This window comes from Salimicrobium humidisoli, from assembly GCF_002295105.1.
Classification (GTDB): domain Bacteria; phylum Bacillota; class Bacilli; order Bacillales; family Halobacillaceae; genus Salimicrobium; species Salimicrobium humidisoli.
This window is the reverse complement of record NZ_NSGH01000003.1, coordinates 114922-171858: the sequence shown is the minus strand read 5'-3', so window position 1 is coordinate 171858 and position 56937 is coordinate 114922. Positions and strand designations below refer to the sequence as shown.

The window sequence follows — 56937 nt, the reverse complement described above, 5'->3', positions numbered from 1 at the left end:
AATGGGGAGAAGCCGGAGCAGTCGCAGGTGTCATCGCCGGTTCGTTCGTCATACCTCCTTTCGGAATACTGATCGTTCCTTTTGTCCTGGTTTTCGTTATCGAACTGAGTATTGAAAAAAACGCCCGTTTCGCTTTCCGCGCAGCTGTCGGAACGCTTATCGGTTTTCTCAGTGGAACTGCAGCCAAGTTTATAATTCAGCTGCTTATGATCGGGTGGTTCATCTTTTCATATTTCAACTGACATAAAGCATTTTATACATAAAAATTCCGGTCCCGAACGCATCAGGACCGGAATTCTTATATTCGCAATAACAATTTGTGCCGCCGGGACATTAACAGACTGATTACGACGGCACTCGCTATAAAGGAAGGGAGCATGTACCCGCCGTTATACAGCAGAGAATAAATCCATACCGGCTGACCTTCTGCAAGGTAGCCGAAAAATACCATGCCCGCCGCAAAATGAGTGACGAAACGCAAAGCACTCCCGATGAATGTGCCGATAATTACATACATAAGAACGTGTTTTACGTTATTGTTCTTCGCACTTGCTTTCAGTTGGGAAGACACCACTCCTGCAACCCCGATAATGGCGAAAGCTACAATGTAGTCGAGAAAAGCCTGGACGGGATGCACGATGAATGCGCCCGTAAAAAACTGAAAGAAACCGAACAGTAAGCCTGTGATCATACCGCCCGATACGCCCCAACGGAACGCCATCAGAATGACCGGTATCATGGCGAATGAGATGGATCCTCCCTGGAACCATAGCTTAATGGATAAAAAAGGAAGAACATCAAGCAATAGAGCAATTGCTGCAAATATTGCACCTTCCACGAGAAAAAGTACGCGCTGTTGTTGCATTGTATATCCCCTTTCTGAATACACAAAAGAAGCAATGCCTCAAAGGGAAGCTTTCTGATGAAGGCTCCCACCTTTTAAGCATTGCTCATCAAAAAAGCCACCATTCCTGCGTCAGTACTAACTGACAGGTTCGAAGGGTCTGGACTTGCGTCCACTCTCAGCCGCCGGCTCCCCTTGAAGGCTCTATTCTCCGTGTTTTGTTACTTTCTATCATAACGTACTGATCAGAAAAGTACAAATTCAATTCTCCTTGGCATTGATATACCTTTCAAAAAACTCCAGACTTCTTTCGATAATCAATTCCTGATCATTATCAAGAGTTGCCACGTGGTAACTGTCTTCCAGAGGAACAAGTTCTTTTCCTTCCGAAAAAACCATGTCGAATATCGTCTGACTGTTCTCCGGAGGAACTACGTGATCTTCTTCGGAAGCGAAAACTAAAAGAGGAGCTGACACTTCGCTTAACTGCTCGTGCACTTTAGCCATGATGTTCGTCAGATGGTTAAGGGAACGGACGGGTGTTTTGTCATAGGCTAGTTCAGCAGCTCCTTCTTTTTTGATATCGGACCCTATTGCATCAATGAAACGGGATTCAGAATCCGCCAGGCTGCTCATGTCAGGTACATCGATAGCCGGATTTATAACCGCCACTCCATCCACCTCTCTCGTGGAAGCCAGATAAAGACTTAACGTTCCTCCAAGAGACAGGCCGGTGACGAATACACAGTCACATCGGTTCTTCACCCATTCAAAAGCCTCTTCCGCCGAGCGGATCCAGTCTTCTGCAGTGGATTCTTCCATATCATAAGGAGTAGTTCCATGTCCCTTGAGCCTCGGACAGGCTACCGTATACCCATGTGCTGTATAGGCATCCACAAGAGGTTTCATACTCTGAACTGTACCTGTAAAGCCATGTAATACTACGATTCCTATTTCGTTCCCTTCGTTATATACAGCTTCTGCACCCTCCATTACGTTCTGATTCATCCCTTCCATCCTCCCTGTCTATTATAGAAATACTGTTTCTTCACTCCCGAACATGAATGTCCCCGGATATCCTGGACATCCGGGGTGAATCTCGTACATGTTTTAAGTTTGTCAGTTGACATTAAACTGTGTCACTGCAGCCTGACCTTCCAGGTAGAACGCCTCCACAGAATTTGTATAAACGGCGACGCCACTTTCGAGAAACCACCATCTGTCACGCTCGAGCTGCTTGGTTATAAATTCAGTAGCTTCCCTTTTGGTCATTTCCTCACTGATTTCCAGTTCATGTTTCACTTCACGTCGACTATCCAGCAATAACACCATATGCCAATTCTTTTTAGCTTCTTCGGCCATTGTTACATCCACTCCTTCATATGTAGGTTTCCAAACATTATTACCCCTAATACGTACAAATTAATCATAAAATATTAAATTTCTGTACCGCCGATTATTCAATTATAAATAATTTTCTAAATTTTTAACAAAATGTATTGACTTGTTTTTCTGTTGTTATATAATACGAATTAAGAAATATAACTGTTATGAAACAGACAAACATTATACATAACAGTAAGGAGGCTTTATTCTTTGGGAAACTATCAATCCATCGGTACTTATCAAATCGACACTGTATTATACCAGTTCATTGAACAGGAAGTGTTACCCGGTCTTCCCCTCTCTTCGAAGGAAGTGTGGAGAGGACTCACAGAGATTCTTGATGAATTCACCCCTGAAAACATCAGACTTTTGCAGACCAGAAAACAACTACAACAGAAAATTGATGAATATCACAAATCGGCTTCCAATGAAGATTATTTATCTTTTTTAAAGTCCATCGGTTATCTGGAAGAGAAAAAACCCGACTTCAAAATCAGCACAACCAATGTAGATTCTGAAATGAAGGAACAGGCCGGTCCCCAACTCGTTGTACCACTGACAAACGAGAGATATTCCCTCAATGCAGCTAACGCACGCTGGGGCAGCATGTATGACGCTTATTATGGTACAGATCTGATACCTGAAGAACCCGGTATCGAAAAAGGGGCTTCCTACAATCCCGAGAGAGGTAAAGAAGTAATCAAACAGGGGCGTATGCGACTGGACGAATGGTTCCCTCTGGCGGAAGGAAGTCACCAGGACGCAGTAAGATACGCGGTAGTGAACGGGGAATTGTGTGTGGAACTTACTGACCGCTCCCGAAAGAAACTTAAAAACCCTTCTTCCTTCCTTGGCTGTCAGGGAGATTGTCGCAAACCGCAGGCAATACTTCTTAAACATAACGACCTTCACGTTGAACTGCAGTTCGACCGTAATCATCCGGTCGGCCAGATAGACGATGCAGGAATCAAGGATATCCAACTTGAATCCGCCATCACTAGTATTATGGACTGCGAAGACTCCGTTGCATGCGTCGATGCCGAAGATAAAACAAAAGCTTATCGTAACTGGCTCGGGCTGCTTAAAGGAGACCTTACGACCACCTTCGATAAAAACGGAGAAACCATCAAACGCTCTCTTCATAAAGATCGGAAATATCGCACTGCGGAAGACGAAGAGCTTCATTTGAAAGGCAGAGCACTTATGCTTGTCAGAAACGTAGGTCACCTAATGACAAACCCGGCAGTTATCGACAATAACAACAATCCGGTGCATGAAGGATTGCTTGACGGTTTCTTCACCAGTCTGATTGGTATGCACGACCTGAACCTGAGACAAAATTCAACGGAAGGTTCTATTTACATCGTCAAACCGAAAATGCACGGATCGGAAGAAACGGCTTTTACTAATAACCTGTTCAATAGAATAGAAGATGTTCTGCAATTACCGAGGTATACCCTGAAAGTCGGGGTGATGGACGAGGAAAGAAGAACCTCCCTGAATCTTCATAACTGTATTTATGAAGTGCGCAACCGGGTAGTCTTCATTAATACCGGGTTCCTGGATCGTACGGGGGATGAAATCCATACGTCCATGGAAAAAGGGCCTATGATTCCTAAAGGAGAAATGAAAGGAAGTGAATGGCTCAGCGCTTACGAAGCATCCAACGTACGTACCGGTATAAGAGCAGGGTTCATCAAAAACGCTCAAATAGGTAAAGGTATGTGGGCTAAACCCACAGAGATGAAAGCTATGCTTGCAGAAAAAATCAACCACCTGAAAGCGGGAGGAAATACAGCATGGGTGCCGTCCCCGACTGCAGCCACCATTCATGCGATGCATTATCATGAAGCATACGTCCCCGATATTCAGAATGATATCCCGACGGATGACCCTTCCGAAATGATGCTTAATATCCCGGTGGCTTCTCCTCCGGAAGATAAAGAAGTCGTACTGAATGAAGTCAGAAACAATGCTCAGGGGATTCTCGGGTATGTCGTGCGCTGGGTGGAACAGGGCATCGGCTGTTCAACTGTACCCGATATCCATGACACCGGCCTTATGGAAGACCGTGCAACACTGCGCATTTCGAGTCAGCACATAGCGAACTGGATCAGACACGGCGTAGTCTCTGAAGAGGAGGTAAAACAGATAATGAAACAAATGGCAGAAGTGGTCGACAGGCAAAACGAGGGCGATCCTAATTACAGGAAAATGAGCCCGGATTTCGAACAATCCATCGCTTTCCAGGCCGCTTCCGACCTTGTTTTTCTCGGTACAGACCAGCCAAACGGTTACACTGAACCGATTCTGCACAGACGCCGCCTTCAATTTAAAGCGAGCCAATTTACCAAAACTGTATAAGGAGGAGTTAAAAAATGGAAAAATACCAGACTTTCACTAATTCGTGCCACAGATGCGGTGTCGACCACAGCAGTCACAAAGAAGCAGTTGAATGCTGCACCAACGCAGACGGAAATTCCTGAATTCAGCCTGAGTAAAGGAGGGCGCCGGGGTCGACGCCCTCCCTCATATTAATTCATCTGTTATACAACAATACTAATCATATATTAAAAGGGGAGATTTTGAATGAACAGAGAAGAACAGATCAAACAGTTGGAAAATCAATGGGCAAGTGAACGTTTTCAAGGAGTGGAACGTCCCTACAGTGCAGAAGAAGTATTGAAACTTCGCGGCTCTGTCGTAATAGAACAGACGCTGGCTCGCATGGGCGCTGACCGCCTTTGGAATTTGCTACATAAACGTGACTACGTAGCCGCACTCGGAGCTTTAACCGGTAACCAGGCTATGCAGCAGGTTAAAGCCGGTCTCGAAGCTATTTATCTGAGTGGCTGGCAGGTGGCTGCCGACGCCAACCTTTCCGGCCAAATGTATCCCGATCAAAGTCTCTATCCTGCAAACAGTGTGCCGCAGGTTGTGAGAAGAATCAATCAGACATTTCAACGCGCCGATCAGGTGGAACACGCGGAAGGAAAAGGTAGTAAAAACTGGTTCGCTCCGATTGTAGCGGATATGGAAGCCGGGTTCGGTGGCCCGCTGAACGTATTTGAACTGGCTAAAGGCATGATTGAAGCCGGGGCTGCCGGTGTGCATCTCGAAGATCAGCTCGCCTCCGAAAAGAAATGCGGTCACCTGGGCGGGAAAGTTCTTCAGCCTACTCAGACGGCTGTAAAACACCTCATTTCTGCCCGGCTGGCTGCTGACGTTATGGACGTTCCGACTGTTATCATAGCAAGAACAGACGCCAACGCTGCCAATCTGATTACGAGCGATGCCGACCCGTACGACCATGAGTTCATTACAGGAGAAAGAACAGCCGACGGATTCTATCGTACCACTCCGGGAATCGACCAGGCCATTTCCCGCGGGCTCGCTTACGCTCCTTACGCAGACTTGATCTGGTGTGAGACCTCGGAACCTAACCTGGAAGAAGCACAAAAATTCGCAGATGCTATACACGAGAAGTACCCGGACAAAATGCTGGCTTATAACTGTTCCCCGTCATTTAACTGGGAGAAAAAGCTTGACCAGGAAACGATCGGTAAATTCCAGGTGGAGCTCGGTAAAATGGGATACAAATTCCAGTTCGTCACTCTTGCAGGGTTCCATGCATTGAACCACAGCATGTTCGAACTGGCCCGCAAATACAAAACCGAGGGAATGGCTGCATACTCCGAACTGCAGCAGGCTGAATTCGCTTCGGAAGAAAACGGTTATACAGCTACAAGACACCAGCGGGAGGTCGGAACCGGTTACTTCGATGAAGTGTCGATGGCCATTTCCGGAGGCACGTCTTCCACTACAGCTTTGGCCGGATCAACGGAAAGTGAACAGTTTGTCACTAATAAATAAGCACTGCAAAAACCCCCGGATACTGATTCCGGGGGTTTCCTTTGATATGTTCCGCTGACAACTCATACGTTTTTTGCCCGCTTTTCAGCCTTCCATGATTTTAATGGCTACTTTTCTGGATCTCGGACCGTCGAATTCGCAGAAATAGACTCCCTGCCATGTGCCGAGCACTAGCTTCCCGTCTTCTACGAGTAGCGTCTGGGAATGACCGACGGTACTCGTTTTTAAATGGGAAGCCGTATTACCTTCTGCGTGCAAGTCTTTACGGTGCGTCCACGGATACACTTCATCCAGGCGCATCAGCATATCTTTTTTGACATCCGGGTCTGCATTTTCATTTACGGTAATACCGGCTGTCGTATGCATGGATTGAACAATCACTATACCATTCCGGAGATCGCTTTTTTGTAATTGCTCTTCTATCTGCTCCGTGATGTCCACCATCTCACTGTGGGAAGAGGTGGTTACAGAAATCATTTCAAGCATGCTTACAGTCCTCCTTCTGTCCTGGCGTACTCTCTCAGCTCACTATACCGCTCATTTTCTTCCGTGTGTACATGATGAGGAGATTCTTCGAAAGACTGGGTAGAGATATCCACCCTTACTTCCGCTTCGTATACATAAGTAGCATTACCCTGAAGCTCCACTTTGTATTCCTCATTCTCATGCACGATACATTGAACCATCCCGCCTTTGTTCATAACCGTAACCGGGAGGGCCGGATTATTTCCTGCAACTATGACCGAAACGATGCTGGAAGCCGACATGGCTGTACCACAGGCATTCGTGAGGCCCACTCCGCGTTCGTAAGTCTGTACAAAGATTTTGTTGTCATCAATTTTTCTAACGAAACTGACGTTTACGCCATTCGGAAACAGATGAGGGGAATTATTCGCTTTTTTTCCGATGTTTTCAAGAACTTCTTCATCCAGTTCCTTAACCACCGACACTATGTGAGGGTTCGGTACACTGAGGGCGGTGAACGTCTGATCTTCTGTCAGGTCATGGAGGACGGTGTCCACTACCTGTTCCGACTCCGTTTCCATCGGGAGAGAAGACGCAGAAAATGAAACAGGTTCAATGGCGACGGAGAAAGTCGCTATTCCTTCATATATATCACTCACCCGCTCTACCGGAAGTACAGCTTTGGCCGTTTCTATATGCACTTTCTCTTTGCCGGTCTCCTCTATGATATAACGGGCTACACAGCGGAGACCGTTTCCGCACATTTCCGCTTCACTGCCATCCGAGTTGAACATACGCATACACGCTTCAGCCTTACTGCTTGAAAGTACATAAAGGATACCATCCGAACCGATGCCTTCAAGCCGGTCACTGAGAAGGAGAGCTACTTCCTTTCTGTCCTCATCTGTCAAGCTTTCTTCTAATTTCCTTTCATCTATCATAATAAAATCGTTGTCCGAGCCATGACATTTAATATACGGTATATCCACAAACATTCCTCCTGTTTTTGTCTTTCATCATATCATATATCAGGCAGATCTTCGCTTCATCAGCCAGAGGAAGTAAGGTGCGCCGAGAACAGCTACGAGAATACCGGATGGAATCTCGGCCGGAGCCAAAAGAGTCCGGCTGAACAGATCAGCCACCACCAGAAGAAGTCCTCCTATCATCATCGCTACCGGAAGCAGCCGCTGATTAACTGTACCGACAAAGAGACGTGCCGCATGGGGGGCGATCAGACCGATAAATCCGATGGCTCCGACAGCTGCCACACTGCTCGCAGCCAGGAGCGTCGCTATCAGCGCCATCTGAAAACGGACTGAACGTACGTCGAGACCAAGCCCTTTCGCAGTATCATCCCCGAGGGCCAGAACGTCCAGCTTCCTGATGTAGAAGAAAAGGACAGGAATCAAAAGCAATACCGGCCATAACAAGTAACTGAGCAATTCACCGTACCCTGTTGCATACGTCGTGCCGGAGAGCCAGGTCAATGCCGAGGCTACACCCATATCGGCACGGACCACCAGAATCTGGATGATCGCCTGGCCGAAAGCACTTACTCCGATACCGAGAAGTGCAAGCATCGTCGGCTGGAACTCCATTTTTGCTCCGAGAGCCATGACGATAATAAAGAATACGATTGCTCCCGCCATAGCCCCGAGCGGTATCCAGGCAGCGGAGACGGAAAAGACGTACATAGTCAACAACGCCCCTACTCCGGCTCCGGAGGTAATACCAATCACCGAAGGATCCGCCAGCGGGTTCCTGAGTACGCCCTGAAAAATCAGTCCGCTCACGGCAAGAATAGCCCCGCTCGTAAATGCCACAATTGCCCGTGGCAGCCGGAGTTCCAAAATGTAATTACGGATAAATGATTCCGCTTCTCCCTGGAACACTGCTATCGTCTGGGAAGGATCGAACCCGTAATTACCGGTCGACATACTGACGAACAAAACAAGTAAAACAAGAATCGAAAAAATCGGCAATAACACCCGAAGTCGCATCTGAACAAGCGAAGACCCGGCCATCACGGATCCTCCATCCGTGTTGCCACTCCGCTTCATCCGAAGGACCAGCCAAATCAACCACGGTGCACCGATCAGCGCAGTGATCGCTCCAACCGGAAGTTCCGAGAAGGAAGGGTCGATATATCTTGCGAGAACATCTGCCATCAGCAATACGACCGCTCCCCATAAGAACGAGCCGAGCAGAAGAGGCACGTGGGAACGAAAACCGATCAGTTTAATAATATGCGGGGCCACGAGCCCGACGAAACCGATAGGTCCTACGACGCTCACTGTTACCGAGGTAAGCAGTACACTTAATATGATAGTCACAAATTTTACGGCTTTTACATTCTGTCCGAGAGCAGTAGCCACCTCGTCCCCGAGCTTCAGCGTATCCAGTTTCCGGGCAGCACCGAGTAATACCAGAAAAGCCGCCGTGACTACAGGAAGAGCGAACCGGACCCCGTCCCAGCTGTTCTGTACGAGAGTTCCCGATCCCCATAGAAACAATCCCTGCGTTTCGTTTTCATAAAATATCTGCAGGACGCTCGTCAGAGAAGAAAACAGAAATGTCACTATCATACCGGCGAGAACCATCCGTACCGGGGTGGCATCACCTCCGCCCGATAGTATATAAACGATTAAAAACGTCACTACTCCTCCGATAAAAGCGGTAATAATACCGTTCATTATCATGGCAAACGGGAAGAAAATGGTAGTCACTATCACGGCGAAATATGTTCCTGAATGAATACCGAGCGTACTGGCGGAGGAGAGAGGGTTCTTCGTTACAGTTTGTAAAACTGCGCCCGAAACAGCCAGGGCCCCGCCGGCTACAATACCCATGACAGCTCTCGGCAGCCTCAGAACTCTGATGGTATGGTGTTCCAGAGTGTCTGCGGGAGAAAAAACGGCTTCGAACACCGTCCATACCGGTATGGAAATATTCCCCTGATTAATATGTATCCAGGTCAGCAGTATCAGTAAAAATAAGCCTCCCCCGAAAACCAGAAAAGTTTTCAGGGCCATTGCCCGATTCATCATAACCAATCCTTCTTTCCTTATACAGCAGAAAGACGCGCATCATTCACTGCGCGCCTTTTCCGTTTATTTCTTATTTCCTTCGATTGTAGCATCTGTAACCTGTGTTGCAAGTTTCTCAGCCGAAATCGGACCGCCGAACGTCCATGTATCCCCCGGCATCTTATACATACGATCCTGCTTCACAAATTCAAGCTCTTCCCAGACCGGGTTACCTGCCAACTGATCAGAAAAGATATTGTCGTCTTCCTGAACGATGTAGTAGAAATGGGAGTCCTGATAGTTCTGCAACGTTTCTACTGTCGTTTCCGTATACCCGTAAATTTCAAGTTCATCCGAGGAATGGGAGTTTTCAAGACCCAGTTCGCCCATCACCTGAGCTACCATCGAATTGTCCGTAAACAATCTCAGCGTAGGAGTATTCTGGGCAGTGAAGGCCTGAGTCATTACGTAGTTGATGTCACCGACTCCGGCTTCTTCCAGACGCTTCGCTTGTTTTTCAAAATGACTGTTCATCTCGTCCAGTCTTTTACTGGCTGCTTCTTCTTTACCCAGAATTTTACCCATCGTTTTAAGATCGGACTTCATGGAAGCCATCTGGTTTTCTGCATTCTCTTTGGAGTAAGGAGAAAACATTACAGTCGGAGCGATTTCTTCCAGCTGTTTTTGGATTCCTTCGTGGCGGAATTTGACTCCTACTATAAGATCGGGATCAAGACGGGAGATAGCCTCCAGGTTCGGCTCCTGTCTCGTTCCTACATCTTCGACATTTTCACCGAGTTCTTTACCGGTATCCACCCATTTGCCGAATCCTTCTTTGTCGGCAACTCCTGCCGGCTCTGTGTCAAGTGCCTGCATATGTTCCGCATAACTCCATTCGAGAACGACGACTTTTTCCGGAGTCCCTTCTATCGTTTTCTCTCCCGTCGCATCTTCTATCGTCACGCTGCGGGAGTCATCTTTGCTTTCTTCTTTACCTGATTGTTCTTCGTTTTCTTTATTACTATCCCCTGACTTCTCTTCATTTCCTCCACAAGCTGCCAGCACAACAGCCAGGAAAGAAAGGAGTGCAATCATCCAAATCTTTTTCATGGGTCTCTCTCCTCTACGTATGTAATTGAGATATATTCTCATCTACACGTAAGGTTATATAAAAAAAATGAAAAAGTCAATGATATTTATTCTCAACTGTGTTCCATATTAAAAGAGATGCCTCCGTTTAAAAGATGGCAGGTTCCGTGGTTTCCGTAAAGTACTCCTTCTATAAAAAGCAAAAACCGAACGTCGGGGTTCGGTTTTACACGTACTATTTCAGTTCTGCTGATTTTCAAAAGCTGAAATCGCGTCATCATACGTCAACGTAACAGATATTTCATCCCATCCATTCAGCAGCATATTTTTGTGATATTCGTCAATTTCGAATGTTGCCGACCATCCCGTACGATCGAATACTATCTGATCGACAAGGTCGACGCTGAGATAACACTCCCCTCCTCCGGCACGGTCCATAATCTGCGATACCTCATCTCTCTTCAGCTGCACTGGCAGAATACCATTTTTAAAGCAGTTACTGTAGAAAATATCAGCGAAACTCGGCGCAATGACAACGCGGAATCCGTAATCCTGAATCGCCCACGGAGCGTGTTCCCGTGAAGAACCGCAGCCGAAGTTTTCACCGGCGACAAGAACGGAGGCGCCCTGATACTCCGGATAGTTCAGGGAAAAATCATCACGAAGATTTCCGTCATCATCGTAGCGCCAGTTATAGAAGAGGAATTTCCAGAATCCTTTCCGTTCAATACGTTTCAAAAACTGTTTAGGTATTATCTGATCCGTATCTATATTTGCCCGGTTCAGCGGATAAACAAGACCCGAGTGTCTCACAAAAGCTTCCATCAAATCACCCTTTCAGCAGCCGAAGTATATTTACGCACATCTACGAAATGACCCTCCACAGCTGCGACAGCTGCCATTTCTGGACTGACCAGATGCGTTCTGGCTCCATTTCCCTGACGGCCTTCAAAGTTACGGTTCGAGGTGGAAGCACAATGTTCACCGGGAGGGACGATATCATCGTTCATACCGAGACACATACTGCACCCGGCAGATCTCCACTCAAAACCGGCTTCCATAAAAATCCGGTCGAGACCCTCTGTTTCCGCTTCCTGTTTTACAGCAAACGAACCGGGCACTACCATAGCTCTTATCCCTTCATGAACTTTTCGGCCCTCGATCATCCTGGCCGCTTTCCTTAAGTCGGCGAGACGGGCGTTCGTACAGGAACCGATGAACACATGCTGCAGTTCAATGGATTCAATCGGCTGATTCGGTTCAAGTCCCATATACTCAAGGGCTCTTCTTACACCATCTTCGTCGTCCGTAACTTTCTCCGGATCGGGAACTGATGCGGAAACCGGGACACACTGGGAAGGGTTCGTCCCCCAGGATACCTGCGGTTCGATTTCATCTGCGTTGATTTCCACTGTAGAATCATAAACGGCTCCTTCGTCCGTAGCCAGAGCCAGCCATTCTTTCTCAGCCTTCTCAAATTCTTCACCTTTCGGAGCATGTCTCCTGCCTTCCACGAACTGGACGGTTTTTTCGTCAGGACTGATCAGACCGGCGCGGGCTCCTGCCTCAATGGACATATTGCAGACTGTCATGCGTTCTTCCATGGACATATCCCTGATCGCTTCCCCGGTATATTCCATGATGTACCCGGAACCGAAGCGGACGCCGAATTTGGCTATAATAGCAAGGATGAGATCTTTCGCGGTCACCCCGGTTCCCAGCTTCCCATTCACTTTCACCTGCATTGTTTTGGGAGGAGCCTGCCACAGAGTCTGCGTGGAAAGCACATGCTCCACTTCGCTCGTCCCGATACCGAAAGCGATGGCACCGAAAGCTCCATGTGTCGAGGTGTGGCTGTCTCCGCACACAATGGTTTTGCCGGGCTGGGTCAACCCGAGCTCCGGGCCGATAATGTGAACGATCCCCTGGTCCGGGTGATGAATGTCAGCAAGGGAGACGCCGAATTCCTCACAATTCTCCTCCAGCGTTTCCATCTGTTTTTTCGAAATGGCATCTTTGATGACGTTACGATGAATAGTGGGAACGTTGTGGTCCATCGTAGCAAACGTCAGATCCGGTCTTCTTACTTTCCGGCTGTTCATCCGCAGACCTTCAAAGGCCTGGGGTGATGTCACTTCATGTACAAGGTGAAGGTCGATGTACAGGAGATCCGGCTTCCCCTCCTCCTGGTGTACGACATGTTTTTTCCAGATTTTCTCTATGATAGTTTCAGGTTGACTCATACCGGTTTCTCCTTTCCGTCAGGCATAACAGCGCATAATGTTGACCGTTGTATCCTCTGATGTAATTTGTTCGATAACTTTTCTTGTAAGATCCGTACATCCCAGTTCCGTGCCGTTCACAACGGAAAGATCAGCCGTGTGATAACCGGCGTCAAGAACTTCCTGGACCGCTTTTTCAATATGTTCCGCTTCTTTCTCCATATGGAAAGAGTGCTTGAGCATCATTGCGGCTGATAAAATCATCGCAAGCGGATTAGCTTTGTCTTCTCCTGCGATATCGGGGGCTGAACCGTGAACGGGTTCATAAAGACCGGTGCCGTCCTCCCTGAGACTGGCGGAAGGCAGAAGGCCGAGAGATCCGGTCAGTACGCTTGCTTCATCACTTAAAATATCACCGAACATGTTTTCCGTTACGACTACGTCGAAATAGGTCGGGTCTGTCACCAGCTTCATTGCCGCTGCATCGACGAGCATGTGATCGACTTTCACATCAGGGTAGTCCGCACTCTTCTCCTCTACTATTTCCCGCCACATACGACTCGATTCAAGCACGTTCGCTTTATCTACCGAAGTCAGCTGCTTGCGCCGCTTCCGGGCACTTTCAAATCCCTGTTCCACAATCCGCTCGATTTCTTTTCTTGAGTAGGAAAGGGTATCGACCACCCCTTCTCCGTCTTCACTTCTTTCCTGTGGTTCGCCGAAGTACAGACCACCTGTAAGTTCACGTACGATCAGGAGGTCGCTGCCTTCCACCACTTCTTTTTTCAGTGGTGACGCGTGCAGCAGCTGTCTGAATCCTTTCACGGGACGAAGGTTCGCGAATAAACCGAGTTGCTTTCTAATACCGAGAAGTCCCTGCTCCGGACGTCCGGAGCCGGGCAGGTGGTCCCAGGAAGGGCCGCCGACAGCACCGAGAAGAACGGCGTCGGCTTTCTCTGCAGCCTCCACTGTTTCCCGGGGTAACGGGTCCCCCTGCTCATCAATCGCCGCTCCTCCGATGAGTTTCTCCTCGAACGTAAAGCGATGACCATTCCTTTCTGCCACAGCTTCCAGAACAAGGCGGGCCGACTCCATCACTTCTTTTCCTATTCCGTCTCCCGGCAACAATACAACATGTTTATTCATTAACCTCTCCTCCTTATATTATGCTTCTTTCACAGGAACACGTTCGTGTTTATACAGGGTACGGTTCACAGCATTCAGAAACGCATTAGCCGAAGCTTCGAGAACATCCTGTGCTGACCCTCTGCCGGATGTTTTCTCTCCGTTCACCGTCATCTGCACATGAACTTCCGCCAAAGCATCACGGCCCCGCCCTATGGAACTGAGCTGATAGTCTTCGAGATGGATAGCCTCGTCAACGAGTTCGTCGATTGTGTTATAAAGAGCTTCGACACTTCCCTCTCCCGTATGAGCTTTCTCGGTATCTTCGCCATCCGGGCGAGTCAGCATGACTGTGGCGGTGGGACGGCTCATATTTCCGTAATGCACCTGAAACGCATGCATTTTGTATTGAGGCATGTGACCCATTTCGGTTTGTTTATCCGTAAGAATTGCGAAAATATCTTCGTCCGTCACTTCCTTCTTCTTCCCGGTGAGATCTTTGAAAGTCATAAAGGCGTCTTTCAATTTCTCTTCCGGGAGATTAAGAAAACCGAGTTCTTCCGCTTTTCCGGCAAAAGCGTGCCGGCCTGAATGTTTTCCAAGAACCAGGTTATTGGAATCGATTCCTACCATTGAAGGGGTGATGATTTCATACGTGGAGGCTTCTTTCAGTACACCATCCTGATGAATGCCCGACTCATGAGCGAAAGCGTTCCGGCCGACGACCGCTTTGTTCCCGGGTACGGCCATCCCCGTAAGTCTGGAGACAAGGTCACTCGTGCGTTTCGTCTCTTTCAGATTGATGTTGATAGATTTTTTGTAAAAATCTTTTCGTATCTCAAGAGCGATGGCGACTTCCTCGATCGCTGCATTACCGGCCCGCTCTCCGATACCATTGATTGTGCCTTCGACCTGGGTGGCTCCGTTTTCGATAGCGGCGATGGTATTGCTGACGGCCATGCCCATATCATCGTGGCAGTGGGCGGAAAGATCAGCCTTCTCCACATTCGGCACATTTTCCCTGATGTAACGGAACATAGCTCCGTACTCTGCCGGGGTGGTATATCCGACCGTGTCAGGTAAATTAATGACCGTTGCTCCTGCATCGATCACTTGTTCAATGATGCGTACGAGAAAATCAAGATCCGATCTTGAAGCGTCTTCCGCCGACCACTGTACATGAGTAAAGCGTTCTTTTGCATAGGTTACAGCTTCCACGGCCTGGCTGATCACTTCCTCTTCGGTTTTCATCAGCTTATGTTTCATATGAATGGGAGAGGTGGCAAGAAAAACATGGATCCTCGGCTCTGCAGCGTATTGCAATGCATCCCAGCAGGCATCGATATCTTTTTTGTGACAACGGGCCAGCCCCGTAACCGATGCATTTTTTACCGTCTGGGCGATTTCTTTCACCGATTCGAAATCTTCAGTGGAGGAAACCGGAAATCCGGCTTCCATAATATCCACTCCGAAGCGGTCCAGCTGTTTGGCGATTTCAAGTTTTTCGAGACGATTCAAGTTCACTCCCGGAGACTGTTCTCCGTCTCTCAAAGTCGTGTCGAAAACGTTTATATCAGCCATGTTTCACCACTTCCTTTTCTTTTTCGGATTTGCCTTTCACAAACGGCATCAATTTACGAAGTTCCCGTCCCACTTCTTCAATCTGACTGTTGTTCTCACGTCTGCTGATCGCTTCAAACTCAGGACGGTTCGCTTTATTTTCGAGAATCCAGCCTTTTGCAAACTTGCCGGTCTGAATGTCTTCAAGCACTTCTTTCATGCGGGCTTTCGTTTCATCGTTGATTACGCGGGGTCCGGAGACGAAGTCGCCCCATTGTGCCGTATCCGAAACGGAGTAACGCATGTTTTCGATCCCTCCTTCATACATAAGATCGACGATCAGTTTCAGTTCGTGGAGACATTCGAAGTAAGCGACTTCCGGCTGATATCCTGCTTCGGTCAATGTTTCGAATCCTGCTTTCACGAGGTTCGAAACTCCCCCGCAGAGGACTGCCTGTTCTCCGAACAAGTCCGTTTCGGTTTCCTCCTGGAAGCTCGTTTCAAGAACCCCGGCGCGTCCGCCGCCAATTCCTTTGGCATACGCGAGAGCAATATCTTTCGCCTGAGTACTCGGGTCCTGTTCTACTCCGATAAGAGCAGGTACACCGGCCCCCTCCTCGAATGTACGGCGCACGAGGTGCCCGGGTCCTTTCGGAGCTACAAGGAATACATCCACATCCGATGGCGGAACCACCTGGTTGAAGTGAACGTTGAATCCGTGGGCGAAAGCGAGGGCGTTCCCTGCTTCAAGGTTCGGTTTGATCTGTTCTTCGAAAACTGTCGGCTGATACTCATCCGGCAGAAGGACCATCACAACGTCTGCTGCTTTCGTCGCTTCCGCTACCGATTTCACTTCCACTCCGTCCTGTTCCGCTTTGTCCCAGGACTTTCCTTTACGGAGGCCTACTACTACGTCGAACCCGCTTTCCTTAAGGTTCAGGGCGTGAGCATGACCCTGGGAGCCATAACCGATCACAGCCACTTTTTTGTTCTGCAGTACCTCTTCATTGATATCATTGTGATAATAAACTGTCGTTGCCATAGTTAACATCCTCCTCGATAATTAGTTCAAAATAGAATAAGGTTTTACTTCTGTCTGATGCAACTGCTGCCCTCTTGTGAAGGCTGTGAGCCCCGTCCGGGCCAGCTCTTTCAACCCGTATGGCCTTAATAACTCGATCATCGCATCCACCTTGTCCGAATTTCCGGTTATCTGTACCGTCATGCTTTCTTTACTTACATCGATGACAGTTGCCCGGAAAGGTTCGATGATGGCCTGAAGCTCACCCCGCTGCTGCGGGGTAGTGAGCACTTTTATCATAGCCAGCTCTCTCGCCACAATCTGTTTATCCGTAATGTCCGATACTTTAATTACGTCGATCTGTTTGTTCAGCTGTTTGGAAAACTGTTCAAGTTTCCGCTCATCTTCCACGTCCACCACAAACGTCATTTTCGAGACACCTTCGGTTTCCGTACGCCCGACAGATATGCTTTCGATATTGAACTGCCGCTTGGACAGCAGGCCGGTCACCCGGTTCAGCACTCCGCTCCGGTTGTGGACAACCGCTGTTATTATTCGCTTCAAGGCTTGCTCACTCCAATCATTTCGTGACTTCCCTTACCGGGAGCTATCATTGGATAGACGTTTTCCTGCTGCACCACCCGGCAATCGATAACCGCCGGCTTGTCGTTGTTCAGAATATCCCCGAGCTCCCGGTCGATTTCCTGGATGTTTTCCATCTTATAGCCGTGCAGTCCGTAGGCTTCCGCCATTTTCACGAAATCCGGCTGAGTATCTATGATGGAATGGGAATAACGTTTATCATAAAATTTCTCCTGCCACTGCCTTACCATTCCGAGAGCCTGGTTATTGACGATTATGATCTTAACCGGAAGCCCCCTTTCCTGAAGCAGTGACATTTCCTGCATCGTCATTTGAAAACCTCCGTCTCCGACGATGGCCACCACAGTGGAGTCTTTATCGGCAATCTGTGCTCCGATAGCTGCAGGAAAACCGAAACCCATCGTACCGAGACCTCCTGAAGTCACCCACCGGTCCGGGCGATTGAAGGTGTAATATTGGGCCGCCCACATCTGATGCTGACCGACATCCGTCGTTACTACCGCTTCTCCGTCCGTAAACTGATGAACCTTTCTGAGTAAATACTGAGGAAGAATGACATCCTCCGATTCGTTGTGCCAAAGTGGATAATTCTGTTTGTTACTTTCCAGTTTCTCCACCCACTCCGCGTGATCGAGGGTGGCGGGTTCCAGTTCGTTCAGTTTATCCAGTGCTTTTCTCGCATCCGATACTATAGGAATCTCCGTAGGTACGTTCTTACCTATTTCAGCCGGATCGATGTCGATGTGAGCGATTCTCGCGTTCGGAGCGAAATGCTGAAGATTTCCTGTAAGTCTGTCATCGAAGCGCCCGCCTATGTTAATAAGAAGGTCACATTCATAAAGAGCCATGTTTGCAGCATACGTTCCGTGCATCCCCGCCATTCCAAGAAACCGGTGATGGTCTCCGGGAAAAGCGCCTAGACCGAGAAGGGTGGATGTGACGGGCAGGTCGTAATTGCTGACGAATGATTTCAAAGCTTCCGTCCCGCCTGCATGGAGTATGCCGGCACCTGTCAGAACTACAGGCTTCCTTGCTCCTATAAGAGCTTCACGCAGTTTGTTGATCTGCAGAGGGTTAGGACGCACAGTCGGTTGATACCCCGGTAAATGGAACTCGTTTTTTACGTCCCTTTCGAACACCGTCGCCGAAATATCCTTAGGGATGTCGACTACTACAGGTCCCGGCCTTCCGGTTGCAGCGATATGAAAGGCTTCATTAACGATACGGGGCAGTTCTTCGAGATCCTGAACCTGATAGTTGTGTTTCGTAATCGGAGTCGTTATACCCATAACATCCGATTCCTGAAAAGCATCCGTCCCTATGACGTTCTTGGCTACCTGGCCGGTAAAAATCACAAGAGGCAGAGAGTCCATCATCGCGTCCGCAATACCTGTAATCAGATTAGTGGCTCCGGGTCCGGATGTCCCGATGACTACTCCGGGCTTACGGGAAACTCTGGCGTACCCTTCAGCTGCATGTATCCCTCCCTGCTCGTGTCTCGGCAGCACGTGATCAAAACTTCCGTCAGCCCGGTATAACGCGTCGTAAATCGGGAGTACGGCTCCTCCCGGATAACCGAATATCGTTTCGACTTTCTGTTCAATCAACGCTTCCACCAGTAAATCTGCCCCTGTCTTTATCGTCTGCTGCTTATCTTCCGCCGGTTTCGGTTCTGTGCTGGCCCTCATATTCATCATCCTCCTGTCTTAATGATTTTAGATATAAATAAAAAACCTTCCCGTCCCTCTACAGTTCATCCCGCCGGGCACATTGAAGCCTCGGGACATCCGGTAAAGGGGCGGAAAGGTTTTGCTTTCCACGGTACCACCCTTGTTTTGCAAAGTTTCAGCTTTGCCTCATGAAACAGAATGATTCTGTTTCTTTTGGTAACGGGTGAGTGACACCCGGCTCCGCCTACTGGGACTTACCGTTCAGCATGAGCACTCAGGGACGATGTCGATTTAAGACGTATTGTCAGGCTTTCAGCAACCCTGACTCTCTGTGAATACGATCCCCTAAACCTTTCTTCCCGTCATCGCTTTGCATATCTTTTTTTATCCGGCCTGGACTTTTTCGCCGGAAGGGTAAACTTTATGTCCATCTTTCGTTGTTACTTTCCTGAATTCGGAAAGTAGGTGGTTGGTAATGGTTCCCGGTTTTCCGTCACCGATAATGCGCCTGTCCACTTCCACCGCCGCAATAACTTCGGCCGCGGTTCCCGTAAGGAACACTTCGTCCGCTACGTACACGTCGTGTCTCGTGAAAGGCTGCTCCATTACCTGGTAGCCGAGCTCATCAGCTATATCGATAATGGCGTTCCTCGTAATTCCTTCGAGAGCTCCCAGGTATACGGGAGGAGTGTAAATCTTACCGTTCTTTACAATAAATACGTTGTCAGCAGATCCTTCGGTCACATATCCCTGGTCATTCAGCATGAGGGCTTCATCCACCCCTGCCTGGTTCGCTTCCATCTTAACGAGAATGTTGTTCAGATAGTTCAGCGATTTGACCTGCGGAGGCAGGACGTCGGGTCTGTTTCGTCGACTGGCAACGGAAGCGAGGCGTACCCCTCTTTCGTAAAGTTCTTTCGAGAATAAGGAAAGTGCTTCAGCAATGACTACCAGCCGCGGCTTTGAACAGGAGACAGGATTTAAACCGAGATCCCCGATGCCCCGGGATACGACTACACGGATGTAAGCTGATTCCAGTTCATTCTTACGGATCGTTTCCGCAATAATCTCCTCCAGCTCCTCTTTACTGTAAGGGATTTCCAACATGACCGATTTAGCCGAATCATACAGACGGTTGAGATGTTCATCCAGTTTAAAGATATTTCCTTCGTATGCCCTGATACCTTCGAACACCCCATCTCCATATAGAAAACCGTGGTCGTAAACCGAGATTGACGCTTCCTGTTTCGTTACGAATTCGCCACTTAAAAATATCCATTGGCTGCTCATCTGTAGCACTCCTTTCTATATGTAAATTCTTTCTATTAATTATGGTTTACGTCTTATTTAAAAGGGGGACCCCGATCACTATCTTTCAATAGATGGATCAGGGTCAGGAAAAGAGGTCTTTTCCAAACAGATCGCCCCGCTCCGACGAGAGCGAAATGTTTATTGATGATTACTCTAATACTCTTCATGACAAAGGTCAATAACAAATGTACAATTTTTCTGAACAATTAAAATTATCAAAATAATAGTAAACGCTTACATCCGCGTCACAATTGATTTAAAGCGGTAAAGCGTTTTTTCTTTTTTTCTTTTTTATCTTAAAAACACCGACAGTAATGAAAGAACCTGAACCTGGATCCGCGGAATTTCTCATAAAAAAATCCATCCGCGCAAAGCATGTTGCTGCGGATGAATCAATGATGTTCAGTGTCGGGTATTCACCTGTTACAGAGTATAACTCGCAAGTGCTCTGTGGACATCGGCAATATTATTGCCTTTTTTGAACTGTTTCATCACAGGCTCCGGTGTACCGCTCAACCATATACGGAGTTCCGACTCCATATCGAACGTGCCGGCTGTTTCCACACTGAAGTGTGTGATACTTCTGTAAGGTATGGAATGGTACTCCACTTTTTTTCCGGTCATCCCCTGTTTATCCACGAGAATGAGGCGTTTGTTCGTAAACAGGAACAGATCGCGGAAGACATTATATCCACTGTCCACTTCTTCTCCCTCTGTGAGAATATCCTCCATTTCACTTTCCAATTTATCCAGATCAACTTCCGACGCATTCCCCATCAGATTATCAATAAATCCCATTTCACTCATCCCCTTTTCAGATTCTTCTTACTTGTATCCCCTTCCTGCACACATTTAACACGTGCTTACATAAAATGCAAACCGCTTTTTTCAAGGATCACGCTGTATTTCGTACTAATCGTAAGCAAATAAAATCTTCCCGATAATTTATACATAAGAACGTAAAGCTTTAAAGATTTATTCCTTCTCATCATGAATAAACTGAGTTGATATATTTCTGAAAACTATCTAACATTATAAGCGTGTTCTTAACAGAGCACAAATAAAAAAGTGAAACATTACTTGAAGGAGGACGATTATTCTGATGAAAACAGCTGCTAAAACGGCTGAGATCGTTTACGACAAACCGGTTGTCGAAGACGGTGCAGCTATGTGGAAGCTAGTCAATGAATCAACCCTCGACCAGAACTCTCCTTACAAATATATAATGATGTGTGAATTTTTCCAGGAAACGTGCGTTACAGCTAAAGAAAACGGCGAACTCGTCGGTTTCGTAACTGCGTTTATCCCTCCGGAAAAACCGGATGTTATTTTTGTATGGCAGATTGGTATCGGTGAAAATCAGCGGGGTAAAGGTATCGCTACCGGCCTGCTGAGAGAACTTACGAACCGCACCATTTCGGATGACGTACGCTACCTCGAAGCTACTGTCACCCCTACCAACGAAGCATCAAAAGCCCTGTTCAAAGGGTTTGCCGATAAAAATGACGTGACCTGCACAGTAGCCCCCTGTTTTGATAAAGACTTATTCCCCGGAGACGACCACGAAGAAGAACTTACGTATCGAATCGGTCCCCTGGACAAACAATAACCTGAGGAGGAATTATTAATGGACAAAGATCTGAAAGTATTTGAAGAGCTCGAATCGGAAGTACGTTCGTATTGCCGCAGTTTCCCGACCATTTTTACAAAAGCGAAAGGTTCACTCATGTGGGACAAAAACGGTAAAGAATATGTGGACTTTTTCTGTGGAGCCGGAGCCCTTAACTACGGGCACAACGATCCGAACATGAAACAGAAACTCATAGAATATATTTCAAGTGACGGCATCACTCACAGTCTTGATAAAGCGACCCCACCGAAACAGGATTTCCTCACCACTTTGAACGAAAGCATTCTGAAACCGCGGAACCTCGAGTATAAAGTGATGTTCCCGGGTCCTACCGGTACCAATACAGTGGAAAGTGCCCTTAAACTGGCCCGTAAAGTTACCGGCCGTACGGAAGTCATTACTTTCACCAACGGCTTCCACGGTATGACTATCGGTTCCCTTTCCGTAACAGGCAATGCTTTCAAACGTAAAGGCGCCGGTATACCTCTTCACAACGCAGTGACTATGCCGTATGACCGATATATGGATGATGCTACCGATTCCCTCGATTATCTTGAACACTATCTTGAAGACGGAGGCAGCGGTGTAGAAGTGCCGGCTGCAGTCATTCTTGAAACTGTCCAGGGAGAAGGAGGACTGAACTGGGCTTCCAACAAATGGTTGAAACGTCTTGAAGAACTGTGCAGCCGATTTGAAATCCTGCTCATCATCGACGATGTTCAGGCAGGTGTAGGACGTACGGGAACTTTCTTCAGCTTCGAACCGGCCGGTATTAAGCCGGATATCGTCTGCATGTCCAAATCCATCGGCGGCTACGGTTCTCCATTTGCGATCACTTTAATCAAACCCGAATATGACATTTGGGCTCCTGGAGAGCATAACGGAACATTCCGCGGTAATAACCACGCGTTCGTTACAGCTACCGAAGCATTGAAGTATTGGGAAAACCCTGAATTCGAGAAAGCTATCCATAAAAAAGTCGAGAAAGTTACTGAGTTTCTGAATCGGATTGCCAAAGATTATCCTGAACTCGACGGGTATGTAAAAGGACGCGGGCTCATGCAGGGGATTTCCTGTGGAGTGGAAGGCATTGCTGACAAAGTTGCGGCGGAGGCTTTCTCTCGTGGACTGATTATGGAAACAGCAGGTGCGGATGACGAAGTGTTCAAGTTATTCCCTGCCATTAATATAGACGATGCAACCCTTGAGCGCGGCTTCTCCATCATTGAGGAGTCAGTAAAAGCAGCTGCATCGAAACATACACCGGTAACAAACTGATAAAGGAGGACATATAGTTATGAAAGTAATAAGACTGGAAGATATCAAAGATACAGAGCAGGATGTAAAAGCCGATACGTGGGAGTCCCGCCGTCTCGTGTTGAAAAAGGATGGAATGGGCTACTCCGTACATGACACCATAATCAAGGCCGGTACGGAAACTCACATCTGGTATCAGAATCACCTCGAAGCCGTCTACTGCATTCAGGGGGAAGGCGAAGTCGAAACAGTGAAAGACGGGAAAATCCATCCTGTAAAAAAAGATGAAATCTACATCCTTGATGAAAATGACGAACATTTACTCCGTGCTTACGACGGAGAAGATATGCGCATGGTGTGCGTATTCAACCCGCCGATCACCGGCCAGGAAACACATGACGAAAACGGTGTATATCCTGTACTGGAAGATTGAATATTAAAGTTCATTATGTGCCCCCGGTCTTACGAGGCCGGGGGTTTTTATATTTTCCATAAAACCGGTCCGGGTGATTAACTGAACGGCCAAACGGGTAAACTTTATTATCTTCAAATTGATTAAGATGAACGAACCGAGGAGGTATATTCAACATGGAAAATTTACAGAATAAAACAGCTATAATCACCGGAGCCAGCAGCGGCATCGGAAAAGCCGTCGCTCACCATCTTGCCGGTCAAGGAGCAAACGTGGTACTCGCCGCCCGGCGGTCAGACCGCCTGCAGGAACTGGCTGATGAAGTGAAAAACGAACATAACACAGGCGTGAAAGTCGTGGAGACGGACGTAACGAAAAAAGAAGACCTGGAAAACCTCGTAAGTGAAACGAAAAGCGAATTTGATTCCGTGGATATATTCATCAACAATGCCGGAGTCATGCTCCTTTCTTTCCTTAAGAATGATCACGTGGACGAATGGGAACAGATGGTGGACGTAAACATCAAAGGAGTTCTGTTCGGCGTTCACGCTGTACTTCCTACAATGGTGGAACAGGAATCCGGTCATATCATCAACATTTCTTCCGTCGCAGGCCACGAGGTCTTCCCGTCGAGTGCCGTTTACAGTGCCACAAAATACGCGGTGCGGGCTCTTTCCATGGGAATGGAAAAAGAACTGTCAAGAACAGGCGTACGCGTAACGAATATATCTCCGGGAGCGGTGGATACAGAGCTTACCGACCATATAACCGACGGAGATGTTTTCGATATGTTCAAAGGGGCAAGCTCGAAGACACTGAAGGCTGAAGATATAGCCAAAGCCGTCACCTACGCTGTCACTCAGCCGGATTACGTAGACGTCAACGAAGTGATGGTCCGCCCTATGCAGAAATAAAAATATAACCCCGGCACGGACCAGCGCATAAACCACTAAAATCCCGCAGCGACTACAATACGTCGTTGCGGGATTCTTTTTCCTTAAAATGGAGTCTTTCCCCGAGAATGAGCAAAGATTTATTGATTTTCCAGATGTAGTGAAGATGATGAATGAGATCTCCATCCGTCTTCGACACGGCCGGGGCGTTACTTTCAATGAGATCCCGTTCATTTTTCAGGTCATAAAGTTTCCCTGCTTTTTTATTTTCTTTCAAACTTTTCCTCAGTGACCGGACGTTGTAGGCCAGATATTCCTCAGTAAGCTTCAGGTTATCTTCCACTATTTTGCCGTAACGAAAATCTTTCTGATAACTTGAAGCGACAAGCTGTTTTGCATAATAGTTGACGGCAGTGAAAATCGTAAGCCATCCGGGCAGCCCCGAATACCTTCGCGCACCGGGACCCTGGAGAAGAGGTTTCGCCTCTTCCTCCAGCAAATGCAGCTTCTCATCGAGAATAAAGGCCCTTTCGGCAAGATCTTTCACTCCCTGATTACTGAACCCTTTCAAATATTCCGTAAGATATGCTTCCAGTTCCTCCAGATATTCTTCAAACGTGTCCGTGATCTTGTTCATCGTCTTAGTCGGAAAAATGACAGCGACTACACTGAGTGCAATCACAGCTCCTGCGATTGTATCAATCACCCTGGCTGCCAGCAGTTCATACGTAATACCTCCGAGGATAAGATCGTACATGAAAGCGATAAGCATAGTAATGAACACACTCATGATGGTATAAGACACTGTAAGCATATAAAAAGCACAGAATATCACGGTGAAAATGAGTAACAGTTCCACTATCGCATAATCAGATACCATCGTAGCAAGGCCGAAACCTATTATCGCCCCGATCACCGTCCCGACAGAACGTTCCACTCCTTTGCGATACGCACGTCCCACCGTGTCCGTTCCAATCTGGATGATAAACGTCGTCAGTATAATCCAGTAGGGCTGCACCGGAGAAATGAGGTGACCGGCTATAATTGCGATAGAACCTGCAATAAGTGCCTGAACAGCTTTTTTCGTCGAGGGTTTCATCCCCTCTTCCGGCTCCTCCTCCTGCTCTTCTTCTTTTATTTCTTCCACTTTCCGGTTGTGATGCATGGATCTCCTGATATCCATGGCGCCTTCGGTCACGTTGGTAGCAATAGCTTCGATGCGGCGGAGCAGGTAAAGCCAGCCCCCCGCTTTGGCTTCCTGACTGTCAAACAGGTCGTTAATGACGTCCCGGAGATTCCGTAATGTTTTCTCGGCCCGCTCCAGATCGTTCAAGTCATACGAATATCTGAGCACTTCCGCTTTCCGGAGATGATCCAGCACATCGACCAGCAGCCTCTGCAACACCCGATTCTCGAAGGCTTTATCCATTTTAAGTCGCTGAAGGCTGTCGGAGAGGGTGGTCACAAGCATAGCTGCATCAAACAGATAAAGCCTGACCTGAGCGGCACGCAGACCCGGCCAAATCTCCTGGATCTCTTTTTCTTTTATATCTGTCGCAACACTGCTTGCATATATTCTCAGTTTTCTTGCGTTCGCTTCCAGTATCGCCTTTCTCCCCTCAAGCAGATGCTCGTCCTGTATCACTTCCTCCAGAAGGTCAAAAGTCAAATTCGCCTGTCTGTGGAAAGAACTCATACTGTAAGCGATAAGCCGGGGAGAGTCTTTGAAAAGTATGAAATTGTAAGTAAAAGCGCTGGCAGCGCCTAAAAGTATAGCCATATAAAACCAGGGGAACTCCTCATAGGAAAGACCGAGGAAGGAAGATAAGTAAGTAGTCAGAAACCCTACCATCCCGAGGGAAAAATAACGCGTTCCGAAGCGGGAAAAATAGAAAGCCCCGGCTGTCACCAGTATCATCAGAGTACTTACGAAGAAAACATTTCCTGCCAGTAACGAGCCTGAAGTGAGACCAATGATCCCGGCTACCGGAAGTAATAACGTTGTTCTCTTCTTATCCTTCTCCGTGTCATCCATCACTACCATTATTCCCATCATACCGAGCATCCCCGCCACTATCGAAGGCAACAGCGGATCTTTTCCTGTAAGCGTGAGAATAGTCATAGCGATAAAAACCGAAGTCATCAGACTTAATATTGCTTTCCCTGCCTGCCTCAGCCTCTTCTTACCCGGGTCAACTGCCAGAAGCCGTTCCCACCAGTAAGTCATCGATTTTTTCACCGTTTCTCCCCCTTTCCTTAAGAGAATACCTTTTCTTATAATACGCATTCTGCTCTTTAAGGGCAACCTCCCGCTAAATTCGAAAGACCGCATACGACGGAAGTCGTGTTCCTTCAATCCACCATTACTTTTTATGTCGTAGAGAAACCGGAGTAAATGTGCTATAATGCGTACGGAATGGAGTGATTTTAATGTTATCCTTTGATGAAAAACAGGCAATACTCGATCAATTTGAAGAATTGAAGAAAAATGAAATCTCACTGGGACGACTCAATTACCACTATGAAGAAAGTCTATATGATAAAAAAAATGTCGTATATCACCTTCACCCTAACGGAAACGGGTTCGTTTATGCCGGCTTACTGGACGACAAAGAAACGGACGACCGGGGTATGGTGAATATCCGCGATTTCTCGGAAGAAGCTTTGAAAGAAATTGTCCGAGAGGCTATCGACTCCCTGTCCATGACCGAAGCCGAGCGTCACCCTCTCCTGGAAGAATGGGAAAACAGATCCGGTGAGCTGCTCGTTCTTCTCAAGGAAGATGACGGCTACAACGTTTATGGCGGAGAACGTCTCGAAGGGTCTTTCCGTTCCTATGAAGAGGCCAGCGATTTCCTCGAACAGGAAGGTTTCAGAAATATATAGGAGGTCGAATTCATGCTGATCCGCTTTATTGCAGTTTTCCTTATTTCCATAGTACTCTTCGCTCTGATCGCAACTTTTCTGCCCAACATACTTAATTTCGTCTGGCTGGCCATAGGGATTCTATTCATTTTATGTTTAGGTTATCTCGCCGCAGTCTACATTCAGAAAATCAGACGGTTGATTAAACAGAAATAACGCGCCGGCTCAACACCGGGCGCGTTATTTTTATTACCGCTTATATTTTTACACTCCAGCCTTTCGCATCTTCTCTCACGCCAAGCTGGATCCCGGTTATTTCGTCGTACAGACGTTTCGCCAGTGGACCGACTTCTTCACCGTTGATCGTCATCGTATTTCCGAGCCAGTCGAGTCGTCCCACCGGAGAAATAACCGCTGCTGTACCGGCCCCGAAAGCCTCTTCAAGTTTTCCTTCCTCGTAATACTGATACAGCTCAGCAATAGAAATCTTTCTTTCTTCTACCGGAATATCCCAGTCCTTCAACAATTCCAGTACGGACATCCTGGTCACACCTTCGAGAATGCTGCCACTGAGAGCAGGGGTGATGACTTTCCCGTCTATCTTGAAGAAGATGTTCATACTCCCCACTTCTTCGATGTAACGCTTTTCTACACCATCGAGCCAAAGAACATCTGCATGCCCTTCTTTTTTCGCATTGGCCTGAGCGCGATATGCAGCCGAATAGTTTCCTGCTGTTTTTGCAGCACCGGTGCCACCTTTGACCGCTCTGGTGAACTCGTCTTCCACCTTAATCCGGACCGGCTTCATTCCACCTGCAAAATAAGGGCCTACCGGCGAAAGAATAATCATAAGTTTATACGATTGCGACGGAGCTACTGCAAGATTCGCCTCGGTCGAAATTATAAACGGGCGTATGTAAAGTGAAGTTCCTTCAAACTCCGGCACCCATTCTTTATCGACTTCCACCAGTTGTTTCACGTATTCGAGCACCCGTTCTTCATCAATTTCAGGTATGCTCATGCGACGGTTTGATTTGTTGAGACGTTCCATATTTTTGTCCGGACGGAACATGAGAGTCTCTCCGTCTTTGGTACGGTACGCTTTCATACCTTCGAAAACCGTCTGGCCATAATGAAAAATCATCGCTGCAGGATCCAGAGTGATCGGCGCATAAGGAATAATACGGGGATCGTACCATCCTTTCCCTTCTTCATAATCCATTACGAACATGTGATCCGTGAACATCTGACCGAACGGGATTTCCTTCGATTCCGGTTTCTGTTTCAAAGTCTCGGCTTTTTCGATTTTAATGGACACACCTATCTCCTCCTATCGTTTTTCAAAAAATTGTTCTGCTTTTTGTAAGAACTGCTCATCTTCCGGAGTAAGATCGAATTCTTCCACAATTGCCGCTACCGGGCACTGCATGACACACATGCCGCAGTCGATACACGTATTCGGATTTATGTAAAATTGATCTTCTCCTTCTTCAATACAGTCCACCGGACATACATCGACACATTCCCCCGACTTTTCATTCATACACGGGCTCGTGATGACAAACGCCATAGTTGTCCCTCCTAATAAAAAAACTGAATGATATCATCTGCAAAACAAGCCATCGACTTTGTCATTCATTTCTGTTTATTCTAACATATCATATTCAAAAAAATCAGGACGGAATCTCCGCCCTCAGGCTGTCGAGAAAGTCTCGGCAGCTTTTTTTTTAATAAAGTTGAACAAAGCTTCACAACCTTAAAAGAACGGTACGGGCTTATGTTTTGGTCACCTGCGCGGAAAAATATATGCGATCAAGTGTTACTGACGGCGATTTGCCAAAACATGAAGGAGCATCTTTTTTTAGGTGAAGGGCGGCCAAATTCCAGGAGACTCCTGCGGAAAACGGGCGATCCGAAACCCCGCAGTGGGGTACCACGAGGAGGCTCGGGCGTTCGTCCGCGGAAAGCGACTGGGATTCAACCGTACGTATTTGCAAAAAATCCGGAGAGAAATGCGGGAATTTTTACAAGCCGGGAGGGGATATCAGCCCTGATTATTCTCCGGTTAACTGCCGGTATTTTTTGAAAACCTCCCGGTACGTACGATGATTTTCCTCATTAAAGCGTACGATCTCACCTACGGGAGTGTACTCACGTATCTCTTCATAGGAGCCCACTCTTCCGGAACCGAAGAGGGAGACCCAGGCGGCGCCCCAGGCAGCACTGTGATGAGTGATGGAGAGCTCTATATCCTGACCGAACACATCGGCAAGAATCTTTACGAATATCCGTGATTTGGCAAGCCCGCCATTCATCCGTATTTTTTCCGGTCTTCCGGATATACGCTCCACCGAGTGACCTATGTGGTATAAATTGAAAGCTATCCCCTCGAGGCATGCCCTTACAAAGTGAGCCTGCCCGTGCCTCATCCCGAGATGATGAAAACTGCCGGTGGCCTCGGGGTCCCAGACAGGCGCCCTTTCCCCGTTTACGTGAGGAATGAATAGCACACCTTCTGCTCCCGGAGCTATTTCTTCTGCCAGTTCCGTCAATTCATCAGGGGAACCGTCGAAATTCATAACATTCTTCAGCCACTGTAATACAATTCCGCCATTATTCGTGGGACCACCTATAATAAATGAATCTTTTTCAAAAGCATATGTGAAAGTTTCCTGACTGTCATCTACGTAAGGGCTATGCGTGAATTGACGGATGGCTCCACTCGTCCCTGCAGAAATGGCAGCCTCTCCGGGCCTGATAGCTCCGTCTCCAAGATTTGCAAGTTGTCCGTCGCAGGCCCCCAAATAGAAGGGAATAGCCTCAGAGATGCCTGTTTCCTCCGCCACTCCCGCTTTCAAAGGAGATAACCGGGTCCGGGGAGAAGAAACAGGGTTCAGCATACGTTCGGAGATGCCTGCCACTTCAAGGGCCTTCCCATCCCATCTACCTTCTTTCAGATTATACATGCCGGTAGCCGAGGCCATCGAGTAATCAATGAGGTCATCACCGAACCAGTTGTGAATAATGTATTCTTTCAGGGATACGACTTTTTCAGCTCTCCTGAACATCTCCGTATGCCTCTTTTTATGATGATGTAATTTCACAAGAGGGGTCATCGGGTGTATCGGCGTGCCGGTACGTGCATATATTTCTTCTTTCCCGGGAATAGAGTCCATACTTTCAATGCTTCCGGCATCGGACCAGATAGAAGCGTTGGAAATGGCCTGCCCGTCCCCATCCACGAAAATCAACGAATGCATGGCCGCTGAAAAGCCACCTGAAATGATACGTGTCTGTTCTACTCCCTCTATAAGAGCGGCCAAAGCTTTACGGGTTTTCCGGTCCACTTCCACCGGATCCTGTTCTGCTCTTTTCCCGGAAAGATACATCGTATCCAGCTCTTCCTCCACTTCTTTTACAACACTGCCATCCGTCCGGAACAAAACTGCTTTGGCGCTTGTCGTTCCTATATCGAGTCCGATGACTAACTGTTCCTTCATGTTTCCCACCACCATCTGCTTATAATTATCCTGTTCGAAAAACCCCCGGCCCGTCAAAGGAGCTTCATCTCCTTGCGGCAGGCCGGGGTGAATTATATTACTTCAACCATTCGGTATGGAACGTTCCTTCTTTGTCTTTACGCTGATACGTATGAGCCCCGAAATAGTCACGCTGCGCCTGTATGAGGTTCGCAGGTAAATCGGCCGTACGATAACTGTCGTAGTAAGCGATCGCGCTTTGAAGAGTCGGTACAGGAATACCATTTTTCACAGCAATACTGACGACTGTACGGAGGGCGTCCTGATAACTTTCAACGATGTTCCTGAAATAATCATCGAGTAACAGATTATCAAGATCCGGGTCACGATCATAAGCTTCTTTTATCTTCTGGAGGAAGCCTGCGCGAATAATACATCCACCTCTCCAGATCATAGCGATATCACCATACTTCAATTCCCAGCCGTTTTCGTCACTTGCTTTTCTCATTTGAGCAAACCCTTGGGCGTAGGAACAGATTTTACTCATATACAAAGCCTTGCGGATCGCTTCGATAAGCTCCTCTCTGTCTTCATCAAAGGAAATTTCCGGTCCGGAGAAAACTTTACTCGCAGCCACTCTTTCCTCTTTCAGGGAAGAAATGAAGCGGGCAAAGACGGATTCCGTAATTAGAGGAAGCGGCACTCCAAGGTCCAGAGCATTTTTGCTCGTCCATTTCCCGGTGCCTTTCTGTCCGGCAGAATCGAGAATTACGTCTACCATCGGTTTACCTGTCTCCTCGTCTTTCTTCGTGAAAATATCGGCTGTGATTTCCATAAGGTAGGAATCAAGTTCGCCTTCATCCCATTTCTTAAACGTCTCATGCAGCTCGGCATCGTCCATTCCCGCAACGTCCTTCAACAGATGATAAGCTTCGGAGATGAGCTGCATATCCCCGTACTCAATACCATTGTGTACCATTTTAACGAAATGACCGGCGCCGTCCGGACCAATATATGTCGTACATGGGTCGCCATTCACTTTCGCGGAGATGTCTTCAAAAATCGGCCGTACAAGTTCATATGCTTCTTTCTGGCCGCCCGGCATGATTGAAGGTCCTTTCAGTGCCCCTTCTTCTCCACCGGAGACTCCGGTACCGATGAAATGAATACCGGATTCGGCAAGTTCTTCGTTACGACGCATCGTTTCCTCATACAGAGTATTTCCTCCATCGATAAGTACGTCCCCTTTATCAAGGTGAGGAAGTAACGACTGGATGGTTGCGTCCGTCGCCGGGCCCGCTTTTACCATAAGCATAATTTTCCGGGGCTTCTCCAGCGAAGCAACGAACTCTTCCACTGTCTCTGTTCCCGTGAAGTTTCTGCCTTTCACTTCGTTATTTATGAACTCTTCCGTTTTCTCGAAAGTACGATTAAATACCGAAACGGAGTAGCCGCGACTTTCAACATTCATAGCTAAATTCTTACCCATAACAGCAAGACCGATGACACCGAATTGATTTCCAGACATAATCAAAACTCCTTTATCCGTTCGTTTATTTTCCTGACTATTGATTGTGACACAGTCCGAATTACCGGCATACACTTGTATCAGAGAGGATTTCGCACACTTGGAAACCCGGCCGGGAAAACTGAATGATTTTACTTTACCATAAATAAAAAATTTTTTCAGACTTGAAATTGCATCAGGAAATTCGACAAAATTTCAAGCAGTAATGAAGACGGGCTATTTAAGATTTTTCACTGAAAGCGGCCCCCATCGATATAATTTGTAAAAAGCCGCCTTTTCCTGTTATCTTTACATGAAGTTATCATTACGGAGAGAAAAGCACCTGTCCTTCACGAAAAATAGTTTTCAATACTTTCTATCTGCGAATTTTGATATAATGTATAATCAACCTTAACGTACTGAAGAATCTGCTTTTAAATACGTACAGGAAAACGAAGAAGTGAATGTTGTTTTCCGTCGTTCCAAACGTTCTTTTACTTTGAAAGCGAATGATCCCAGTCTTTTTTAACGCATCAAAAGTATTTATCAATAATCAGCAAAGAGGAGTTCAATATGGAATATAAACTAGGCGTAATAGGCGGTATGGGCTCTGAGGCGACAAGTTATTTCTTCAAGGAAGTCGTCGCTCATACGGAAGTGAAAAAAGATCAGGACCACATTGATACCGTCATTTTAAATCATGCAAGTCTGCCGGACCGTACAGAAGCTATCCTTACGGGGGACGACGAAGAATTCATTAACAGGATTGTTCAGGATGTTCAATTGCTGGAGAAGATAAACGTTCAGAACATTGCCATTCCCTGTAATACGACCCACTATTTCTATAACATCATCCAGGAAGAGACCTCCGTCCCTATTATTCATATGCCGAAAGAAAGTGTCGCTTCCGCAGTAAGTAATTTTGATGACGTAAAAAAAATTGGGATCATGGCGACTACCGGAACGATACGGACAGGAATTTACCGTAAGGAATGCGAGGAGATGGGTGTAGAACTCGTGGCTCCGTCTGAAGCTGGACAGGAAGATGTCATGTCTCTGATTTATGATGAAATAAAACAAGGTCTTCCGGGTGACAGATCGAAATTTGACCGTGCTTATCAGGAATTGATGGCTGCAGGCAGTGACGTAATCATCCTGGCCTGTACGGAGTTATCCGTGTTCGGGGAAAAAAATGAACTGTACCCTAACTGCCTGGATGCCATGGAAGTGTTAGTGAAAGAAGTGATTGCCCGTTCGGAAGAATACCAGGAAGCATTATAACAGGGTAAGTCCGGGTTTTAACTTACGGTTGCTTTTATCACCTAACCCTGCCATACTGAATCAATTATCAAAGAAAAGCAGGTGATGGATTGATAGAAGTACGTACTTCTCAAATTACAGACGTCGAAGATGAATTCAACAAAGGGGTGTTCGCCTCTGAACTGATCAGAAAAGGGACCCGTTTCCACCGGGCGCCGGTACTTCCCTACCCGAACGAACAGCACAAACATATTGAAAAAACGTATCTGGCCGATTACGCTTTTGAATATGGAGAGAATCATACCGCCTTTTTGCTCGGTTACGGTATGATGTTCAATCATTCTTATGAGCCGAACGCCATTTATGAAATAAATTTCGACAACCATTCTTTTGATTTCTATGCTTACCGTGATATACAGCCGGATGAAGAGATTTTCATCAACTACAACGGGGAAGCGGACATCGATGATCCTTTATGGTTCCATAAAGAAGAGGAGCAGGATTAATCATCCGCTCCTCTTCTTTTATATATCCGTCAGTTTGTTGTACGGTTTTTACAGATGTTCTCCGTGCTCCAGTTTCGCTATATGCTCCCTCAGATCCTCTTTTCTCACTCTCCAGTGTCTCCCGATTTTAAACCCGGGAATCCTTCCGTCCTGCACCAGTTTGTAGGTGGTCACTTCACTGATCTGCAAATACTCCGCGACCTGAGCCACCGTCATGATTTCACGTTCCTTATCCATCAGCAACCGTCCTTCATTTCTATTCTGCTATTGTCAGTGTACGCGTTTCCTTTGAAATTCACAATCAAAACTCGGTGAAACCGATGAACTGAATCACTCCAACCATAATTTCTCATTGCAATTCAGTCGTTTATATTATACTCTGTTATAGTCCATTATAAGTCATTTAAAGACAATGATTCAAATTTTCATTGCTTACCCAATGAAAAAAGATAAATTCATAAAAGAAAGAGGGTACCTATGTTCTCATCCACCTTAAAGCAGGAATGGTTCGGAAACGTTCGCGGCGACATTCTTTCAGGTATTGTAGTAGCTCTGGCTCTCATTCCTGAAGCGATCGCCTTTTCAATTATAGCAGGCGTCGACCCCATGGTCGGTCTCTACGCTTCCTTCTGTATTGCGGTAGTCATTGCATTCGTCGGAGGCAGACCCGGCATGATTTCGGCAGCTACAGGAGCGATGGCTCTGCTCATGGTAACGCTCGTGGCGGAACACGGTCTCGAATATTTACTGGCCACCACCATTTTAACGGGGGTTCTGCAGATTATTCTCGGGGTATTTAAGCTGGCCCGTTTCATGAAATTTATACCAAAATCGGTGATGGTCGGTTTCGTCAACGCGCTGGCTATTCTGATTTTCACTTCCCAGCTGCAGCATTTCGAAGGGGAAGGCTGGATCATCTATGTACTTGTCGGAGCTACACTTGCTATCATCTACCTTTTCCCTCTGATCAATAAGACGATTCCCTCCACGCTCGTCGCCATCGTAGTTATGAGTGTCATCGTCGTAACGATGGGGATTGATGTGAGGAACGTCGGGAGTATGGGCGAACTTACCCAAACGTTGCCTATTTTCGCACTTCCAGATATACCGCTTAATTTCGAAACGTTAGCGATTATATTTCCGTATGCCATGGCACTGACAATTGTCGGGTTGCTTGAATCGTTACTGACAGCCTCGATCGTCGATGATTTCACCGATACGGAAAGTGATAAAAATAAAGAGAGCCGCGGCCAGGGAATAGCCAACGTCGTGGCCGGATGCTTCGGCGGTATGGCAGGCTGTGCTATGATCGGTCAGTCCGTCATCAACGTCAAGTCCGGGGGACGCGGACGTTTGTCTACTCTGGTAGCCGGGGTTTTTCTTATGTTTCTCATCGTAGTCCTCGGAAACGTCGTCGTACAGATTCCGATGGCTGCCCTTGCCGGAGTCATGATCATGGTATCCATCGGAACTTTCGACTGGGGTTCTGTGCGTAATATCCATAAGACCCCGCTTTCCGACGCAGCGGTTATGGTCATCACGGTGGTGACTGTCGTCGTGACTCACAACCTTGCTTACGGTGTGCTGGCCGGGGTCGTCCTGAGCATGATTTTCTTTGCGGTTAAAATCTCCAGGGTCCGTGTTTTATCCCTGTATATGAACGAAGCACAAAAACGTATATACTATGTACAGGGGCAACTGTTCTTCGCTTCTGTCACCGAATTCCAGGAATCTATCGAATTTAATGAAATTCCTTCTGTAAAAGAAGTTATAATCGATTTAAGCGAATCCCACCTGTGGGATGATTCAGCGATCGGAGCCCTGGATAGTGTAGAAGCCAAGTTTGACCAAAAAGGTATCGACGTTACGTTTGTGGGAATTAACGCAGAAAGCAGACGTTTACTTGAAAAAGTAGGGGGAGTTTCCAAAACCTCCTTCTAATAAACCGTAAGGGAGTTCTGATATGTATACCAAAATACTTTTAGCATCCGACGGATCCGAACATTCTCATCGGGCGATCGACGAAGCCTTGAAAATGGTGGATCCCTATAAAGATGAAGTTCATATTGAAGTTGTTTACGCTGTAGATGGTGATCAGTCCAAAAAAGACGTGCTGAAATATGGGGATTCCGACACCGCTTCCCTGAAACGGAAAGAAAAATTCCAGTCCACCATCGAATATATCGAGGCGAAGGGGCTTGCAGCCGACATTACGATTTTGCACGGTCAGCCGGCTGAGACACTGATTGAGTATGCGAACGAAGGCGACTACGACTGTGTGCTCGTCGGAAGCCGGGGACGGAATAAATTCCAGACGTTGATTCTCGGCAGCGTCAGCCATAAGTTAGTGAAGTATATTCAATGTCCGGTGGTCGTTGTGAAATAATTCATGGACTTTTATAAAAAAGTGAACTTCCAGGAAGAGCGGTTTTTTTCATTTACTGAAGAAAATCGCTCTTTTTATGCAAAAAATCGCCTCCTCTGTATGAGGAGACGATTAACAAAACTTATGAGCGTCGGAAGTTACCGAGCACTTCGACGGTTTCCGTCACGCTCACGAAAGCCCGCGGGTCCACGTCCTGGATGATGGACTTGACAAGCGCCAGCTCGTAGCGGGAAATCACCGTGTACAGAATCTTTCGTTCCTCGTTGGAATATCCCCCTTGAGCATTCATCACCGTAATGCCGCGTATAAGATTTCCAATCAGTTCACCACGGAGTTTCTGATCCTGATCGGTCACCACCATAAGACTGAGTTTAATGTGACGGGTGTGGATACGGTCTACGACGATTCCGGTAATATAAATGGAAGCCAGTGTGTAAAGTGCGAGTTCCCAGGTAAAGAAAAATCCGGAAGCGAACACGACGAGACTATTCAGACCGAACACGAGAACGCCAAGAGGCAGATCACGTTTCAGGGTAAGGACTAATCCGATAACGTCAAACCCTCCGGTGGAGCCGTAAAAACGGATAATGGTACCGATACATGCGCCGACGATGACTCCCCCGAATACGGAAGACAAAAGTGCATCCTCTGTCACTTGAAGCACCGGCACATAGAGCATAGCCACCGACGTTACTGCCACGGAAAACACACTGTTGGCGATGAACTCTTTTCCAAGTTTCATCCAGCCGATGATCAGCACCGGTATGTTGAATACGATAAGCCAGATCCCTGAACTTAACGGGGTCAGCAGGCCGAATATCATAGCCAGTCCGGTTACACCGCCCGATAGAACTTCATGCGGCAGCAGGAAGAAATTAAACGCAAAAGCCAAAACTACTGATGCCGTGAATAATACAATAAGATTTCTGAAACGATGTCTCACTTACTATCCCTCCGATCTCTCGGGTTTCTTAATAACACTTAATAGATTTTAGGGTCACAAAAAAAAGAAGTCAATAAAAAAATCACCGTTTCTTTGAAGGCTCCTGAGAAATCTGTATATTAAAAGCAGCTGCAGAGGAGGGGCCCCTGCAGCTGCTTACAACGTTCTATTCTATAAGCTCTCATCCCAGTATTCTGACAGCTTCCGGATAATGTCAGCTGCAGCACTATCCTCGGAGAGTCTCGGACTCTGCCCGGACCACAGGGACATAAACTCCGTCTTCTGCAGCCGTCCGGCTTCCTTACGGATCGGTTTTGTCAACGCGTTCTGGAGGGGATATTCAAGAATCGTCCGTCCTTCCATTTCGCGGATGAAGCGGTTCTCAATCCCGCGGGCCGGTTTCCCGCTGAACACATCGGTCACGACAGTGTCAGCTTCTGTCGCTTCAAGAATAGCACCTTTGTGTACGCGTTTGGCACCACTTTCCTTACTCGTCACGAAAGCCGTGCCAAGTTGCACACCTTCCGCCCCGAGAGCAAACGACGCGGCTATCCCCCTTTTATCCATAATACCTCCGGCCGCTATAACCGGAATGGATATATGATCGGTGATCTGCGGAATAAGCGACATCAGGCCGATCATCCCTTTTTCGAATGAAGCGTGGAAAGTCCCACGGTGGCCACCGGCTTCTGCTCCCTGAGCTACGATTGCATCCATTCCCGCTTCTTCGTTGAGCACCGCTTCTTCCACTGTCGTGGCAGTGCCGATCACTTTTATCCCGGACTGCTTCAGGGAACGGATCACCTCTTCCGGCGGAATACCGAAAGTGAAGCTGACTACAGGCACCTTCTCTGCCAGAATACCTTCTATCTGTTCATCGAAAACAGACGGAGTATCGGGGTTCACGACTGCCTCCATCCCCAGTTCTTCTCTGAAAGGGTGAAGGGCACGCATAGCTTTCTCTTCTTCTTCGAGGCCTGAAGAAGGATGACCAGGGACAAACAAATTAACGCCAAAAGGTTTTTCTGTACGTTCTTTCACTTCCCGGATCGACTCCTTCATCGCTTCCGCCTCCATGTAGCCTGCTCCTATCGTACCGAACCCTCCTGCTTCGGAGACGGCCGCCACCAGCCCGGGTGTCGTCACTCCTCCGGCCATCCCTGCCTGTACAATCGGGTAATTTGTTTCCAGCAGCTGAACGATTCTTTCACCTTTCATATTTTGAACCTCCCCTGTCATACATTCTTTTTCAGAAAAACATATCCGGTTTTCTCATAATCCATCTTCTCTTCATAAAACTTGTGAGCATGAGACTGAGTCATTCCTGAAGATAGAGCTACGTGATCATATTTATTCTGAGCGGCCCACTGCTCAACGAAATGAAGCATCATTTCCCCGTACCCGTAATTCCGTTTTTCATTTGTAACTACAAGGTCTTCGATCCATACGAGTCGTCCATAGTAAAGACTTACAGCCGGTTTGAAACCTGCGACTGCAACGATTTCCTCTTCCTCCATCATACCGAACATATGGTAATTATCCCGCTCCATGGCTTCCGTCACCAGTTCCGAATACTTGTTCAGATCGAGGTTCGTACGTAATTCATTCACTACAGCGAAAGCCTTGGTAATATCCTGTTTCGTCGTCAGTTCTACAAGTTCCATGTATTAACACTCCCGGTCATTCTTATTACTTTCCCATTCAATTCTTCTCCAGCCTCTTTCATCCCTAATTTTTTGTAAAAAGCGACAGCTCTCCTGTTCTCAGGAGCGACACGCAGGTGAAATTCAGTGATATCTTTGTCACGGAAAAATTTCATGGCGTAATTATACAGATTCAAGCCAAAGCCGAGGTCCCGCCATTCTTTCTCAAGATAAAAAAGGTGAACGTAACCGATGATCCGCCCCTTGAACTCCCGGACCGACAGTTCCAGTTGGCCGACTGTCTCTCCTTTTTTCTTCACAAGTTTCATACCGTCGGGAAATTCTTCCGCCTTCTTCTGTAACCAGTCCAGATAATCTTCTTCGTTCATAGAATCCGAACTGCCGAAACTTTCCTGAAACACTTCTCTTCTGAATCGGAGTACCGTGTCTCTTTCTTTTTTCACGTCGATAGAAGTAAATTCCATTTTTACTCCTCCCCTTAATTTACAGCGAAAATATATACGCCTACGAGAAGCACCAGCAGAACGGCTATACTGGTCATGAACCCGATGAGCCAGCTGGAGGAACGGAAACGGCTCTCATTGATATTCTTCCGGATGGTATAGTAATTGACAGTAGAGCCGACGATAGTCAATATTCCAAGAGCAAGAGCCCCGATACTGACAGTCAGCACAAGTGTCTCTTCCGTTCCCCCCTCCCCGGGGCCTGCATTTATATGCAGCGTCGTGGCCAGAAATCCGATGCCGACCAGGGCAATCGCCGTACGGATCCAGGCCAGGTACGTACGTTCATTCGCCAAATGCTGCTGGATCAGCTTCTGTTCATCCATTCGTCCGGCCTTCCTTATTCTCCCGCCTTCTTCTAAGAACGATCGCAATACATATTCCTATATAAGCGCCAATTACTGCAGGGATGAAGGGCATATCGAAAACCAGTACGGCTATACCGACAATAATAAGCGGCAGTATTACATAATCGAATATTTTCAGCATGTTATCCCTCTTTCAATCTTCATTCAATCGTCTTCACCAATCGTATCATATCACGGCACTGTATGCCGTTTTCCCATATATCTTCATCGTACTGTTTTACGAAGAAATCTTTGTCTACGTGATCAATACGAAATCCGTTGCGCTGATAAAACAATAGCTGACCGATACTTGAGTTCCCCGTTCCTGTTTCCAGATTTTCATACCCTTCAGCAGCCTCAGCAGCAAACTGTAAAAGCCGGGACCCCACACCTTTGCCCCGGTAAGAACCTGAAACAGCTATATTTACCACTTCCAGTGTACCCGGCCGGGTCGGAAGGAGTACCATAACACCGATGACTATTCCGGCTTCCTCTGCGACAAACACGTCTCCCCGTTTTATGTAGTCGATGACGTGTTCTTTCTTCGGGTCCGCTTCCAGCAGGAGTTTCATAGGCGCCTCGGCTTTCTCGCAAGATGTAGTAATCACTGACTTCATCCCCTTTCCTTTTCATGCAGAAACTGTATTTCAATATTTTATCATACCCGGGTTCAGGTGATGAGCTCTCCTTACGTTTCAGTCTGTTCAGGTGTGGTATTATTACTTTCGAGGTGAATTAACATGGAACTATTGCCTGCTTCATTTTTTCGACAGCCGGCCCTCACCCTTGCGGAGGACCTGCTCGGCTGTGAGCTGATCAAAGAGACGGAAGAAGGAACAGCTTCCGGCTACATCGTAGAGACCGAAGTCTATATCGGAGCTGTGGACAAGGCGGCCCACAGCTACAACTATAAACGTACCAAACGTACGGAAGTGATGTTCGGAGAAGCCGGACATGCCTACACTTACGTAATGCACACCCACTGTCTTGTAAACGTGGTGGCGGGAGAAGTGGGAGAACCGGAAGCGATTCTCATCCGTGCCGTGGAACCTGTCCGGGGGATAGATCTTATGTACAAAAGACGCGGGGATAAAAAGGAAAAGGAACTTACGAGCGGCCCCGGTAAACTTACGAAAGCGCTCGGAATCGTGAAGGACGACTACGGACATCCTTACGGGGAACCCCCGTTGTACATCGCTAAGGGTTTCACCCCGGAACACATTTCCACCGGTCCCCGCATCGGTATCGATAATTCAGAGGAAGCCAGAGATTTCCCCTGGCGTTTCTGGGTTACCGGCAACAGGTTTGTGTCCAGATGAAGACCTGCCGGGAATTGCAGTTTTGTGCCTCCCGTCCCTGCGGCACTATGAGGAATGGCAGATAAAAAGAACGCTTCAGTCACGAAGCGTTCTTTGCCCGGCTTCCCCGGACCCTGCCAGCTTTTTTCGAACGTTGGCGTTCAGCTGGTCCATTTCTTCAATAAACTGTTCACTGGAAGCGATGATCCGCTCCGATGACTGTTCGGTCGTCTCCAGAGCTTCAAATACATTATCGAAAGATTCCTGAAGCGCTTCGATGCTGATGGCGGGATTTTCCATCATGGAAGTCGCTTCTTTCGTGTTATCCCGTAAGTTCCTCGAGTTTGATAACAGCATCTCTTCCGTCGCTTTATTCACACCATTAACCGTATCGATTACTTCTTTCTGATTATTCAGCGCCAGCTGAATCGTTGCGGAGACGGTAATAATATTTTTAGTGAGCGTTACCGCATTCCGAATGGATTCTTTCAGTTTTTCATTGTTTCTTTTAATGATATCAACCGAGGAAATACTTTGAATGAGTACGCTTTTCATCTGCGTCATATTTCTGGTCCGGGTGATGATTTTCTCTTTCCCCTCTTCAATCAGTGCATCGTCGTGTTCTCCGGTTCCTTCTTTTTCTTTCAGAAGCTGGAACAGTTTCTTTCCGAGATAGATCTGCTTTTCCAGCTCGTATATACGCTCCCGGGCACTTTCCTTAATTAAGCCGAGCTCCACACTGTCCTCTTCCAGCCGGTCCTTGCCGGCAAGTAAACTGCGGACGATCGTTTCAATACGTCCGTCCACGGTTTCGTATTTCTTCATGTAGCGTTCAATCGGTTTTTTGTTGCTCATTTTGTAAAAAAATCTGGTCACTGCATTCCCTTCTGTCTGTTTCGGATCCAGATCGGAAACTACGTTCTTCAATTCATTCAGAGTCCGCGGTATATCATTGTTACTTTTATTCATGAGATCGTTCACCGGTCTTTTGAGAGAATCCATCGTTTCTCCGGCCACCCGCTGTTCTTTCTCACCGAGATCACCGAGCTCCTTTAATACCTCCGAAACCGAGCCGTCTTCGGCCGTGTCGAACTGACCGGCGTAGGATTCGGCTTCCCGGTTCAAACGTTCCATATCTTCCTGTTTAATCAGCGTCTTCGCTTCCTTCAGATCCTGCTCATCCATTTCTGCTTCTATACTTTTATTTTCAAACTCCTTACTCATGTCGCATCTCTCCTTATAAGGTATCGATAAAACCGTATGCCTGGTTGACTCGTACGGCAGAAGCGGACGTCTATCTGTAATACGCAGCGACGAGGACAAGGGTTTCGATTTTCAATGCGGATCTTCGTCTCCGGATGAAAACGCCTCCCGTCCGGAGTCTTTATATTTCGTAGTGATGATACCTTTACTTCTTGCAAAATCCTTTGTATACGTCTCTTCTTCTTTAGCTTCCAGCCTTTCGATGAACTTTCGTAAGTCCTCCATCGTCTCCTTCAGTTCCTCTTTTTTCTTCTGTTTATTTTCAGGCGACAGGATGGAAAAAGAATCCAAAAAAGCAGGAACATCTTTAAGGATCATCGTTTCCAGCGCATGCTGATCCTCTATATCGAGTTTATCGATCCGTTCGAACTGCTTCTGCGTGCGTTTTTTAAAGCTTCTCCAGCCCGCCTGCAGCTCCGGATCACTTTCAGCGAAAGGAAACACCCATCCTTCGAATATCTCCGCCGCCTGTTCGCTCACCTGATTATCAGGAGGGCTTTCTTCACGTGCCCCGGTCACGTTGTGTTCCAGGTAAGAGTCGAGGAACAAGAAAAGTTTTGTCGCAAAATCCCCGAGCGTTTCTCCGAGTCCTTTTTTGCGTGTGAACTCTTCTTTCAATGAAGTAGGGACCAGGGAATCTTCCTCCCGGCCGTTTATTCTCTCCAGCCTGGCAATAAGCAGCCTCGGCGGTTTACCGTACATCTCAACGGTCGCCTGGAACATGGAAGACAGTGGAACCGTTACTGTCATGTAGACTCCTTTCCAGGACAGATCGACGATGTATCTCGTTTTCATTTCAGCTATTTCTTCAATATCAAGGTCAATATACACAGGTCTTTTCCCTTTAGCGACCTGTTTCATATCTCTGAAAGTCTGGAAATCAATGTAATGCTGGTATTCGGAACCGTACGGCATGAACGTTCGTTCAAGTGTTCCGAGTGTAGAAGAGTAGAGGTCTTCCATCGTTCATCATCCCCTTCTTATTCACCCTTCCTAACGGGTGCTATAGTAAAAGAATACCACAAATACCGGGTATAGAATAAGCTGAAGACGTTACCTGAAAAAAACAAGACCGGCTCCCGGCCGATCTTTACGCGTTAAGGGAATCATTCAGTTTTTTCGCCTGGAAATAGAAGTACAGATAGCAGCCAGTCCAGATTAAAACGTATACGATCAGAAAAAGCAGAACCCCGAACAGCAGCCCTGCGAAAGTAAGGGGGAACCAGCCGATACCGATGCCAAGAATAAAATAGAGAGAAGTGACGATAAAGAAGTGTACAATCGTCCGTTTTCTGAGTGTCCAATGTTCAAATGTAAAAATCAGGGCTCCTACACTGAAAAACCAGCCGCAGAAAATAGATGCCGCCGAATTTTTGATAAATAGCGCGGCGTCAAAGGATTCTGCCCCTGCTGCGTAGAATCCGGTATACATCAATACAGCGATAAGTGCTCCAAAACAGATACCGACAAAGCTTTGGAAAATCAATTTCTTTCCCATTTTCTTCATCCTTTCCCTTCGAGTTTATTCCTGATTTCGGACACGTATTTCCGGGATACGTACTCCTTCTCCCCGTTTTTAAAATAAACGCACAGGGTACCATTGAAAGAAGCTTCAAATTTTTGCAGAGCATCGAGATTTGCTATCGCTGATTTCGAAAGTCTTACGAAATGTTCCGGATCCAGTTCTTTTTCAAGCTCGTACAGTCGCTCTTTCATTCGATACCTCCCGTCTTCGGTACGGGCCATCACCGTCTTATTTTCTGTATAGAGGTACAGGATTTCTTCAGGTTTGAATATGTGACGTGTATCGTCATTCACCCCACTGAAGTAAGAGCGTCTTCTCTCTTGTAACCGCTCCATAAGCAGACTCACTTCCTCATTCCATTCTTTCGCCCGGATCAGAACTTCCAATCGTTCCAGCGCCTCATCGATTTCCACGTTGATTTTCATACCCTGGGCCTCCCTTCCTCGCTATCTGTTTCTATTATAATAGAAGCGGCCGGTAATCCGTACCGGATGTTTCCAACCGGACGATAAATAAAGGCGACGTGCAGAAATAATGATCCAACGTGCAACTTATTCCGTAAGCTATGTAAAGGAGGCAAACTCATGCCTAAATATTTTCTCATTCTGATTTTTGTATTATTGAGCGGCTGTATAAATACAAATGACGAAGTAAAGGAAAATGAAGAAAGTCAGGAAACAAACAATACGGAAGTGAAAGCACAAGCGGATAGTACCGGTAACTATGACGAACCGATTATTAAAAATGAAAGAGAAGCCGTGACCCCGGCCAAACTATCCATACCGGCAATTGATGTCGAAGCGGAAGTCGAACAAGCGGGAGTCGATGAGAAAGGGCGCATGGGCGTACCGGACGGGTCGGAGAATGTCGCCTGGTTCGAACCGGGAACGAAGCCCGGGGCTGCGGGTAACTCCGTCATGGCGGGACACGTTGACGATACCGTGAATCCGGCAGTGTTTTATAACCTGCACAAACTTAAAGAAGGCGATGAGGTTTCCGTTCAGAACAAAGATGGGAAAACGTTGACTTTCGAAGTGACAGGTAAAGAAGTGTACGGGTTCAAGGATGCTCCAATGGAAGAAATATTCGGTTATACCCACCGCAGTGCTCTTAACCTGGTTACCTGCTACGGAGATTATGTCGGAGATACTACCCGAAGAGAAGACAGACTCGTAGTATATACACAATTGAAAGGTGAGAGCTCTGATTAATCATCTTACTTCTTCACTTCCCGAAGAAGAAAGCCTGCAGAAAGGAATAAAAGACACAACTATACCGTATGGCAGACGACGGTCCAGTTGTGTCTTTTATTCATAGAACGATTCAGGAAGAAAAAGCGTTATCTGCCTTTCACTATTTATACTTGTGCAGTTATGTCATCCAGCGTATGGAGCAGGGACTGCACTTTTTCATCGTTCTCCGCATCCGGATGAGGGTTTCCGAAGTCACCCTTATCGTTATCGTAATACTTCCCGGAAGCTTCCCGAAACGAATCGGATACAGCAGCCTGATATAAAATCCGGGCTCCGATACTGATGTCGTGCCCATCTGTTCCGAATGCCTCTTTCACCATTTTGCTACCGAGTAAAGACATCGGGTTAACAGCCACTATCACCGGTTCACTCTTTTTTGCCATTCCGAACGTCCACATCGTAAGTGCCAGCTTACTCTGACCATAGGCAGCGTCGTCCCCGATTTCTTTTCGCCTCATCATCTTGTCGAGGTCGACAGGCTGCTGTGCCGCGGAGGACAGGTTGATGATACGCCCTGACCCGTCCATAAGAGGAAGAAGACGCCTTGTGAGTAAGTAAGGAGCGACCGTATTGACTGCAAAACGGATATCCAGGCCGTCTTCCGTAGTTTTCACAGGCGTTTTGTATATTCCGGCATTATTAATGAGCACATCGAGACGATCGTGATGATCCGTAACATCTTCGGCGAATTCCTTTACCTCTTTAAGTACAGAGAGGTCGGCCACGTAAGTTTCACTGTTCTCTTTCCCCAGTTCCTCTTCCACCATTTTCAGTTTTTCTTCATTACGCCCGTGCAGCAGAAGAGTGTGACCCTCTCCCGCCAGCATGCGTGCCGCTGCCAAGCCGATTCCATCCGTAGCTCCTGTAATCAGAATTTTCATCGTACTCCTCCTGTCTGTGACTGACTCGTTCACCATTTACCGACCTGTTCCCTTTTCCTTGCTCTTTTAACATAAAAATTCCAGCCTGCACCGGGAATTATTATATTCTTCAATGTTACAATATAAGAAAAATATAAGGAAAAGGATGATCAGAAATCAATGTCAACGTCCATACTTTAGTAGATGTCATCGGAGACCTGTTCTCTGAAGAGACTTCTCTCGCTTTGTCGGATACGGAGAATTACGTCTATTATCGTCCCAGTAAACGGATTGATTTAAAGATAAGTGCCGGAGACCCGGTTACCAGAGGAACAATTACCTATAAAGCTCTGAGCATGAAGCAGAAAGTCTCGGAATATATAGACCGGGATGTTTTCGGCGTGCCTTATTACGGCATGGCAGTTCCCTACGAAATAGAAAGAGAACTCGCCGGGTGTGTAACCGCCATTTTCCCTACCCTGACCAGTGCCCTGTCCGTGGTCACCGTTAAAGAGAATGACAGGTGGATCCCGTTGAAGTTCGATCAGGTCCTGTACATAGAAGCGAAAGCGAAAAAGACGTTCGTCGTAGGAGAAGGGCACACGGGAGTACATAAATACTCTTTGAATGAATTCGACTTCTTTCTGCCGGGAAGTTCCTTTATCCGCTGTCATCGCTCCTTCATTATAAACGTCAATCATATTCAGGAAATCTATCCGGACACTCATTCCACGTTCCTGCTTAAAATGAGTGATGATTCCATGATCCCGGTCAGTCAGACACATTCCGGTTATTTGAGAAAGCTACTCGGGTTCTGATTTACTCTTTCTCATCATCTGATATTCTTACTCGTAAAGAAAAATGACCATTCCGTCGGAAATCTCCAGTTCTTCCCTTTTTATAAGATAAAATATTCACAACAGTCTTATAAAAAGAGGTGGAACTATATGGGTATAGAAAATAGCCGAATTTTAAATGAAGACCTGAAAGAACGCATTGTTACAGCCGAAACTGCAGCTTCCTGGATCGGGGACGGTATGACGCTTGGATTAAGCGGATTTACAAGAGCCGGAGATTTGAAAGCGATACCAGACGCACTGGTTAAGAGAGCTGAGACAGATCCATTCAAAGTAAATGTATTTACAGGAGCATCACTCGGGTCGGATATAGACAGAATGTTCGCGGAAGCTGATATTATCAATAAGCGCCTTCCCTTCCAGGCCGATCCCAGAATGCGTCAGGGGATAAATGAGGGGTCGTTTCACTTCGTGGACCAGCATCTTTCCCATACTTCCGAAATGTTGCGTCAAGGGGTTTTACCTGAAGTGGATTACGCTATTTTGGAAGCGGTTTCTATCAAAGAAGATGGAACTATCATTCCGACGACTTCCGTCGGGAATTCTCTGGCCTTCGCCATGCATGCAGAACACATTATTGTGGAAATCAACGAAGCCCAGCCCGGGGCCCTCGAGGGTGTCCACGATCTCTATGCTCCTGCTCCCCAGGGACAGCGTGAACCTATTCCTCTCGTCAGCCCGGAAGAAAGGATAGGGACGGAAGGTATTCAGGTGGACCCTGCAAAAATCAAGGGAATCATCTTTACGAATCAGCTGGATTCCCCTTCTACAGTCACACCGCCGGATGCGGAAACGCGTGACATAGCCGGTCACCTGATCGATTTTCTCAAAGAGGAAGTCAGATTAGGAAAACTGCCCGAAAATCTTGTACCTTTGCAATCGGGTATCGGTTCAGTAGCAAATGCTGTATTCCACGGCCTGCTGGATTCTGATTTCGAACATTTGCAAGTCTATTCGGAAGTGCTTCAGGATTCAGTGATAGACCTTCTTGATGCCGGAAAAGTGGACTTTGCATCAGGATGCTCAGTTACGTTGTCCGAAGATAAAATGAAACAGGTATTCTCAAACTTTGAAGACTATCGTGACCGCGTGGTACTGAGACCACAGGAAATCTCGAACCACCCGGAAATCATCCGCCGGCTCGGTCTTATCTCCATTAATACAGCCGTGGAAATGGATATATACGGAAACGTGAACTCCACTCACGTAGGCGGTACTAAAATGATGAACGGAATCGGAGGATCGGGCGACTTTGCCCGAAATTCGAGACTGGGTATTTTCGTTACTAAATCAATAGCCAAGGACGGTGACATCTCAAGTATCGTTCCGTTCGTTCCACACGTCGATCATACCGAACACGATGTAGATGTTATCGTGACGGATCAGGGATATGCAGATCTGCGGGGACTAGCGCCCCGGGAACGTGCCGGGCTGATCATTGAGCGTTGTGCACATCCGAGTTACCGGGAACAGCTTCACGATTACTTTGAAGCGGCTCTGGAGCGGGGCGGCCAGACTCCTCACATGCTGGAAGAAGCACTCGCCTGGCACAGGGAGTTCGAAACAAACGGCTCGATGAAGAAATTGGTCAAATCCTGAAATCGGATATAACGAATATAAAACCCCGGGGAAGAAAGCTTAAGTTCAAAGCTTCCTTCACCCGGGGTTTTAGTTAATATCGGATGGTTTTTCCATTTTACTGCTGGTTCTGTTTTCTGAAATGCAATGTAAGTGCTGTGATCAGCGCAAACATTCCGGCAATAGCAAGCCACATTGTACTGTTCATGCCGGTGTCCTGTGGAGACAATCCGGTTTCCGGCATTTCAGAAGGCATTTCCTGGCTGAATTTATCAGGGAATTGTGCAGAAATAGCTCCGGAAAGTGCTTTACCAGGGTTGAACATATGAGCGTAAGCGTCACGGATATCCGAGTAAGCTTTATCATAGTCTTCCATCGTATAGCTGTCAAAAGCTCCAATTAATTGATTCACGTGTGTTTGAAGTCCTTCTGACATAACGTCTGCATTCACTTTTCCTTCCGTAGCGGTTTCAATAAAGGAAGAGAAGTCAGCACGGTAATCTTCAAGGGCGGATAGTGCTTTCTCTTTTGCTGCTTCATCTTCTGCACCTGTCGCTTCTACATAAGAAACGAAGTTACCGATGTGGTCAGACCACATTTGCTGGAACTGTTCTCCTGCTTCTTCTCCGTATACAGACCCGATAGTATCAGAAAGTTCTTCTGTGTTATTGCTCAGTGCTTCTGCAGATGCTTCGAAGTCTTCACTTCCGTCGATGCCATTCTGCATAGCTGTTACTGCAAGTCCGGCGTGCTCACTTAACAGGTAGCTCAAGTCAGAACGAAGATCTGCTGCAGGTGTAACTGCGGATGTATCATTGAATTTCTCAGGGAATTGGTTGGACATAGCGTCAGACAGGCCTTTACTTACCATGTACATATGACTCATAGCTTCCCGTTCGTACTCGTAGGCCGCTTCATAGTCGCCAGCGACGAAAGCATCAAAAGCTCCGATCAGCTGATTGACGTGCATTTGAAGTCCTTCCGCGAGAGCTCCTGCTTCCAGTCGCTCACCAGTAGCATCTTCAAGGAACTGGGAGAATTCTTCTTTGTATTCCCCGAGGTTATCGAGTGCTTCCTGTTTCGCCTCTTCGTCCCCTGCATCAGTAGCCTTCACGTAATCCACAAAGTAGCCGATGTGCTCGGACCACATGTCATTAAACTGTTTGCCGGCTTCTTCCCCGTATACAGAACCGATGGCTTTGGACAGATCATCCGTGTTCTTGCTCAAAGCTCCTGCAGCCTGCTCAAAATCGGAAGCTCCTTCCGCTCCTTTTCTCATCGTTTCCACTGCAAGGTATACGTGTTCACTTAACAGGTGGTCAAGAGACGAACGCAATTCTACAGCTTCTGTATCCACGGAAGGGGTCGGCATATGATCCTCCGCATAAACGTTCAGTCCTAAACTCGGTACAGCGATAGTGGCAGCAAGTGGGATAGTTACAAGTCCTTTTTTCCAGTTCATTAATGATCCTCTCCTTTTTTTAATTAATTACACCAAGCATACGGAGCGGATATAGAAGTGGATCATTATTTTTCGAAAAAAGTGAACTTTTTTTGAAAGTTTCATACAGAATCCCTCTACGGAAGGGATTCTCTCTTTTTCAGCAACGGCCGATGATTTTTTTCCGATATTTCGACGGGTACACCGAAAAAAGAAGTCATCATATCCGAATCGAGCAGACGGTTCGTCTCTCCGGCCTCATATATCTCCCCTTCCTTCAACAGGAGAGTATGTTCGAAAACAGGAAGAATCTCATCTACATGGTGAGTTACATAAAGGATGGTCGGTCCCTTTTCTTTTTCAGCTATCCGTTCCACCGACTCAAGCATCTGTTCTTTCGCAAGGAAATCAAGACCGTTCGTCGGCTCATCCAGAATAAGGAGCTCCGGCTCTGCCATCAGCGCTCTCGCAATAAGCACCCGCTGTTTCTCCCCGGAAGAAAGAGTTTCGTACAGACGGTTCGCATAATCATAGCAGTCAAGCTCCCTCAGAATTCTGATCGCTTTTTCTCTTATTTCATCCGTAGGGGTGTCATACAGACCTATTGAAGCAAAAGCGCCGCTCAACACAACCTCAAAAGCGTTGTCCCCTTTATGCAGACGGTTCTGTACCGAAGCGGAGACAAACCCGATCTGTTTTCGAAGCTTTTCTGCCAGATACGTCTTTCCGAACTCGAGACCGAGAACGTTCATCGTACCGGAGGAAGGAAACGTATAGGCATTGATCAGGTTCAAAAGAAACGTCTTTCCTGAACCATTCAGTCCAAGAATCGCCCAGTGCTCTCCGTTCTCTACCTGCCAGGTGATGTTATTTAAAATGAAGCGATCCTCTCTCTTTAAAGAGACTTCCTTCATGTCGATGATCATTCCAAAACCCTCCTTAATTATTTGTAAAAAACCGTCCCCCTGTAAAGGAGACGGCTTTCGTGAAGTTTATATCTCGGCTGCCAGTACGATTTCTCCCTGAGGTGTTTCACTGTCAGGCCCCGGTTCTTTCGTGATAGCGAGGGTATCCCAGTTACCGTCCTGAAGCTTATCCATAGGATAGGTTACTGCTCCGGAACCTTCTTCGTTCGTTACGAACGTTCCGGCTCTTACCGGACTTCCTTCCTCAAGAAGCCAAACCTGATATGCCTCATTACCCGAGAGAGGAGCAAGCTGTTCAGCCTGAACCACGAGCTGCGCCTCTCCGTCATTCCCGACCATGGAAGCCTGACCTTTGGCTTCTCCTCCTTCCGGGTTCTGAAGCGCAAGATTCTGCTCAAGGCTATCGATCACAACTTCCTCCTCCGGCTGAGTTGTGGAAGTGCCGGACCACTGGGTCAGGAATGCCGCATTTCCGACGAGGGATGCAGCAAGTGCAGCTGCGAGGCCCCATACGGCCCAGTTTCTTTTTCTTGATCTGGAGGGCGTGGTCTCTCTCTGCTTCTCTTCAATAGAAGTTACATTTTCATAATTCTCTTCTTTTTCCTCTTCCTCAAAAATGGAAGAGAGTACACGGTTCTTCATACCGCTATCCGGTTCAATCGGCTCGGAAAGATAAGGGAGAGACCCGGTAAGCTCACGCAATTCAGCCAGTTCTTCCCGGCACGACTCACACTTTGCCAGGTGATCCTCAAATTGAGCCTCTTCTTCCCCGGACAAATGCCCGTTAAAGTAATCTATCAGGTTATCACATTGTTTATCACTCATGTCGTACCTCTCCCCCCTTCTCTTTCCGTCATCTCAGTCTGTAAATGTTTCAACGCCATTCGGATTCGTCCCTTTACTGTTCCCAGAGGCACATCCAGCTGTTCCGCTATCTCACTATGTGATTTTGCGTCAAAATAAAACAGCCGTATTACCTTCTGTTGGTCTTCTTTCAATACTTTCATCGACTGGCGTACGGCCGTCGCTTCTTCTTTCGATTCGTACATCTCCTCGATCGAGGGCTCATTAGTCTGAAGTGCATCCCTTTCCTCGAGTTCATAAGGAGTGTCTTTCTTTTTCCTCATCAGATCAATGGCCGCATTTCTCACAACCGTGAGCAGCCAGCTCGAAAATTTCCCCTTCGATTCGTCATACGTACCTTTTTGAGTCCATAATTTCATGAATACGTCCTGGACGACTTCTTCCGACAACCCGTGATTGTTCGTCATCTTGTAACTAAAAGAGAAGACGAGTTTCTCATATTTATCGTATAGCTGTTCAAGAGCGTCTTTATCTTTATGCAGCAGACGCCGGTAGAGTTCTTCATCCGGTTTACTCATCTGATTCTCCTTTAATTTTAGTAAACCTATTATAGAAAATAGAATACTGGATTACAACGTTTCTCACTAAGTATACGTAACGGATTATTATTTGGATCTTTAAATCAGTAAAATTATTTCCCGACTATCCACATTGATAAAAAGGTTATTCATAATCTTTTACAATGGATTACTGTCACTTCATACAGTCTGCGAAATAGATGTTTGAACTGTTTTCTGTAAAGGAAATTCCCCTAAAACATCCCTTCGCAAAAACGGTCGGGAGAACAGGAGAAGGGAGTGTGCGGAAATGAGAGGAATAATTCTGGTAGTGCTTGCAGCTGTATTCTGGGGAATTTCCGGCGGAATAGCAGATATACTGATGGATAAAGGGTGGAGCCCTCTCGTGATTTCTTTTTATCGCGGAGCAGTAGGGTTACTGTTATTCGCGGGGTGGTGGCTCGCCGGCCGAAAAAAGAAAGCGGCCTTCACTCCCCGGACGATGATCTTCTCCGTGCTTGCGGGCGCAGGGGTGGCCGGAAATTTCACCTTCTATTTTTTCGCAATTGAAGCGTCCAGTATTGCTGTTGCAGCCACGCTTATGTATACAGCTCCGATTTTCGTTCTGCTCGTTTCTTTTTTACTGAAGATAGAGAACTCGAGCTGGTTTAAGTGGGCATGTATTCTGAGCGTTCTTTTCGGTATCGTTCTGCTCACCGGGGCATATGACACGGCAAACCTTTCGGGCGGTGTCTACGGTACTGCAGCCGGACTGGGTGCAGGTATTTCTTATGCCCTCTTTATATTCGGTTTCAAAAAAGCGACGGCGATCGGCGAACCGAAGACGATTGTAAGTATCGCTTTTCTCACCTTCTGTTTAATCCTATTACCTCTTAATGACACTACAGAGGTAACAAATGCAATAACCTCAGGAGATGCAGGATGGTTTATTCTGCTCGGTCTCATCGGCGCAGGTATATCTTTCATTATTTACGTAATAGGGATGCGTTCGACAGCCCCTTCCACCGCTTCCATGGTCGCCATGGCAGAACCCGTTACGGCTTCTCTTTTTGGAGTTTTACTGCTGGGAGACACCCTCACCATTATTCAGCTTGCAGGTATGGTCGTCATCCTGTTCACCATTACTGTTCTCAGTGTAAAGCAGTCGGACAGTTAAGGAGAGATCGATCAGGAAAAGTAATAATTTTCTACGAGCTCTTCCATCACCCTGTTCGTACGCAGTGCGCTCTTCCCCGTGCTCGGACAGGTTCCTCTTCCAAGCAGTTCGTTAACGATGGATTGGATATGATAATACTGGATATGGGCCGGATGCTCAATATAAAAAGACTCTTCCCCGGAACCCGTCACGAGCTTCACAGACTCATCGCCGAAAGTGGAAAATATTATTTCTCCCCTCGTGCCGACAATACGATTGGTATCCCCGTTTCTATAGGAGGAGAAATTCCATACTCCGGTGCCGACTGCCCCGTTTTCGAATTTCCAGCTTCCGCGCACAGTATCTTCCGCCGGGTAGGCGTCGTCAAAATTGTGGGCAGCTCCTTTTATTTCTGTGAGAGGTCCCAGCAGGAAATCGAACAGGTCAAGAGTGTGAGAACCTACATCGTACAATAACCCGCCCCCGCTTTCCTCCGGAAGGACCCTCCACGGCCATGTGCCGTCTTCCTGTTTCGATACAGGTTTCTTCGTGTGCTGAATCGCTGCGAAACGGACGTCCCCGATTCTTCCCTTTCCGATCAGCTCTTTCACTTTCAGAAATCGTGGCAGAGACCTTCTGTAATAAGCGACGAACAGCGGCACGTCATTTTTATCACAGGCTTCTATCATCGTTCTGCACTCTTCTGCATTTCTTGCCATCGGTTTCTCTACATATACCGGCTTTCCGGCTTCGGCAGCCATCTTCGTATATTTCATATGTGACGAGGGAGGTGTAGCGATATAGACGGCATCGACTTCCTCATCCATAATGAGATCCTCGGCACGATCATACCATCTGGGCACCCCGTGGCGCTCAGCGTAATCTTTCGCTTTCTCCCCGTCCCTTCTCATTACAGCCGTAAGTGAACTCTGCTCCACCTGTTGAAAAGCAGGACCACTTTTATGCTCTGTCACTGTTCCACAGCCTATGATCCCCCATCGAATTGTTTTCATACCCGCACCTCCTGAATGATTTCCTTTACTTTTCTTTCTGGCATCTTTATACGCAGTGTAATACATTTTAACAGCTTTCTTCCAATTGAAGCACAACCTTCATAAAAAAATCACAGCCTGAAGAGGTATGTTCCCGATTTCTCCAGGCTGTGCATATATTCTGATCATTTTTTTTCGAGGTAGGTCTTCAACACGTGAATCCCCTGAACGATGTCATTCAGCCCTGCCCATTCTTCCGGAGTATGGCTGATACCGTCTTTATTTCTTATAAAGAGCATAGCCACCGGGTACCGGTGACCGATCACCAGTGCATCGTGACCGGCACCGCTCGGTATTTCCACCGCTCTTATCCCTTCATCATTCACAGCGTTGTGTAAAAGTTCCTTCGTTTCTGCGGGGACAGGGACGGGAGATACTTCGAAGTTCTGTTGGTACTCCACGTCGACATCATGTTTTTCGGCCAGCGTTTCAGCTTCTTCTATTATACGCTCCGTGAGTACATCTCTGTCTTCTTTACGAATATCACGTATATCCACAATCAGTTCCACTGTCCCGGGGATAACGTTCGCTCCATTCGGACGGACCTCCAGTTTCCCTACTGTGGCCACCGCGGATCCACTGACCTCCCCCGGCATATCCGGGATGGAGCTTACAAAAGCCCCGGCAGCTGCGAGAGGGTCTCTTCTTGCAGTCATAGGGGTGTTACCGGCGTGTCCGGCTTCTCCGGTAAATGTAACGCTGAGCCAGCAAGGTCCTGCAATCCCCGAAACGATTCCTACGGGAAGGTTTTCCTTTTCGAGTATCTTCCCCTGTTCAATATGTATTTCTACATATTCTTTTATATTTTTGTTATGGTTTGCAGCTTCGGCAAACGTCGAATCAGATAAACCGACCTCCTGGATAACTTCCGGAAAAGCAGTACCCTCACTGTCTTTCAAGCCTTTCTGGATGTCCATATCGACTTTACCCGTCATCGCTCTGCTGCCTGTTAAACCGCTCTGAAACCGGGAGCCTTCTTCATCGGAAAAAATAACCACTTCATAATCGAAATCAGGAAGAAAACCGCTCGCGTTCCATGCTTCGACTATCTCAAGTGAAGAGATGACTCCGACAGGGCCGTCAAAATGTCCTCCATTCGGCACACTGTCGAGGTGAGACCCGCTCATCAGAACGGAAGATGGCTCATTTCCGCCTCTCATTCTGCCGAACACATTCCCCGCTTCATCATCGGAGACCGAGAGTCCCGCTTCCCTCATCCAACTTTTCAGAAGTCTTTTTGCTTCCTGCTCTTCTTTGGAGAAACCGAGACGGAAACTTCCCCCGTCCCCGGTTCTGCCTATTTCAGAAAGTTTATGAAGACGGGCAGCTACCCTTTGACCGCTCACTCCATTTCGATCAAACTCGGTTTTGTAACCATTCATCAGTTTCGAATACAATTCGTTCTCCTCCATATGTCTACTTCCTTTCTACCGGATCAGGTTCTTTTGAATCTTTCCATCTTTCATGACCATCACGATTCTCTCACTGTCTTCCAGTTTACGGATTTCAGCCAGAGGATCAACATCCGTCATAATAACGTCTGCCAGTTTTCCTTCTTCAATCGTACCGACTTCCTTTTCCCACCCGAGGCATTCGGCGGCAGTCTTCGTCGTGGCTGTCAGTACTTCCATAGGTGTCATGCCCGCATCGCACAACAAGCCGAGTTCTCTCAGGTTAGTGCCGTGCGCGAAAACTCCTGCATCCGTACCCATAGCGATTTTCACTCCTGCCCGGTGGGCTTTTGCGATGCTTTCTTTATGAACTTCAATCACTTCTTTCGATTTCTCGATAGCATACGAAGCCATGGAATTTTCACCTTCTGCCGATTCAAGCACAGATACCGGGGCAAGAAGTGTCGGCACAAGGAATGTATCATTTTCCCGCATCAGTTCAATCGCCTCATCATCTATATAAATGCCGTGTTCAATCGAATGTATACCTGCACGAACAGCGTTCTTGATCCCTTCGGCCCCTTGAGCGTGGGCCATTACTCTGATGCCTTTGCGATAAGCTGCTTCCTCCACCATCACTTCCAGCTCTTCCTGAGAAAACTGAGTGAATTCAGGGTGATCCGTCGGACTTGATACCCCGCCGGTGGCATGTACTTTTATCACTTCAGCCCCGGCTCTCAGCATTTTCCTGACGGTCTTTCTTACTTCTTCCACTCCATCGCATATGGCATCCGGCATGCCGGTGTATGTCTGCAGAGTAGTGTCGACCCCCGAACGGTTCCAATTATCCCCATGGCCCCCGGTAATGGTAAGAGGATTAATACTCAGCTGCATACGGGGGCCGGCTGTAAGACCGTCTTCCACCGCTTTCTTCATTCCCAGATCGGAAAAACCGGCATCTCTCACTGAAGTGATACCAGCGTTCAGTGTTCTTCTCATGTAATGGATACTTTTGTAGAAACGGTAGGAGAATGGAGTCAAAATGGTTTCTTCCAGGCCGCCCATTTCCATAGCCATATGAACGTGAGTATCTATAAAACCGGGAAGGATATACTTCCCTTCTGCA

Annotated in this window: 59 protein-coding genes and 1 riboswitch (2 of these 60 cut by a window edge); of the genes, 18 read left to right on the top strand and 41 right to left on the bottom strand. The window is 47.2% G+C overall.

Annotated features, from left to right (window positions below; genetic code table 11):
* Positions 1-242, top strand: the 3' portion of a protein-coding gene (locus CKW00_RS03220; protein WP_095821353.1) for a DUF456 domain-containing protein. The gene continues 235 nt to the left of window position 1, outside the view; the window shows 242 of its 477 coding nt (coding positions 236-477); its start codon lies off the left edge, out of view; the stop codon is at positions 240-242.
* Between the two features lie 56 nt (positions 243-298).
* Here the strand turns inward: CKW00_RS03220 and thiT are convergent, their stop codons facing one another.
* The 3 genes from thiT to CKW00_RS03205 all read right to left on the bottom strand — a co-directional run bounded on the left by thiT (position 299) and on the right by CKW00_RS03205 (position 2206).
* The gene (gene thiT / locus CKW00_RS03215; RefSeq protein WP_095821352.1) at positions 299-865 is read right to left on the bottom strand and encodes an energy-coupled thiamine transporter ThiT; all 567 of its coding nucleotides are present in this window, start codon (positions 863-865) and stop codon (positions 299-301) included.
* A gap of 86 nt (positions 866-951) precedes the next feature.
* Positions 952-1050: riboswitch (TPP riboswitch) on the bottom strand.
* Between the two features lie 55 nt (positions 1051-1105).
* Positions 1106-1852, bottom strand: a complete 747-nt coding sequence (locus tag CKW00_RS03210) for an alpha/beta hydrolase (RefSeq protein ID WP_095821351.1) — start codon at positions 1850-1852, stop codon at positions 1106-1108.
* Between the two features lie 111 nt (positions 1853-1963).
* Positions 1964-2206, bottom strand: coding sequence for a hypothetical protein (locus tag CKW00_RS03205; RefSeq protein WP_095821350.1), 243 nt, complete (start codon positions 2204-2206; stop codon positions 1964-1966).
* Positions 2207-2440: 234 nt separating this feature from the next.
* Here CKW00_RS03205 and CKW00_RS03200 point away from each other — a divergent pair, with 234 nt between their 5' ends.
* Complete coding sequence (locus CKW00_RS03200; protein ID WP_095821349.1) at positions 2441-4594, top strand: malate synthase G; 2154 nt, start codon at positions 2441-2443, stop codon at positions 4592-4594.
* A 225-nt stretch (positions 4595-4819) separates the two neighbouring features.
* Complete coding sequence (gene aceA / locus CKW00_RS03195) at positions 4820-6103, top strand: isocitrate lyase (protein ID WP_095821348.1); 1284 nt, start codon at positions 4820-4822, stop codon at positions 6101-6103.
* Between the two features lie 84 nt (positions 6104-6187).
* On the opposite strand, the gene CKW00_RS03190 is transcribed toward aceA, so the two are convergent.
* The 13 genes from CKW00_RS03190 to CKW00_RS03130 form a co-directional block, all read right to left on the bottom strand.
* Positions 6188-6589 carry a secondary thiamine-phosphate synthase enzyme YjbQ gene (locus CKW00_RS03190; protein ID WP_095821347.1) on the bottom strand — a complete coding sequence of 134 codons (402 nt, stop codon included), beginning with the start codon at positions 6587-6589 and terminating at the stop codon, positions 6188-6190.
* 2 nt (positions 6590-6591) lie between these two features.
* A complete protein-coding gene (gene dapF, locus CKW00_RS03185) occupies positions 6592-7563 on the bottom strand; it encodes a diaminopimelate epimerase (protein WP_233129696.1) in 972 nt (323 codons plus the stop codon).
* Between the two features lie 33 nt (positions 7564-7596).
* Entirely contained in the window at positions 7597-9618 is a 2022-nt protein-coding gene (locus CKW00_RS03180; RefSeq protein ID WP_095821345.1) for an iron ABC transporter permease, read from the bottom strand.
* Positions 9619-9681: 63 nt separating this feature from the next.
* Positions 9682-10707: an ABC transporter substrate-binding protein gene (locus CKW00_RS03175; protein WP_095821344.1), complete on the bottom strand. Its 1026-nt coding sequence runs from the start codon at positions 10705-10707 to the stop codon at positions 9682-9684.
* 219 nt (positions 10708-10926) lie between these two features.
* Complete coding sequence (gene leuD, locus CKW00_RS03170; protein WP_095821343.1) at positions 10927-11511, bottom strand: 3-isopropylmalate dehydratase small subunit; 585 nt, start codon at positions 11509-11511, stop codon at positions 10927-10929.
* Positions 11511-12929 carry a 3-isopropylmalate dehydratase large subunit gene (gene leuC, locus CKW00_RS03165; protein WP_095821342.1) on the bottom strand — a complete coding sequence of 473 codons (1419 nt, stop codon included), beginning with the start codon at positions 12927-12929 and terminating at the stop codon, positions 11511-11513. The genes leuD and leuC overlap by 1 nt, the downstream gene beginning before the upstream one ends.
* A gap of 18 nt (positions 12930-12947) precedes the next feature.
* A complete protein-coding gene (gene leuB / locus CKW00_RS03160) occupies positions 12948-14054 on the bottom strand; it encodes a 3-isopropylmalate dehydrogenase (RefSeq protein WP_095821341.1) in 1107 nt (368 codons plus the stop codon).
* An 18-nt stretch (positions 14055-14072) separates the two neighbouring features.
* A complete protein-coding gene (locus CKW00_RS03155; protein ID WP_095821340.1) occupies positions 14073-15614 on the bottom strand; it encodes a 2-isopropylmalate synthase in 1542 nt (513 codons plus the stop codon).
* Positions 15607-16635, bottom strand: coding sequence for a ketol-acid reductoisomerase (gene ilvC / locus CKW00_RS03150; RefSeq protein WP_095821339.1), 1029 nt, complete (start codon positions 16633-16635; stop codon positions 15607-15609). The genes CKW00_RS03155 and ilvC overlap by 8 nt, the downstream gene beginning before the upstream one ends.
* A 21-nt stretch (positions 16636-16656) precedes the next feature.
* Positions 16657-17178: an acetolactate synthase small subunit gene (gene ilvN / locus CKW00_RS03145; protein ID WP_095821338.1), complete on the bottom strand. Its 522-nt coding sequence runs from the start codon at positions 17176-17178 to the stop codon at positions 16657-16659.
* On the bottom strand, positions 17175-18905 hold the full coding sequence (ilvB, locus tag CKW00_RS03140) for a biosynthetic-type acetolactate synthase large subunit (protein ID WP_095821337.1): 1731 nt from the start codon (positions 18903-18905) through the stop codon (positions 17175-17177). The genes ilvN and ilvB overlap by 4 nt, the downstream gene beginning before the upstream one ends.
* Before the next feature lie 366 nt (positions 18906-19271).
* Positions 19272-20177: a branched-chain-amino-acid transaminase gene (gene ilvE / locus CKW00_RS03135; protein WP_095821336.1), complete on the bottom strand. Its 906-nt coding sequence runs from the start codon at positions 20175-20177 to the stop codon at positions 19272-19274.
* Positions 20178-20621: 444 nt separating this feature from the next.
* Positions 20622-20996 (bottom strand): PH domain-containing protein, encoded by a 375-nt coding sequence (locus CKW00_RS03130; protein WP_095821335.1) that lies wholly within the window; start codon positions 20994-20996, stop codon positions 20622-20624.
* Between the two features lie 304 nt (positions 20997-21300).
* Here CKW00_RS03130 and ectA point away from each other — a divergent pair, with 304 nt between their 5' ends.
* The 4 genes from ectA (at position 21301) to CKW00_RS03110 (ending at position 24411) form a co-directional block, all read left to right on the top strand.
* Positions 21301-21807: a diaminobutyrate acetyltransferase gene (gene ectA, locus CKW00_RS03125; protein ID WP_008589527.1), complete on the top strand. Its 507-nt coding sequence runs from the start codon at positions 21301-21303 to the stop codon at positions 21805-21807.
* Positions 21808-21825: 18 nt separating this feature from the next.
* Positions 21826-23106: a diaminobutyrate--2-oxoglutarate transaminase gene (gene ectB, locus CKW00_RS03120; protein WP_095821334.1), complete on the top strand. Its 1281-nt coding sequence runs from the start codon at positions 21826-21828 to the stop codon at positions 23104-23106.
* Positions 23107-23125: 19 nt separating this feature from the next.
* Positions 23126-23518: an ectoine synthase gene (locus CKW00_RS03115; protein WP_095821333.1), complete on the top strand. Its 393-nt coding sequence runs from the start codon at positions 23126-23128 to the stop codon at positions 23516-23518.
* A gap of 155 nt (positions 23519-23673) precedes the next feature.
* The gene (locus tag CKW00_RS03110; RefSeq protein ID WP_095821332.1) at positions 23674-24411 is read left to right on the top strand and encodes an SDR family oxidoreductase; all 738 of its coding nucleotides are present in this window, start codon (positions 23674-23676) and stop codon (positions 24409-24411) included.
* Positions 24412-24463: 52 nt separating this feature from the next.
* On the opposite strand, the gene CKW00_RS03105 is transcribed toward CKW00_RS03110, so the two are convergent.
* Positions 24464-26629 carry an FUSC family protein gene (locus CKW00_RS03105; RefSeq protein WP_233129695.1) on the bottom strand — a complete coding sequence of 722 codons (2166 nt, stop codon included), beginning with the start codon at positions 26627-26629 and terminating at the stop codon, positions 24464-24466.
* A 191-nt stretch (positions 26630-26820) separates the two neighbouring features.
* Here CKW00_RS03105 and CKW00_RS03100 point away from each other — a divergent pair, with 191 nt between their 5' ends.
* Entirely contained in the window at positions 26821-27276 is a 456-nt protein-coding gene (locus CKW00_RS03100) for a hypothetical protein (protein ID WP_008589516.1), read from the top strand.
* Between the two features lie 12 nt (positions 27277-27288).
* Entirely contained in the window at positions 27289-27471 is a 183-nt protein-coding gene (locus tag CKW00_RS03095) for a hypothetical protein (protein ID WP_008589514.1), read from the top strand.
* A 40-nt stretch (positions 27472-27511) separates the two neighbouring features.
* Here CKW00_RS03095 and CKW00_RS03090 read toward each other — a convergent pair whose 3' ends face one another.
* From CKW00_RS03090 to gndA, 4 genes are all read right to left on the bottom strand, one after another.
* Positions 27512-28573, bottom strand: a complete 1062-nt coding sequence (locus CKW00_RS03090; RefSeq protein ID WP_095821330.1) for a branched-chain amino acid aminotransferase — start codon at positions 28571-28573, stop codon at positions 27512-27514.
* Between the two features lie 12 nt (positions 28574-28585).
* Positions 28586-28825 (bottom strand): indolepyruvate ferredoxin oxidoreductase subunit alpha, encoded by a 240-nt coding sequence (locus CKW00_RS03085; RefSeq protein ID WP_008589510.1) that lies wholly within the window; start codon positions 28823-28825, stop codon positions 28586-28588.
* Positions 28826-29309: 484 nt separating this feature from the next.
* Complete coding sequence (locus CKW00_RS03075; RefSeq protein WP_233129694.1) at positions 29310-30755, bottom strand: gluconokinase; 1446 nt, start codon at positions 30753-30755, stop codon at positions 29310-29312.
* Between the two features lie 97 nt (positions 30756-30852).
* A complete protein-coding gene (gene gndA, locus CKW00_RS03070) occupies positions 30853-32262 on the bottom strand; it encodes an NADP-dependent phosphogluconate dehydrogenase (RefSeq protein ID WP_095821327.1) in 1410 nt (469 codons plus the stop codon).
* 552 nt (positions 32263-32814) lie between these two features.
* Between gndA and cuyB the strand changes: the two genes are divergently transcribed.
* The gene (gene cuyB, locus CKW00_RS03065) at positions 32815-33522 is read left to right on the top strand and encodes a cysteate racemase (protein WP_095821326.1); all 708 of its coding nucleotides are present in this window, start codon (positions 32815-32817) and stop codon (positions 33520-33522) included.
* 89 nt (positions 33523-33611) lie between these two features.
* Positions 33612-34007, top strand: coding sequence for an SET domain-containing protein (locus tag CKW00_RS03060; protein ID WP_095821325.1), 396 nt, complete (start codon positions 33612-33614; stop codon positions 34005-34007).
* Between the two features lie 48 nt (positions 34008-34055).
* Here CKW00_RS03060 and CKW00_RS03055 read toward each other — a convergent pair whose 3' ends face one another.
* The gene (locus tag CKW00_RS03055; protein ID WP_095821324.1) at positions 34056-34244 is read right to left on the bottom strand and encodes a helix-turn-helix domain-containing protein; all 189 of its coding nucleotides are present in this window, start codon (positions 34242-34244) and stop codon (positions 34056-34058) included.
* A gap of 240 nt (positions 34245-34484) precedes the next feature.
* On the opposite strand from CKW00_RS03055, the gene CKW00_RS03050 reads away from it, so the two are divergent.
* Both CKW00_RS03050 and CKW00_RS03045 read left to right on the top strand, forming a co-directional pair.
* Positions 34485-35948 carry a SulP family inorganic anion transporter gene (locus CKW00_RS03050; protein ID WP_095821323.1) on the top strand — a complete coding sequence of 488 codons (1464 nt, stop codon included), beginning with the start codon at positions 34485-34487 and terminating at the stop codon, positions 35946-35948.
* 22 nt (positions 35949-35970) lie between these two features.
* On the top strand, positions 35971-36393 hold the full coding sequence (locus tag CKW00_RS03045; protein ID WP_095821322.1) for a universal stress protein: 423 nt from the start codon (positions 35971-35973) through the stop codon (positions 36391-36393).
* Between the two features lie 121 nt (positions 36394-36514).
* Here CKW00_RS03045 and CKW00_RS03040 read toward each other — a convergent pair whose 3' ends face one another.
* The 7 genes from CKW00_RS03040 to CKW00_RS03015 form a co-directional block, all read right to left on the bottom strand.
* Complete coding sequence (locus CKW00_RS03040) at positions 36515-37336, bottom strand: YitT family protein (protein WP_095821321.1); 822 nt, start codon at positions 37334-37336, stop codon at positions 36515-36517.
* Between the two features lie 171 nt (positions 37337-37507).
* On the bottom strand, positions 37508-38554 hold the full coding sequence (locus CKW00_RS03035) for an NAD(P)H-dependent flavin oxidoreductase (RefSeq protein WP_095821320.1): 1047 nt from the start codon (positions 38552-38554) through the stop codon (positions 37508-37510).
* A gap of 17 nt (positions 38555-38571) precedes the next feature.
* Positions 38572-39000 carry a GNAT family N-acetyltransferase gene (locus CKW00_RS03030; protein ID WP_095821319.1) on the bottom strand — a complete coding sequence of 143 codons (429 nt, stop codon included), beginning with the start codon at positions 38998-39000 and terminating at the stop codon, positions 38572-38574.
* A complete protein-coding gene (locus CKW00_RS03025) occupies positions 38988-39464 on the bottom strand; it encodes a GNAT family N-acetyltransferase (RefSeq protein ID WP_095821318.1) in 477 nt (158 codons plus the stop codon). The genes CKW00_RS03030 and CKW00_RS03025 overlap by 13 nt, the downstream gene beginning before the upstream one ends.
* 14 nt (positions 39465-39478) lie before the next feature.
* Positions 39479-39829, bottom strand: coding sequence for a YidH family protein (locus CKW00_RS03020; protein WP_095821317.1), 351 nt, complete (start codon positions 39827-39829; stop codon positions 39479-39481).
* Positions 39822-39992, bottom strand: a complete 171-nt coding sequence (locus CKW00_RS13655; protein WP_158221266.1) for a hypothetical protein — start codon at positions 39990-39992, stop codon at positions 39822-39824. Before CKW00_RS13655 ends, CKW00_RS03020 begins: the two co-directional genes overlap by 8 nt.
* 19 nt (positions 39993-40011) lie before the next feature.
* Complete coding sequence (locus tag CKW00_RS03015; protein ID WP_095821316.1) at positions 40012-40467, bottom strand: GNAT family N-acetyltransferase; 456 nt, start codon at positions 40465-40467, stop codon at positions 40012-40014.
* Between the two features lie 123 nt (positions 40468-40590).
* Here CKW00_RS03015 and CKW00_RS03010 point away from each other — a divergent pair, with 123 nt between their 5' ends.
* Complete coding sequence (locus tag CKW00_RS03010) at positions 40591-41169, top strand: DNA-3-methyladenine glycosylase (protein WP_095821315.1); 579 nt, start codon at positions 40591-40593, stop codon at positions 41167-41169.
* Between the two features lie 75 nt (positions 41170-41244).
* Here CKW00_RS03010 and CKW00_RS03005 read toward each other — a convergent pair whose 3' ends face one another.
* The 4 genes from CKW00_RS03005 to CKW00_RS02990 form a co-directional block, all read right to left on the bottom strand.
* Entirely contained in the window at positions 41245-42372 is a 1128-nt protein-coding gene (locus tag CKW00_RS03005; protein ID WP_095821314.1) for a toxic anion resistance protein, read from the bottom strand.
* Between the two features lie 111 nt (positions 42373-42483).
* Positions 42484-43374 carry a hypothetical protein gene (locus CKW00_RS03000; protein ID WP_095821313.1) on the bottom strand — a complete coding sequence of 297 codons (891 nt, stop codon included), beginning with the start codon at positions 43372-43374 and terminating at the stop codon, positions 42484-42486.
* Between the two features lie 127 nt (positions 43375-43501).
* Positions 43502-43909 (bottom strand): DUF3021 domain-containing protein, encoded by a 408-nt coding sequence (locus CKW00_RS02995; protein WP_095821312.1) that lies wholly within the window; start codon positions 43907-43909, stop codon positions 43502-43504.
* Positions 43910-43914: 5 nt separating this feature from the next.
* Complete coding sequence (locus CKW00_RS02990) at positions 43915-44361, bottom strand: LytTR family DNA-binding domain-containing protein (RefSeq protein ID WP_095821311.1); 447 nt, start codon at positions 44359-44361, stop codon at positions 43915-43917.
* Positions 44362-44520: 159 nt separating this feature from the next.
* Between CKW00_RS02990 and CKW00_RS02985 the strand changes: the two genes are divergently transcribed.
* Positions 44521-45147 carry a class F sortase gene (locus CKW00_RS02985; protein ID WP_095821310.1) on the top strand — a complete coding sequence of 209 codons (627 nt, stop codon included), beginning with the start codon at positions 44521-44523 and terminating at the stop codon, positions 45145-45147.
* Positions 45148-45293: 146 nt separating this feature from the next.
* Here the strand turns inward: CKW00_RS02985 and CKW00_RS02980 are convergent, their stop codons facing one another.
* Positions 45294-46070: an SDR family NAD(P)-dependent oxidoreductase gene (locus CKW00_RS02980; RefSeq protein WP_095821309.1), complete on the bottom strand. Its 777-nt coding sequence runs from the start codon at positions 46068-46070 to the stop codon at positions 45294-45296.
* A 155-nt stretch (positions 46071-46225) separates the two neighbouring features.
* Between CKW00_RS02980 and CKW00_RS02975 the strand changes: the two genes are divergently transcribed.
* Together CKW00_RS02975 and CKW00_RS02970 are read left to right on the top strand one after the other, a co-directional pair.
* Positions 46226-46867 carry a LytTR family DNA-binding domain-containing protein gene (locus CKW00_RS02975; protein ID WP_143544218.1) on the top strand — a complete coding sequence of 214 codons (642 nt, stop codon included), beginning with the start codon at positions 46226-46228 and terminating at the stop codon, positions 46865-46867.
* A gap of 129 nt (positions 46868-46996) precedes the next feature.
* Positions 46997-48505, top strand: a complete 1509-nt coding sequence (locus CKW00_RS02970) for an acetyl-CoA hydrolase/transferase family protein (protein ID WP_095821307.1) — start codon at positions 46997-46999, stop codon at positions 48503-48505.
* Positions 48506-48602: 97 nt separating this feature from the next.
* On the opposite strand, the gene CKW00_RS02965 is transcribed toward CKW00_RS02970, so the two are convergent.
* The 4 genes from CKW00_RS02965 to CKW00_RS02950 form a co-directional block, all read right to left on the bottom strand.
* Positions 48603-49946 carry an LPXTG cell wall anchor domain-containing protein gene (locus CKW00_RS02965; protein ID WP_095821306.1) on the bottom strand — a complete coding sequence of 448 codons (1344 nt, stop codon included), beginning with the start codon at positions 49944-49946 and terminating at the stop codon, positions 48603-48605.
* A 116-nt stretch (positions 49947-50062) separates the two neighbouring features.
* A complete protein-coding gene (locus CKW00_RS02960) occupies positions 50063-50851 on the bottom strand; it encodes an ABC transporter ATP-binding protein (protein WP_095821305.1) in 789 nt (262 codons plus the stop codon).
* 66 nt (positions 50852-50917) lie between these two features.
* Positions 50918-51676 carry an anti-sigma factor gene (locus CKW00_RS02955; RefSeq protein ID WP_095821360.1) on the bottom strand — a complete coding sequence of 253 codons (759 nt, stop codon included), beginning with the start codon at positions 51674-51676 and terminating at the stop codon, positions 50918-50920.
* Positions 51673-52233, bottom strand: coding sequence for an RNA polymerase sigma factor (locus CKW00_RS02950; RefSeq protein ID WP_095821304.1), 561 nt, complete (start codon positions 52231-52233; stop codon positions 51673-51675). The genes CKW00_RS02955 and CKW00_RS02950 overlap by 4 nt, the downstream gene beginning before the upstream one ends.
* Before the next feature lie 289 nt (positions 52234-52522).
* Here CKW00_RS02950 and CKW00_RS02945 point away from each other — a divergent pair, with 289 nt between their 5' ends.
* A complete protein-coding gene (locus tag CKW00_RS02945) occupies positions 52523-53389 on the top strand; it encodes a DMT family transporter (protein ID WP_095821303.1) in 867 nt (288 codons plus the stop codon).
* 11 nt (positions 53390-53400) lie between these two features.
* On the opposite strand, the gene CKW00_RS02940 is transcribed toward CKW00_RS02945, so the two are convergent.
* The 3 genes from CKW00_RS02940 to CKW00_RS02930 form a co-directional block, all read right to left on the bottom strand.
* Complete coding sequence (locus CKW00_RS02940; RefSeq protein WP_095821359.1) at positions 53401-54381, bottom strand: Gfo/Idh/MocA family protein; 981 nt, start codon at positions 54379-54381, stop codon at positions 53401-53403.
* 164 nt (positions 54382-54545) lie between these two features.
* Positions 54546-55832: a M20 family metallo-hydrolase gene (locus tag CKW00_RS02935; RefSeq protein WP_095821302.1), complete on the bottom strand. Its 1287-nt coding sequence runs from the start codon at positions 55830-55832 to the stop codon at positions 54546-54548.
* 15 nt (positions 55833-55847) lie between these two features.
* On the bottom strand, positions 55848-56937 hold the 3' portion of the coding sequence (locus CKW00_RS02930) for a metal-dependent hydrolase family protein (RefSeq protein WP_095821301.1). It continues 152 nt past the right edge of the window; 1090 of the gene's 1242 nt are visible here — the last part of the coding sequence; its start codon lies off the right edge, out of view; it ends in the stop codon at positions 55848-55850.

What these genes read in the sequence shown, in the direction of transcription:
- thiT (WP_095821352.1), bottom strand. Translation starts at nt 865, where the DNA reads ATGCAACAACAGCGCGTACTTTTTCTCGTGGAAGGTGCAATATTTGCA.
- CKW00_RS03210 (WP_095821351.1), bottom strand. Translation starts at nt 1,852, where the DNA reads ATGAATCAGAACGTAATGGAGGGTGCAGAAGCTGTATATAACGAAGGG.
- CKW00_RS03205 (WP_095821350.1), bottom strand. Translation starts at nt 2,206, where the DNA reads ATGGCCGAAGAAGCTAAAAAGAATTGGCATATGGTGTTATTGCTGGAT.
- aceA (WP_095821348.1), top strand. Translation starts at nt 4,820, where the DNA reads ATGAACAGAGAAGAACAGATCAAACAGTTGGAAAATCAATGGGCAAGT.
- CKW00_RS03190 (WP_095821347.1), bottom strand. Translation starts at nt 6,589, where the DNA reads ATGCTTGAAATGATTTCTGTAACCACCTCTTCCCACAGTGAGATGGTG.
- dapF (WP_233129696.1), bottom strand. Translation starts at nt 7,563, where the DNA reads ATGTTTGTGGATATACCGTATATTAAATGTCATGGCTCGGACAACGAT.
- CKW00_RS03180 (WP_095821345.1), bottom strand. Translation starts at nt 9,618, where the DNA reads ATGATGAATCGGGCAATGGCCCTGAAAACTTTTCTGGTTTTCGGGGGA.
- CKW00_RS03175 (WP_095821344.1), bottom strand. Translation starts at nt 10,707, where the DNA reads ATGAAAAAGATTTGGATGATTGCACTCCTTTCTTTCCTGGCTGTTGTG.
- leuD (WP_095821343.1), bottom strand. Translation starts at nt 11,511, where the DNA reads ATGGAAGCTTTTGTGAGACACTCGGGTCTTGTTTATCCGCTGAACCGG.
- leuC (WP_095821342.1), bottom strand. Translation starts at nt 12,929, where the DNA reads ATGAGTCAACCTGAAACTATCATAGAGAAAATCTGGAAAAAACATGTC.
- leuB (WP_095821341.1), bottom strand. Translation starts at nt 14,054, where the DNA reads ATGAATAAACATGTTGTATTGTTGCCGGGAGACGGAATAGGAAAAGAA.
- CKW00_RS03155 (WP_095821340.1), bottom strand. Translation starts at nt 15,614, where the DNA reads ATGGCTGATATAAACGTTTTCGACACGACTTTGAGAGACGGAGAACAG.
- ilvC (WP_095821339.1), bottom strand. Translation starts at nt 16,635, where the DNA reads ATGGCAACGACAGTTTATTATCACAATGATATCAATGAAGAGGTACTG.
- ilvB (WP_095821337.1), bottom strand. Translation starts at nt 18,905, where the DNA reads ATGAGGGCCAGCACAGAACCGAAACCGGCGGAAGATAAGCAGCAGACG.
- ilvE (WP_095821336.1), bottom strand. Translation starts at nt 20,177, where the DNA reads ATGAGCAGCCAATGGATATTTTTAAGTGGCGAATTCGTAACGAAACAG.
- CKW00_RS03130 (WP_095821335.1), bottom strand. Translation starts at nt 20,996, where the DNA reads ATGGGATTTATTGATAATCTGATGGGGAATGCGTCGGAAGTTGATCTG.
- ectA (WP_008589527.1), top strand. Translation starts at nt 21,301, where the DNA reads ATGAAAACAGCTGCTAAAACGGCTGAGATCGTTTACGACAAACCGGTT.
- ectB (WP_095821334.1), top strand. Translation starts at nt 21,826, where the DNA reads ATGGACAAAGATCTGAAAGTATTTGAAGAGCTCGAATCGGAAGTACGT.
- CKW00_RS03115 (WP_095821333.1), top strand. Translation starts at nt 23,126, where the DNA reads ATGAAAGTAATAAGACTGGAAGATATCAAAGATACAGAGCAGGATGTA.
- CKW00_RS03110 (WP_095821332.1), top strand. Translation starts at nt 23,674, where the DNA reads ATGGAAAATTTACAGAATAAAACAGCTATAATCACCGGAGCCAGCAGC.
- CKW00_RS03100 (WP_008589516.1), top strand. Translation starts at nt 26,821, where the DNA reads ATGTTATCCTTTGATGAAAAACAGGCAATACTCGATCAATTTGAAGAA.
- CKW00_RS03095 (WP_008589514.1), top strand. Translation starts at nt 27,289, where the DNA reads ATGCTGATCCGCTTTATTGCAGTTTTCCTTATTTCCATAGTACTCTTC.
- CKW00_RS03085 (WP_008589510.1), bottom strand. Translation starts at nt 28,825, where the DNA reads ATGGCGTTTGTCATCACGAGCCCGTGTATGAATGAAAAGTCGGGGGAA.
- CKW00_RS03075 (WP_233129694.1), bottom strand. Translation starts at nt 30,755, where the DNA reads ATGAAGGAACAGTTAGTCATCGGACTCGATATAGGAACGACAAGCGCC.
- gndA (WP_095821327.1), bottom strand. Translation starts at nt 32,262, where the DNA reads ATGTCTGGAAATCAATTCGGTGTCATCGGTCTTGCTGTTATGGGTAAG.
- cuyB (WP_095821326.1), top strand. Translation starts at nt 32,815, where the DNA reads ATGGAATATAAACTAGGCGTAATAGGCGGTATGGGCTCTGAGGCGACA.
- CKW00_RS03055 (WP_095821324.1), bottom strand. Translation starts at nt 34,244, where the DNA reads ATGGATAAGGAACGTGAAATCATGACGGTGGCTCAGGTCGCGGAGTAT.
- CKW00_RS03050 (WP_095821323.1), top strand. Translation starts at nt 34,485, where the DNA reads ATGTTCTCATCCACCTTAAAGCAGGAATGGTTCGGAAACGTTCGCGGC.
- CKW00_RS03045 (WP_095821322.1), top strand. Translation starts at nt 35,971, where the DNA reads ATGTATACCAAAATACTTTTAGCATCCGACGGATCCGAACATTCTCAT.
- CKW00_RS03035 (WP_095821320.1), bottom strand. Translation starts at nt 38,554, where the DNA reads ATGAAAGGTGAAAGAATCGTTCAGCTGCTGGAAACAAATTACCCGATT.
- CKW00_RS03030 (WP_095821319.1), bottom strand. Translation starts at nt 39,000, where the DNA reads ATGGAACTTGTAGAACTGACGACGAAACAGGATATTACCAAGGCTTTC.
- CKW00_RS03025 (WP_095821318.1), bottom strand. Translation starts at nt 39,464, where the DNA reads ATGGAATTTACTTCTATCGACGTGAAAAAAGAAAGAGACACGGTACTC.
- CKW00_RS03020 (WP_095821317.1), bottom strand. Translation starts at nt 39,829, where the DNA reads ATGGATGAACAGAAGCTGATCCAGCAGCATTTGGCGAATGAACGTACG.
- CKW00_RS13655 (WP_158221266.1), bottom strand. Translation starts at nt 39,992, where the DNA reads ATGCTGAAAATATTCGATTATGTAATACTGCCGCTTATTATTGTCGGT.
- CKW00_RS03015 (WP_095821316.1), bottom strand. Translation starts at nt 40,467, where the DNA reads ATGAAGTCAGTGATTACTACATCTTGCGAGAAAGCCGAGGCGCCTATG.
- CKW00_RS03010 (WP_095821315.1), top strand. Translation starts at nt 40,591, where the DNA reads ATGGAACTATTGCCTGCTTCATTTTTTCGACAGCCGGCCCTCACCCTT.
- CKW00_RS03005 (WP_095821314.1), bottom strand. Translation starts at nt 42,372, where the DNA reads ATGAGTAAGGAGTTTGAAAATAAAAGTATAGAAGCAGAAATGGATGAG.
- CKW00_RS03000 (WP_095821313.1), bottom strand. Translation starts at nt 43,374, where the DNA reads ATGGAAGACCTCTACTCTTCTACACTCGGAACACTTGAACGAACGTTC.
- CKW00_RS02995 (WP_095821312.1), bottom strand. Translation starts at nt 43,909, where the DNA reads ATGGGAAAGAAATTGATTTTCCAAAGCTTTGTCGGTATCTGTTTTGGA.
- CKW00_RS02990 (WP_095821311.1), bottom strand. Translation starts at nt 44,361, where the DNA reads ATGAAAATCAACGTGGAAATCGATGAGGCGCTGGAACGATTGGAAGTT.
- CKW00_RS02985 (WP_095821310.1), top strand. Translation starts at nt 44,521, where the DNA reads ATGCCTAAATATTTTCTCATTCTGATTTTTGTATTATTGAGCGGCTGT.
- CKW00_RS02980 (WP_095821309.1), bottom strand. Translation starts at nt 46,070, where the DNA reads ATGAAAATTCTGATTACAGGAGCTACGGATGGAATCGGCTTGGCAGCG.
- CKW00_RS02970 (WP_095821307.1), top strand. Translation starts at nt 46,997, where the DNA reads ATGGGTATAGAAAATAGCCGAATTTTAAATGAAGACCTGAAAGAACGC.
- CKW00_RS02965 (WP_095821306.1), bottom strand. Translation starts at nt 49,946, where the DNA reads ATGAACTGGAAAAAAGGACTTGTAACTATCCCACTTGCTGCCACTATC.
- CKW00_RS02960 (WP_095821305.1), bottom strand. Translation starts at nt 50,851, where the DNA reads ATGATCATCGACATGAAGGAAGTCTCTTTAAAGAGAGAGGATCGCTTC.
- CKW00_RS02955 (WP_095821360.1), bottom strand. Translation starts at nt 51,676, where the DNA reads ATGAGTGATAAACAATGTGATAACCTGATAGATTACTTTAACGGGCAT.
- CKW00_RS02950 (WP_095821304.1), bottom strand. Translation starts at nt 52,233, where the DNA reads ATGAGTAAACCGGATGAAGAACTCTACCGGCGTCTGCTGCATAAAGAT.
- CKW00_RS02945 (WP_095821303.1), top strand. Translation starts at nt 52,523, where the DNA reads ATGAGAGGAATAATTCTGGTAGTGCTTGCAGCTGTATTCTGGGGAATT.
- CKW00_RS02940 (WP_095821359.1), bottom strand. Translation starts at nt 54,381, where the DNA reads ATGAAAACAATTCGATGGGGGATCATAGGCTGTGGAACAGTGACAGAG.
- CKW00_RS02935 (WP_095821302.1), bottom strand. Translation starts at nt 55,832, where the DNA reads ATGGAGGAGAACGAATTGTATTCGAAACTGATGAATGGTTACAAAACC.